General features: G+C 65.0%; 53 protein-coding genes (2 of these 53 only partly in view). 29 read left to right on the top strand and 24 right to left on the bottom strand.

What is annotated here, in order from left to right; translation table 11 throughout:
• The 10 genes from AC3WLX_RS08495 to AC3WLX_RS08450 all read right to left on the bottom strand — a co-directional run.
• On the bottom strand, positions 1–1,081 hold the 5' portion of the coding sequence (locus tag AC3WLX_RS08495; protein WP_492335486.1) for an ABC transporter substrate-binding protein. 443 nt of this gene lie to the left of the window's left edge; only the first 1,081 of its 1,524 coding nucleotides appear in the window; the start codon lies at positions 1,079–1,081; its stop codon lies off the left edge, out of view.
• A gap of 23 nt (positions 1,082–1,104) precedes the next feature.
• On the bottom strand, positions 1,105–2,205 hold the full coding sequence (locus AC3WLX_RS08490) for an ABC transporter ATP-binding protein (RefSeq protein ID WP_492335485.1): 1,101 nt from the start codon (positions 2,203–2,205) through the stop codon (positions 1,105–1,107).
• Positions 2,205–3,194 carry an ABC transporter ATP-binding protein gene (locus AC3WLX_RS08485; protein ID WP_492335484.1) on the bottom strand — a complete coding sequence of 330 codons (990 nt, stop codon included), beginning with the start codon at positions 3,192–3,194 and terminating at the stop codon, positions 2,205–2,207. The genes AC3WLX_RS08490 and AC3WLX_RS08485 overlap by 1 nt, the downstream gene beginning before the upstream one ends.
• A complete protein-coding gene (locus tag AC3WLX_RS08480; RefSeq protein WP_492335483.1) occupies positions 3,191–3,901 on the bottom strand; it encodes a DUF1028 domain-containing protein in 711 nt (236 codons plus the stop codon). The genes AC3WLX_RS08485 and AC3WLX_RS08480 overlap by 4 nt, the downstream gene beginning before the upstream one ends.
• A 9-nt stretch (positions 3,902–3,910) precedes the next feature.
• Positions 3,911–5,713, bottom strand: a complete 1,803-nt coding sequence (locus tag AC3WLX_RS08475; RefSeq protein ID WP_492335482.1) for a gamma-glutamyltransferase family protein — start codon at positions 5,711–5,713, stop codon at positions 3,911–3,913.
• 86 nt (positions 5,714–5,799) lie between these two features.
• Positions 5,800–6,789, bottom strand: coding sequence for an ABC transporter ATP-binding protein (locus AC3WLX_RS08470; protein WP_492335481.1), 990 nt, complete (start codon positions 6,787–6,789; stop codon positions 5,800–5,802).
• The gene (locus tag AC3WLX_RS08465; RefSeq protein ID WP_492335480.1) at positions 6,786–7,772 is read right to left on the bottom strand and encodes an ABC transporter ATP-binding protein; all 987 of its coding nucleotides are present in this window, start codon (positions 7,770–7,772) and stop codon (positions 6,786–6,788) included. Before AC3WLX_RS08465 ends, AC3WLX_RS08470 begins: the two co-directional genes overlap by 4 nt.
• Positions 7,773–7,800: 28 nt before the next feature.
• The gene (locus AC3WLX_RS08460) at positions 7,801–8,772 is read right to left on the bottom strand and encodes an ABC transporter permease (protein ID WP_291626440.1); all 972 of its coding nucleotides are present in this window, start codon (positions 8,770–8,772) and stop codon (positions 7,801–7,803) included.
• A gap of 10 nt (positions 8,773–8,782) precedes the next feature.
• Positions 8,783–9,763 (bottom strand): ABC transporter permease, encoded by a 981-nt coding sequence (locus tag AC3WLX_RS08455; RefSeq protein ID WP_492335479.1) that lies wholly within the window; start codon positions 9,761–9,763, stop codon positions 8,783–8,785.
• 103 nt (positions 9,764–9,866) lie between these two features.
• Positions 9,867–11,462, bottom strand: a complete 1,596-nt coding sequence (locus AC3WLX_RS08450) for an ABC transporter substrate-binding protein (RefSeq protein ID WP_492335478.1) — start codon at positions 11,460–11,462, stop codon at positions 9,867–9,869.
• A 306-nt stretch (positions 11,463–11,768) separates the two neighbouring features.
• On the opposite strand from AC3WLX_RS08450, the gene AC3WLX_RS08445 reads away from it, so the two are divergent.
• The 6 genes from AC3WLX_RS08445 (at position 11,769) to AC3WLX_RS08420 (ending at position 19,597) form a co-directional block, all read left to right on the top strand.
• The gene (locus AC3WLX_RS08445) at positions 11,769–12,026 is read left to right on the top strand and encodes a DUF6489 family protein (protein ID WP_097659465.1); all 258 of its coding nucleotides are present in this window, start codon (positions 11,769–11,771) and stop codon (positions 12,024–12,026) included.
• Positions 12,026–12,826 carry an esterase/lipase family protein gene (locus AC3WLX_RS08440; protein ID WP_291626403.1) on the top strand — a complete coding sequence of 267 codons (801 nt, stop codon included), beginning with the start codon at positions 12,026–12,028 and terminating at the stop codon, positions 12,824–12,826. The genes AC3WLX_RS08445 and AC3WLX_RS08440 overlap by 1 nt, the downstream gene beginning before the upstream one ends.
• Before the next feature lie 47 nt (positions 12,827–12,873).
• Positions 12,874–14,424: a wax ester/triacylglycerol synthase family O-acyltransferase gene (locus tag AC3WLX_RS08435; RefSeq protein ID WP_291626401.1), complete on the top strand. Its 1,551-nt coding sequence runs from the start codon at positions 12,874–12,876 to the stop codon at positions 14,422–14,424.
• 10 nt (positions 14,425–14,434) lie between these two features.
• Positions 14,435–15,430: an alpha/beta fold hydrolase gene (locus AC3WLX_RS08430; protein ID WP_492335477.1), complete on the top strand. Its 996-nt coding sequence runs from the start codon at positions 14,435–14,437 to the stop codon at positions 15,428–15,430.
• 135 nt (positions 15,431–15,565) lie between these two features.
• Positions 15,566–18,802 carry a bifunctional cytochrome P450/NADPH--P450 reductase gene (locus AC3WLX_RS08425; protein ID WP_492335476.1) on the top strand — a complete coding sequence of 1,079 codons (3,237 nt, stop codon included), beginning with the start codon at positions 15,566–15,568 and terminating at the stop codon, positions 18,800–18,802.
• 120 nt (positions 18,803–18,922) lie between these two features.
• Positions 18,923–19,597 carry a spermidine synthase gene (locus AC3WLX_RS08420; RefSeq protein ID WP_492335475.1) on the top strand — a complete coding sequence of 225 codons (675 nt, stop codon included), beginning with the start codon at positions 18,923–18,925 and terminating at the stop codon, positions 19,595–19,597.
• Here the strand turns inward: AC3WLX_RS08420 and AC3WLX_RS08415 are convergent.
• A complete protein-coding gene (locus AC3WLX_RS08415; protein WP_492335474.1) occupies positions 19,594–20,508 on the bottom strand; it encodes an alpha/beta fold hydrolase in 915 nt (304 codons plus the stop codon). The two genes, AC3WLX_RS08420 and AC3WLX_RS08415, sit on opposite strands and share 4 nt — an antisense overlap.
• A gap of 162 nt (positions 20,509–20,670) precedes the next feature.
• On the opposite strand from AC3WLX_RS08415, the gene AC3WLX_RS08410 reads away from it, so the two are divergent.
• From AC3WLX_RS08410 to AC3WLX_RS08335, 16 genes are all read left to right on the top strand, one after another.
• Positions 20,671–21,048 carry a hypothetical protein gene (locus AC3WLX_RS08410; protein ID WP_492335473.1) on the top strand — a complete coding sequence of 126 codons (378 nt, stop codon included), beginning with the start codon at positions 20,671–20,673 and terminating at the stop codon, positions 21,046–21,048.
• Positions 21,045–22,127, top strand: a complete 1,083-nt coding sequence (locus AC3WLX_RS08405; RefSeq protein WP_492335472.1) for a PHA/PHB synthase family protein — start codon at positions 21,045–21,047, stop codon at positions 22,125–22,127. The genes AC3WLX_RS08410 and AC3WLX_RS08405 overlap by 4 nt, the downstream gene beginning before the upstream one ends.
• Entirely contained in the window at positions 22,124–22,717 is a 594-nt protein-coding gene (locus AC3WLX_RS08400; RefSeq protein ID WP_492335471.1) for a GNAT family N-acetyltransferase, read from the top strand. The genes AC3WLX_RS08405 and AC3WLX_RS08400 overlap by 4 nt, the downstream gene beginning before the upstream one ends.
• A gap of 188 nt (positions 22,718–22,905) precedes the next feature.
• Positions 22,906–23,361 (top strand): phasin, encoded by a 456-nt coding sequence (locus AC3WLX_RS08395; RefSeq protein ID WP_492335470.1) that lies wholly within the window; start codon positions 22,906–22,908, stop codon positions 23,359–23,361.
• A 171-nt stretch (positions 23,362–23,532) separates the two neighbouring features.
• On the top strand, positions 23,533–24,819 hold the full coding sequence (locus AC3WLX_RS08390) for a DUF445 domain-containing protein (protein ID WP_492335935.1): 1,287 nt from the start codon (positions 23,533–23,535) through the stop codon (positions 24,817–24,819).
• A gap of 198 nt (positions 24,820–25,017) precedes the next feature.
• Positions 25,018–25,788, top strand: coding sequence for an esterase/lipase family protein (locus tag AC3WLX_RS08385; RefSeq protein WP_492335469.1), 771 nt, complete (start codon positions 25,018–25,020; stop codon positions 25,786–25,788).
• Between the two features lie 217 nt (positions 25,789–26,005).
• The gene (paaX, locus tag AC3WLX_RS08380; protein WP_492335468.1) at positions 26,006–26,872 is read left to right on the top strand and encodes a phenylacetic acid degradation operon negative regulatory protein PaaX; all 867 of its coding nucleotides are present in this window, start codon (positions 26,006–26,008) and stop codon (positions 26,870–26,872) included.
• Between the two features lie 75 nt (positions 26,873–26,947).
• On the top strand, positions 26,948–27,940 hold the full coding sequence (gene paaA / locus AC3WLX_RS08375) for a 1,2-phenylacetyl-CoA epoxidase subunit PaaA (protein ID WP_492335467.1): 993 nt from the start codon (positions 26,948–26,950) through the stop codon (positions 27,938–27,940).
• Positions 27,941–27,950: 10 nt separating this feature from the next.
• Positions 27,951–28,238, top strand: coding sequence for a 1,2-phenylacetyl-CoA epoxidase subunit PaaB (gene paaB / locus AC3WLX_RS08370; RefSeq protein ID WP_015687593.1), 288 nt, complete (start codon positions 27,951–27,953; stop codon positions 28,236–28,238).
• A gap of 128 nt (positions 28,239–28,366) precedes the next feature.
• On the top strand, positions 28,367–29,143 hold the full coding sequence (gene paaC / locus AC3WLX_RS08365) for a 1,2-phenylacetyl-CoA epoxidase subunit PaaC (RefSeq protein ID WP_492335466.1): 777 nt from the start codon (positions 28,367–28,369) through the stop codon (positions 29,141–29,143).
• The gene (gene paaD, locus AC3WLX_RS08360) at positions 29,137–29,640 is read left to right on the top strand and encodes a 1,2-phenylacetyl-CoA epoxidase subunit PaaD (protein ID WP_492335465.1); all 504 of its coding nucleotides are present in this window, start codon (positions 29,137–29,139) and stop codon (positions 29,638–29,640) included. Before paaC ends, paaD begins: the two co-directional genes overlap by 7 nt.
• A 138-nt stretch (positions 29,641–29,778) precedes the next feature.
• Entirely contained in the window at positions 29,779–30,861 is a 1,083-nt protein-coding gene (gene paaE / locus AC3WLX_RS08355) for a 1,2-phenylacetyl-CoA epoxidase subunit PaaE (RefSeq protein WP_492335464.1), read from the top strand.
• 101 nt (positions 30,862–30,962) lie between these two features.
• A complete protein-coding gene (paaI, locus tag AC3WLX_RS08350) occupies positions 30,963–31,412 on the top strand; it encodes a hydroxyphenylacetyl-CoA thioesterase PaaI (protein WP_492335463.1) in 450 nt (149 codons plus the stop codon).
• Positions 31,413–31,450: 38 nt separating this feature from the next.
• A complete protein-coding gene (gene paaK, locus AC3WLX_RS08345; protein ID WP_492335462.1) occupies positions 31,451–32,782 on the top strand; it encodes a phenylacetate--CoA ligase PaaK in 1,332 nt (443 codons plus the stop codon).
• Positions 32,783–32,846: 64 nt separating this feature from the next.
• Positions 32,847–33,851, top strand: a complete 1,005-nt coding sequence (locus AC3WLX_RS08340; protein ID WP_492335461.1) for a quinone oxidoreductase family protein — start codon at positions 32,847–32,849, stop codon at positions 33,849–33,851.
• A gap of 113 nt (positions 33,852–33,964) precedes the next feature.
• On the top strand, positions 33,965–35,020 hold the full coding sequence (locus tag AC3WLX_RS08335; protein ID WP_492335460.1) for a YeeE/YedE family protein: 1,056 nt from the start codon (positions 33,965–33,967) through the stop codon (positions 35,018–35,020).
• Here the strand turns inward: AC3WLX_RS08335 and AC3WLX_RS08330 are convergent.
• The gene (locus AC3WLX_RS08330; protein ID WP_492335459.1) at positions 34,999–35,913 is read right to left on the bottom strand and encodes a DMT family transporter; all 915 of its coding nucleotides are present in this window, start codon (positions 35,911–35,913) and stop codon (positions 34,999–35,001) included. The genes AC3WLX_RS08335 and AC3WLX_RS08330 overlap by 22 nt on opposite strands.
• Positions 35,914–35,995: 82 nt before the next feature.
• Between AC3WLX_RS08330 and pdxR the strand changes: the two genes are divergently transcribed.
• Positions 35,996–37,444: a MocR-like pyridoxine biosynthesis transcription factor PdxR gene (gene pdxR / locus AC3WLX_RS08325; RefSeq protein ID WP_492335458.1), complete on the top strand. Its 1,449-nt coding sequence runs from the start codon at positions 35,996–35,998 to the stop codon at positions 37,442–37,444.
• 9 nt (positions 37,445–37,453) lie between these two features.
• Here the strand turns inward: pdxR and AC3WLX_RS08320 are convergent, their stop codons facing one another.
• The 4 genes from AC3WLX_RS08320 to AC3WLX_RS08305 form a co-directional block, all read right to left on the bottom strand.
• A complete protein-coding gene (locus AC3WLX_RS08320) occupies positions 37,454–38,677 on the bottom strand; it encodes a bifunctional alpha/beta hydrolase/OsmC family protein (RefSeq protein WP_492335457.1) in 1,224 nt (407 codons plus the stop codon).
• Between the two features lie 27 nt (positions 38,678–38,704).
• Complete coding sequence (locus AC3WLX_RS08315) at positions 38,705–39,367, bottom strand: sulfite oxidase-like oxidoreductase (RefSeq protein ID WP_492335456.1); 663 nt, start codon at positions 39,365–39,367, stop codon at positions 38,705–38,707.
• Positions 39,368–39,403: 36 nt separating this feature from the next.
• Positions 39,404–40,624: a cytochrome P450 gene (locus AC3WLX_RS08310; protein WP_492335455.1), complete on the bottom strand. Its 1,221-nt coding sequence runs from the start codon at positions 40,622–40,624 to the stop codon at positions 39,404–39,406.
• A gap of 77 nt (positions 40,625–40,701) precedes the next feature.
• Complete coding sequence (locus tag AC3WLX_RS08305; protein WP_291623393.1) at positions 40,702–40,911, bottom strand: ferredoxin; 210 nt, start codon at positions 40,909–40,911, stop codon at positions 40,702–40,704.
• Between the two features lie 138 nt (positions 40,912–41,049).
• Here AC3WLX_RS08305 and AC3WLX_RS08300 point away from each other — a divergent pair, with 138 nt between their 5' ends.
• Positions 41,050–41,697: a TetR/AcrR family transcriptional regulator gene (locus AC3WLX_RS08300; RefSeq protein ID WP_492335454.1), complete on the top strand. Its 648-nt coding sequence runs from the start codon at positions 41,050–41,052 to the stop codon at positions 41,695–41,697.
• On the opposite strand, the gene AC3WLX_RS08295 is transcribed toward AC3WLX_RS08300, so the two are convergent.
• From AC3WLX_RS08295 to AC3WLX_RS08280, 4 genes are all read right to left on the bottom strand, one after another.
• The gene (locus AC3WLX_RS08295; protein ID WP_291623396.1) at positions 41,694–42,344 is read right to left on the bottom strand and encodes an aspartate/glutamate racemase family protein; all 651 of its coding nucleotides are present in this window, start codon (positions 42,342–42,344) and stop codon (positions 41,694–41,696) included. The genes AC3WLX_RS08300 and AC3WLX_RS08295 overlap by 4 nt on opposite strands.
• Positions 42,345–42,350: 6 nt before the next feature.
• Positions 42,351–43,712, bottom strand: a complete 1,362-nt coding sequence (locus AC3WLX_RS08290; RefSeq protein ID WP_492335453.1) for an aspartate aminotransferase family protein — start codon at positions 43,710–43,712, stop codon at positions 42,351–42,353.
• Positions 43,713–43,841: 129 nt separating this feature from the next.
• Positions 43,842–45,260, bottom strand: a complete 1,419-nt coding sequence (locus AC3WLX_RS08285) for an amidase (protein ID WP_492335452.1) — start codon at positions 45,258–45,260, stop codon at positions 43,842–43,844.
• Positions 45,261–45,394: 134 nt separating this feature from the next.
• Positions 45,395–46,171: an SDR family oxidoreductase gene (locus AC3WLX_RS08280; RefSeq protein ID WP_492335451.1), complete on the bottom strand. Its 777-nt coding sequence runs from the start codon at positions 46,169–46,171 to the stop codon at positions 45,395–45,397.
• Positions 46,172–46,325: 154 nt separating this feature from the next.
• Here AC3WLX_RS08280 and AC3WLX_RS08275 point away from each other — a divergent pair, with 154 nt between their 5' ends.
• Entirely contained in the window at positions 46,326–47,399 is a 1,074-nt protein-coding gene (locus tag AC3WLX_RS08275) for a tartrate dehydrogenase (RefSeq protein ID WP_492335450.1), read from the top strand.
• A gap of 207 nt (positions 47,400–47,606) precedes the next feature.
• Here the strand turns inward: AC3WLX_RS08275 and AC3WLX_RS08270 are convergent, their stop codons facing one another.
• From AC3WLX_RS08270 to AC3WLX_RS08255, 4 genes are all read right to left on the bottom strand, one after another.
• A complete protein-coding gene (locus tag AC3WLX_RS08270) occupies positions 47,607–48,680 on the bottom strand; it encodes a malate/lactate/ureidoglycolate dehydrogenase (protein WP_492335449.1) in 1,074 nt (357 codons plus the stop codon).
• A gap of 11 nt (positions 48,681–48,691) precedes the next feature.
• Positions 48,692–49,603 (bottom strand): NAD(P)-dependent oxidoreductase, encoded by a 912-nt coding sequence (locus tag AC3WLX_RS08265; RefSeq protein ID WP_492335448.1) that lies wholly within the window; start codon positions 49,601–49,603, stop codon positions 48,692–48,694.
• 12 nt (positions 49,604–49,615) lie between these two features.
• The gene (locus AC3WLX_RS08260) at positions 49,616–50,866 is read right to left on the bottom strand and encodes a Zn-dependent hydrolase (RefSeq protein ID WP_291623408.1); all 1,251 of its coding nucleotides are present in this window, start codon (positions 50,864–50,866) and stop codon (positions 49,616–49,618) included.
• Positions 50,867–50,987: 121 nt separating this feature from the next.
• Positions 50,988–51,905, bottom strand: a complete 918-nt coding sequence (locus AC3WLX_RS08255; RefSeq protein WP_492335447.1) for a LysR family transcriptional regulator — start codon at positions 51,903–51,905, stop codon at positions 50,988–50,990.
• 119 nt (positions 51,906–52,024) lie between these two features.
• Here AC3WLX_RS08255 and AC3WLX_RS08250 point away from each other — a divergent pair, with 119 nt between their 5' ends.
• The 4 genes from AC3WLX_RS08250 to AC3WLX_RS08235 form a co-directional block, all read left to right on the top strand.
• Positions 52,025–52,840: a putative hydro-lyase gene (locus AC3WLX_RS08250; RefSeq protein WP_291623411.1), complete on the top strand. Its 816-nt coding sequence runs from the start codon at positions 52,025–52,027 to the stop codon at positions 52,838–52,840.
• Positions 52,841–52,929: 89 nt separating this feature from the next.
• Positions 52,930–54,174: an ABC transporter substrate-binding protein gene (locus AC3WLX_RS08245; RefSeq protein WP_291623412.1), complete on the top strand. Its 1,245-nt coding sequence runs from the start codon at positions 52,930–52,932 to the stop codon at positions 54,172–54,174.
• Between the two features lie 163 nt (positions 54,175–54,337).
• Positions 54,338–55,216 (top strand): branched-chain amino acid ABC transporter permease, encoded by an 879-nt coding sequence (locus AC3WLX_RS08240; protein ID WP_492335446.1) that lies wholly within the window; start codon positions 54,338–54,340, stop codon positions 55,214–55,216.
• Positions 55,216–56,119, top strand: partial view of a branched-chain amino acid ABC transporter permease gene (locus AC3WLX_RS08235; RefSeq protein ID WP_492335445.1) — the 5' portion only. Its footprint extends 80 nt past the window's final position; 904 of the gene's 984 nt are visible here — the first part of the coding sequence; its start codon is at positions 55,216–55,218; its stop codon lies off the right edge, out of view. The genes AC3WLX_RS08240 and AC3WLX_RS08235 overlap by 1 nt, the downstream gene beginning before the upstream one ends.

The following is a 56,119-nucleotide window of genomic DNA, read 5'->3' as shown; positions in this document are numbered from 1 at the left end:
TCGGGATCATGTAGTCGACGGTCACGGGCGCGGTGACGCCGGCCTCCTTCAACAGTGCCTTGGCCTTGGCGATGTCACGGCCGCGGACCGGGAAGGCCTTCTGGTAATAGGGGTGCTTCGGGCTGACCCACTGATTGCCGGGCGTGAACTCGCCGTTGAAGACGACCTGGTTGAGAGCCTCGCGGTCGATCGACAGGTCAAGCGCCTGACGCACCTTGGCCGACTGGCTCAGCGGCCCCTTGGTCTTGTCGTTGCCGACATTCACGGTCAGGCCGAGATAGCCGAGCTCCGGAGCCGTCGACAGCACGAGCCGGGAATCGGCCCGCACGTCCTTGATGTCGGTGGCGAGCACGCGCTCGATCAGGTCGAGGCCACCCGACTTGAGGTTCGCGAGGCGCACGGTGGCATCCACGATCGGCAGGAACACGACGCGGTCGATATGGATGTTGTCCTTGTTCCAGTAGTCGGCGAACTTCTCGAACACCATGCGGTCCTGCTGGACGCGCTCGACGAATTTGTAGGGGCCGGCGCAGACCGGATGCAGGCCGAACTTGTCGCCGGCCTCCTTCGCCGCCTTCGGCGAGACCATCATGCCGGAGCGGTCGGTGAGCTGGGCGATCAGTGGCGAGTAGGGCGTCTTCAGCACCAGCTTGATGGTGAGAGGATCGACCACCTCGACGTGGTCGACGCTGGCGAGCTCGGACTTGCGGAACGAGGTCGGCAGCGTCATGTGACGCTCGATCGAGAACTTCGCGGCTTCCGCATCCAGCGGCTCGCCGTCGTGGAATTTGACGCCCGGCCGGAGCTTGATCGTCATCTCCTTGCCGTCGGCCGAGGTCTCGTGGGACAGTGCCAGCTGTGGCACGATGTTGAGCTTCTCGTCGATGTCGAACAGCTTGTCACAGAAGGCGGAGAAGACGATGCGGCCGACATAGGTGCGGCCGATGCTGGGATCGAGGATATCGGGGTCCTCGGCGATGCCGATGCGCAGCGTGGTCTGAGCCTGGACTTCGCTTTGGGCTGCGCCCACGAGCGACGTCAGCAGGGTCGACGCCAGGATTGCCACTCGCATGAAACTCATCGCTATCAACCTCTGTTTTGCGGCTATGCGGGGGCGGTCCCCAATGGACCAACCCCGCGCGCGCGGACTGCTTCCGGGCCGCCGCTGAAGGCGGCAACCAATTTTTCAAGGACCGGCGAAAAGCCGCCGTCGGACGGGACGATCGCCGCTGAGGACGGCAGTTCCGACGTTCGATGGCAGGCCGTTGCATGTCCAATGCCATCCGCGACCAGCCGAGGCATTTCGCTGCGGCAGCGCTCGACTACGTAGGGGCAACGGGTGTGGAAGCGGCAACCCGGTGGCGGATTCAGCGCGCTCGGGATCTCACCCTGCAGCACAATGCGGCTGCGCTTTGCCCGCGGTTTAGGCACGGGGATCGCGGACAGCAGCGCCCGGCTGTAGGGATGGCTCGGCGCCGCGAACAGGGCGTCGGCCTCAGCCGTCTCGACGATCTGGCCAAGATTCATCACCGCGACATGGTCGGCGATGTGCTTGACTACGGCGAGGTCATGCGAGACGAAAATATAGGCCAAGCCAAGCCGGTCCTGCAGCTCTCGCAGCAGGTTGAGGATCTGCGAGCGGATCGAGACGTCGAGCGCCGAGACCGGCTCGTCGCAGATGATCAGCTTTGGTTCGACGGCGAGCGCGCGGGCAATGGCGATGCGCTGGCGCTGGCCGCCGGAGAATTCGTGCGGATAGCGCCGCTCGAGCCGTGGCTCCAGCCCGACCAGCCGCAGGATTTCCGCGACCCGCTCGCGCCGCTGGGCCGGCGGCACGAGATCGTGGAGGGCGAGCGGCTCGGTCAGGATCTGGCCGACCGTCATGCGTGGGTTGAGCGAGGCGTAGGGGTCCTGGAAGATGATCTGCGCCTGGCGGCGGAAGGCGCGCAAGCCGCCGGCGTCGAGCGAAAGCAGGTCGCGGCCGTCGAAGCGGACCGCGCCCGCATCCGGCTCGATCAGCCGCAGCACCAAACGGCTGACGGTGGACTTGCCACATCCGGATTCGCCGACGAGCGCCAGCGTCTTGCCGGCGTCGAGCGAGAACGAAACGCCATCGACCGCCTTGACGTGCGCCAGCGCCCCGCCGAACAGCGAGCGCTCGGCGACGAAATGCTTGACCAGGCCTTCGACCTCGAGGAGCGCCATCACGGCACCAGCAATTCGAGTGGCGCGCGGATGCAGCGCGAGAGATGGCCGGCGCCGACTTCGATCAGCGGCGGTGGCGCGCTGGTGCAGGCGTCCAGCACGAACGGGCAGCGCGCGGCGAAGCGGCAACCGGCGGGCGGCTGGGCCATGTTCGGGACCATGCCTTCGATCGTCGCGAGCTGTTCGGCGCGATGATCGAGCCGCGGGATCGAGCCGAGCAGGCCGACAGTGTACGGATGCTGCGGCGCGGAGAACAATTCGTCCGCCGGCGCGCGCTCGACGATCTCGCCGGCATACATCACCGCGACCTCGTCGCAGACCTCGGCGACGACGCCGAGATCGTGGGTGATCAGGATGATCGCGGCGCCGCTGGCGGCCTTCAGCTCGCGCATCAGCTCCAGGATCTGGGCCTGCAGGGTGACGTCGAGCGCCGTCGTCGGCTCGTCGGCGATGAGGAGGCGCGGGTCGCAGGCCAGCGCCATCGCGATCATGACGCGCTGGCGCATGCCGCCCGAGAGCTTGTGCGGATAGTCGTCGATGCGCCGTTCGGGCGATGGGATATGGACGCGGCGCAGCAGCTCGATTGCGCGGTTCCGCGCACTCTTCCGCGAGCCGCCGCGATGGCGCAGGATCGTTTCGATGATCTGGTCGCCGATCGTGAAACTCGGGTTGAGCGAGGTCATCGGTTCCTGGAAGATCATCGCCAGCCGGTTGCCACGGAGGTCGCGCAGGGTCTGGTCCGGGGTCTTCAACAGGTCGAAACCGTCGAAGCGGATCGCGCCTGATATCTCCGCGCTCTGCTTCGGCAAGAGGCCCATGATCGCCAGCGACGTCACGCTCTTGCCGCAGCCGGATTCGCCGACGAGACCGAGCGTGGCGCCATTGGCGACGCTGAGATCGACGCTGTCGACCGCGTGGGTGATGCGGCCGTCGTCGCCATGAAAGCGGATGCGCAGGTCCGTGATCTCGATGAGGGGGCTGGCGCTCATGATCGTCTCGCGCTCGCCGCAGCGATGCTGGCGTCGATGACGCTGCGATCGGTGTTGCCGGCCGGGTTCTGTCGCGTCGGCATGGACGCGCGGAAATGCACCCAGAGCTCGTGGCTGACGCGCTCGAGCCGTTCGAGTTCAGCGATCGGATCGGGGTGATCGTCGGCGCGAATGTCGAGTGCCGGCCATTCCTCCTCGCCGTGGATCGCGAGCGCGGCCGACTGTTTGCCGCGCTTGTCGCCGCCGGCGGCTTCGCCGGCACGCATCGCCGCGAGCAGACGGCGCGGGAAGGGGAGGCTGTCATTGGCGATGTAGGTTTTTGCAGTCTCGTCGAGCACGTCGGCGCACGCGAGCATGTTGCCCGCGATCGAGAAGCCGCTGCCCGCGATGTGACCGCACCAATCGACACAGTCGCGCCCTGTATGCGCGGCGATCTCGCCGCTGGCATCCATGATGTGGACCTGGCGGCTCTCGCGGCCTGCGTCGGTCGCGAGCAGGGTTGCGAGCAAATCGTGTGCGTTCAAACCTTCGCGCAGCAGCTTGACGCCGTCGATGCCGTAATAGGGGTTGACGAAGGCCTGCGTCGCGATGGCGCCCAGGCCGGCGGCGATGTAGGGCACGCGCGCACCGACTGCGAAGAAGCGGGTCGCCACTGCGATGCCGAACTGGCCGGTGGCAGGATCGCGCGCGATGATCGACCAGGTCATGTGCAGCCTTCAGCGTCCTGCCGCGTAGCCTTGCATGCCGCGCGGATTGGCGGCGGCGCGCCGGCGCGGACCGACCCGCGAGGCCGCGGTGAGGCGGCCTTCGGACCAGTCGGGGCCGACCTCGACGATATGCCCGCGCTCGCGCAGGTTTTCGATCGTCGCCTTCGGCACGCGGTTCTCGACCACGAGCACGCCGGGGCGCGCGGTGCGCGGCCAGAACGAGATCGGGAAATGCTCGGAGTGCCAGGCCGGCGCGTCGATCGCCTCCTGAAGATTGAGATTGCAGTGAACGTGCCGCAGGAAGAACTGCGTGATCCACTGGTCCTGCTGGTCGCCGCCGGGCGAGCCCCAGGCGAGATATGGCTCGCCGTCGCGCAGCGCCATGGTCGGCGACAGCGTGGTGCGTGGCCGCTTGCCCGGCGCGAGCGCGGCCGGGTGGCCTTCCTCCAGCCAGAACATCTGGGCGCGGCTGCCCAGACAAAAGCCGAGCTCGGGAATGATCGGCGAAGATTGCAGCCAGCCGCCCGACGGCGTCGAGGACACCATGTTGCCCGCCTTGTCGATGATGTCGAAATGCACGGTGTCGCCGCGCACTTCGCCGAAGCGCCCGACGGTCGGCTCGCCGGCGCCGAGCGCGCCGACGGCCTCGCGCTGGCCCTCGGCGCGGCGCAGCTTGACCACGCCGCCGAAGCCTTCGACCGTGCCGGGGATGAAGTCGAGCGAAGCCTTGTCGGTGACGAGCTTGCGGCGCTCGTCGTTGTAGGCATCCGACAACAGTGTCGCGATCGGGATCTCGGTGAAGTTGGGATCGCCGTAGAATTTTTCACGGTCGGCGAAGGCGAGCTTGGCGCATTCGATCTGGAGATGGATGAATTCCGGCCCGGTCGGGTCGAGCCCGTCGAGCGCGAAGCCCTTCAGCAGCGCGAGCTGCTGCAGCGTCACCGGACCCTGACTCCAGACGCCGGCCTTGCAGACGGTGTAACGGCCATAATCATAGGTGAGCGGCGCCTCGATCGTCGGCTGCCAGCGCGCCATGTCGTCGGCGGAGAGCACGCCGCGATGCGGCGAGCCGCTGACGTCCATCACCTCCTGGGTCCGGCAGAACTTGTCGATGGCCTCTGCGACGAAGCCTTGCGACCAGGCTTTGCGCGCGCGCTCGATTTCGGCATCGCGGCCGCCGCCGCTCTCAGCCTCCCCGAGAATGCGGGCGTAAGTCGCGGCGAGCGTTGTGTTGGTGAATAGCGTGCCGGGTTTCGGAACCTCGCCGTTCGGCAGGTATACCGCAGCCGAGGTCGGCCAATGCTGACGGAACAACTGCTCGACGGTCTGGATCGTGGCGCAGGCGCGTTCGACCAGCGGATAGCCGTCGCGGGCGTAGGAGATCGCCGGCTCCAGGACGTCGCGCACGCGCATCGTGCCGTAGTCGCGCAGCAGCATCATCCAGGATTCGAAGGTGCCGGGGACACAGGCGGCGAGCAGGCCGGTGCCCGGCACCATGTCGAGGCCTTCGCTCCTGTAGTGCGCGATGGTGGCCCGCGCGGGGGCGGGGCCCTGGCCGCAGATCACCTCGGTGCGGCCGCGCTTTACGTCATGGACGATGATGGGCACGTCGCCGCCGGGGCCGTTCAGATGCGGCTCGACCACCTGGAGCGTGAAGGCGGTGGCGACGCCGGCGTCGAAGGCATTGCCGCCCTTCTCCAAAATGCCCATGCCGACGGCGGTCGCAATCCAGTGGGTGGTGGCGACGACCCCGAACGTGCCCTCGATCTCAGGCCTCGTCGTGAACGGATCGGGATTGATATTGCTGCCCATGAACTTCACCACCTTATTTCCGACGCGCGCAATTGATCACAGCCGATGCCGCGCCGCCAATGCGCAGGCCGCATGGCACGCGCGCGTCACGCCGGGACCGGCGCGGTGTTGACGGCGTGGCAGGCGACGCCGTCGATCAGGTCCGGGGCTTCCTTGCGGCAGAGATCGAACGCCAGCGGGCAGCGCGGGTTGAAGGCGCAGCCGGGGGGCGGGTTGATCGGGCTCGGGATCTCGCCCTTCACCGGAATGCGCTGGCGGCCGCTCATGGCAAGATCGGGCACGGCGCCGAGCAGCATCTTGGTGTAGGGCATGCGCGGATTGGCGAACAGCTCGCGCCCTTCGGCGATCTCGACGATGCGGCCGAGATACATCACGCCGACGCGGCTCGCCATGTGGCGCACCACGGCGAGGTTGTGGCTGATGAACATGTAGGTCAGGCCGAACTTGTCCTGAAGGTCGCGCATCAGGTTGAGGATCTGCGCCTGCACCGAGACGTCGAGCGCCGAGGTCGGCTCGTCGCAGACGATGAATTCGGCGTCTGATGCGAGCGCGCGCGCGATCGCGATGCGCTGGCGTTGGCCGCCGGAGAATTCGTGGGGATATTTCAGCCGGTCGTCAGGGTGCAGGCCGACCAGGCCGAGCAGCTCGCCGACCCGGGCCTGAATGTCGCGCTCGCCCTGGATCAGGCCGAAGGCGCGGATCGGCTCGGAGATGATGGCATCGACGCGGAAGCGCGGGTTCAGGCTTGCATAGGGATCCTGAAAGATCATCTGGATGCGGCGACGCAGCTTTCGCCGCGCCGGCGCCTGCCGCGGGTCGGTCATCGAGACGCCGTCGATGAGGACGTCGCCGGCGCTCGGCGGCAGCAGGCCGACGACCATGCGTGCGACCGTGGTCTTGCCGGAGCCGGACTCGCCGACCAGCGCAAACGTCTCGCCCTTCCTGATGCTGAAGGTAACGTGATCGACCGCCTTGAGATATTCGAGATGTCCGCCTTCGAGCACGCGGTTGAGCCAAGGTTTCGAGACGTCGAAGACGCGGCGCAGGTTCGTGGCCTGAACGAAGGGAGCGCTCATGCCGCGCTCTCCGCAGGCACATCGTCGTAAAGATGGCAGGCGACCGATTGCGCGCCGCGCGGCTGCGGCTCCGGCCGCTCGACCCGGCATCGATCGAAGGCGAAGGCGCAACGTGGGTTGAACGAACAGCCCGGCGGGATCGCCGACAGACGCGGCATCGAGCCCGGGATCTGCACCAGGCGCTTATCCTCCCCGGCCAGCGTCGGGATCGCGCCCATCAGCCCCTTGGCGTAGGGATGCAGCGGGGTCCTCACGACGTCCTGCACCGGGCCGATCTCGGCGACGCGGCCGGCATACATCACCGCGACGCGGTCGGAGGTCTCCGCGATCACGCCCATGTCGTGCGTCACCAGCATCACCGCGGTGCCGTGGTCGCGGCCGAGCCGCTTGATCAGCGAGATAATCTGCGCCTGCACGGAGACGTCGAGCGCCGTGGTCGGTTCGTCCGCGATGATCAGCTCGGGCTCGGCGCAGATTGCGAGCGCGATCACGACGCGCTGGCGCATGCCGCCGGAGAATTCGTGCGGATAGCCGTCGATGCGCTTTTCCGGCGCGGGAATGCCGACCTCGGCGAGCAGATCGATGGCACGGCGGCGGGCGGCGGTCTCGGACAGATTGAGGTGGGTGCGGATCGTCTCCACGATCTGGTCGCCGACCCGGTAGAGCGGATTGAGCGAGGTGAGCGGATCCTGGAAGATCATGCCGATCCGCTTGCCCCTGATGCGGCGCATCTCCTCCGGCGGCAGATTGTCGATGCGCAGGCCGGCGAGACGGATCTCGCCGCCGGCGATGCGGCCGGGCGGGTCGATCAAGCCGATCACGGCGAGGCCGGTGACGGACTTGCCGGCTCCGGATTCGCCGACCACGCCCAGCACTTCGCCCTTGGCGATGTCGAAGGAGACGCCGTCGATGGCGCGCAGTGTGCCGCGGCGGGAGGCGAACTCCACGTGAAGATCGCGTACGGAGAGGATGGGTTCGGTCATGAGCGAGGCGCTCTCATCGAAGTCTTGCTCATCGAAGCTTCGGATTGAGCGCGTCGCGCAGCCAGTCGCCGAGCAGATTGATCGACAAGATCAGCGCCGCGAGCGCGAGCCCCGGGAAGGCAACGATCCACCATTCGCCGGCGAACAGATAGTTGTTGCCGATGCGGATCAGCGTGCCGAGCGAGGGCATGGTGTCAGGCAGGCCGACACCGAGGAATGACAGTGTCGCCTCGGTGATGATGGCGAGCGCGAGGTTGATCGTGGCGATCACCAGGATCGGGCCCATCGTGTTCGGCAGCACGTGCCGCAGCATGATCTTCGGCGCCGGAAGGCCGATCAGCTGCGCGGCGGCGACGTAGTCCTTGTTCTTTTCCACCATCACGGAACTGCGCACCGTCCGGGCATACCCCACCCAGAAGCTCAGGCCGATGGAGATTACCAGCACGACCAGCATGCTGGTGGCGTCCAGCCGGTTGCCGAGGATCGATTTCGCGATGCCGTTGACCAAGAGCGCAATCAGGATCGCGGGAAAGGTGAGCTGCACGTCGGCGATGCGCATGATGACGCCGTCGATTGCGCCTCCGAAATAGCCTGCGATCAGGCCGAGAGCGATGCCGAGAGCTCCGGCGAAGATCACCCCGGCGAGACCGACCGCGAGCGAGATGCGCATGCCGTAGAGGATGGCGGAGAACACGTCACGACCCTGTTCGTCGGTGCCGAGCAGGAAGGGGCTCTGGCCGTCCGCGGTCCAGAGCGGCGAGATCCGCGAATTCATCAACTGCAATTGTGCCGGATCGAACGGGTTTTGCACCGCGAGCACGGACGCGAAGATCGCGAGCAGGAAGAACAAGACCGTGATGGCCGCGGCCACCATGGTCAGCTTCGAGCGCCGGAACGAATAGAACAGGTCGCTATCGAGCGCGCGGCCGAACCAGCCGTGGGCGGCATGAGCCGGCTTTGCACTCTGCTTGTCGGAATCGGAGACGACTGCGTCGGACATGCGGGTTGTCCTATGCGGCGCGGCCGACGGTCGAGCGCAGGCGCGGATCGACCACGGTGTAGAGAATGTCGACCACCAGATTGATGGTGACGAAGATCAGGGAAACCATCAGGAGGTACGCGGCCATGATCGGGATATCGACGTTCTGCACGGCCTGCACGAACAACAATCCCATGCCCGGCCATTGGAACACGGTTTCGGTGATGATCGAAAATGCAATAACCGAGCCAAACTGCAGTCCGGCCACGGTGATCACGGGAATCAGCGTGTTCTTCAGCGCGTGGCCGAAATGAATCGCTCGTGTGGTCAGCCCTCTTGCCCGGGCGAAGCGGATATAGTCGGTCCGCAAGACTTCCAGCATCTCCGCGCGCACCAGCCGCATGATCAGGGTCATCTGGAACAGGCCCAGCGTGATCGAGGGCATGATCAGCGCCTTCAGTCCAGACACCGTGAGCAGGCCCGTGGTCCACCAGCCGAGCTTGACCACCTCACCGCGGCCGAACGAGGGCAGCCAGCCCAATGTCACTGCGAACAGATAGATCAGGAGAATACCGATCAGGAAGGTCGGCAGCGAGATGCCGATTAGCGAAACCGCCTGAAAAAGCTTGGCGAGCACGGTGTCGCGCTTCAGCGCAGAATAGACCCCCATCAGGATGCCGCACACCATTGCGAACACGGTGGCGCAGATCGCAAGTTCCAATGTCGCAGGCATGCGCTCGCCCAGCAGCGTCGAGACCGGCTGGCGGAACTGGTAGGAGACGCCGAACTTGAACTGCGCGGCATCGGCGAAATAGCGCATGAACTGCACCGGCACGGGATCGTCGAGGCCGAGCGACTTGCGGACGATCGCGCGCTCGGCCGCCGAGGTGTCGATGGAGACGATCTGGTTGACGGGGTCGCCGGCGAAACGGAACATCGAGAACGCGATGATGCCGACGGCGAACATGACGCCGATGGCCTGAACGGCGCGGCGAAGCGTGAAAGCGAGCATGCCTTCCACTGTCCTTGGGTAAGCGTGCGGCCGACGATTCCGTCAGCCGGAAAAGGTAAGGTCCCGGAAGCGCTCGCTGCCGGGACCTCGTGATCGATCGACGCTATTCCTTCTTGGTCGCCCAGTGGAACATGACCAGATTGTCGGCGCGCTGCGGCAGGTTCACCTTCTTCGACACGCCCCAGGCCAGGGCCTGCTGGTGCAGCGGAATGTAGGCCCAGTCCTTCATGCTGATCTCGTATGCCTGCTTGATCAGCTGGTTGCGCTTGGCGGTGTCGGTTTCGACCAGCACCTTGTCGGTGATGGCGTCGAACTCCTTGTTGCAATAGCCGCCGAGATTGGCCTCGCCGCGCGAGGACTTCGCATCGTCGCGGCAGCCCATGATGTCGTAGAGCACGTTATGGGAGTCCATGGTGCTCGGGGTCCAGCCCAGCAGGTAGAACGATGTCTGGTAGTTGCCTTGCTTGAGCACCTTGGCGAAGTATTGCGCCTTCGGCTGCGCCAGGAGATTGATCTTGACGCCGATGCGGGCAAGCATGCCGACGACGGCCTGGCAGATCGCTGCGTCGTTGACGTAGCGGTCGTTCGGGCAGTCCATGGTGACCTCGAAACCGTCGGGGTAGCCGGCCTCGGCGAGGAGCTTCTTGGCGCCGTCAGCATCGAATTTCGGCCGTGTGAACTCCTTGGAGAGCGCGAACAGTTCCGGAGCGATCATCAGTGCCGAGGGCGTCGACAGTCCGCGCATGACGCGCGTCTTGATCAGCTCGATGTCGATCGCCTTGTAGAAGGCTTCGCGGACGCGGGCGTCCTTGAACGGATTCTTGCCCTTGATGTTGGAGTAGAGCAGCTCGTCGCGGGTCTGGTCGAAGCCGATGAAGATGGTGCGAAGCTCCGGTCCCTTCAGCACCTGGGCGTTTGGGCTGGAATCGACACGGGAGATGTCCTGGATCGGTACCGGCTCGATGACATCGACTTCGCCCGAGAGCAGCGCGGCGACGCGGGTGGCGTCGGATGCGATCGGGGTAAAGATGATCTCCTTCAGATTGCCCTCGACCTTGCCCCAGTAATTGGGGTTGGCCTTGAACACGGTCTTCACGCCGGGCTGATGGCTTTCGATGATGAAGGGGCCGGTGCCGTTCTCGTTGAGCGAGGCGTAGCTCGGCGTGGTCGCCGCCACCGGGGTCGGATCGACGACGTTGTTCTCCTCGGCCCACTTCTTGTTCATGATGTACCAGACATCCCACGCATTATGCAGGATGGGATTGGGCGAAGGCAGAACGAAGTCGACGGTGTAGTCGTCGACCTTCACGACCTTGACGTCGGGCGCGAGGCGGGTCTGCATGTTGGACCCCTTCTTGCGGACACGATCGGCTGAGAACAGCACGTCGTCGGCCGTGAAGGGATTGCCGTTGTGGAACTTGACGCCCTTGCGCAAGTGGAAGCGCCAGCGGGTCGGCTCCGGCGTTTCCCAGCTTTCAGCCAGTGCCGGAATGATCTTGAGGTCCTTGTCGCGCGCGGTGAGGCCCTGATAGACGTGACCGAGATGGGCGTGCGTGGTGCTCTCGTTCAAAGTATACGGATCGAGCGACTTCAAGTCACCCTGGTTGGCGTATCGTAGCGTCTGGCTCGACGCGGGCGAAACCGCCAAAGCAAGCGTACCGGCGAGCGTCGCCGCAAACAGACTTCGACCGACTGACATTCTTGACCCTCTCCGCACTGCCACGCCGGTGATTATTGCTTGTTCGGCGCGGCTGACCGATCCATGTTGCCCAGAGTTCTCGACCCGTGCAAGCGCCATTCCAGCAAGGAACGCGCCAAGTTGCGCCGCTGTGCAGCAATGCTGACGATATGGCCCGGCATGGAGATGACCGCGTCTTTCGACTTTGGTTGACTATACTGGCTGATTGCGGGACCGGGCAGCCGCTCCTGCATCAGGTCGCTTGCGTTGCACCACAACTCGCGGCGATACTGCGGGCGGGCCGCTCGAATCCCATCCGGAGGGGACATGAAAGTTAACATTGAAATCGACTGCACCCCCCTCGAAGCGCGCCAGTTCTTCGGTCTGCCGGATGTGGCGCCGATGCAGACGGCGGTGATGGACAAGTTGCAGCAGCAGGTACTCAGCAACATCGAGAAGGTCTCGCCGGAATCCTTGATCCAGAGCTGGTTCACCTTCGATCCCAAGATCGCGGAACGGTTTCAGGACATGTTCGTCACCATGGCCGGCCTTGGTGGCACGCGCAGCAGCGACAAGAAGAAATAGTGCCGCCCGGACCGGATGGGGCGCTGGAAGCAGGCCGGCTTCGTCCGCCGGGTCTCGGCATGTTGCTCGCCGAGGCCAGGGGGCTCTTCGAATTGAATGCGAGCTTGCTGCTGTCGCCGCTGCTGATGCGCGCGCCAAGGGGCGACGGCCATCCGGTGCTGGCGCTGCCGGGCTTTCTCGCCAGCGACCTTTCCATGGTGCCGATGCGGCGCTACCTCAGCGAGCTCGGTTATGAGGCACATGCCTGGCGGATGGGCCGCAATCTCGGTGGGCTCGGACGGATGCGGGATTCCCTGCGCGCACGCCTGGCTGAAATTCATGCCGCCACGGGGCGCAAGGTCAGCCTGGTCGGATGGAGCCTCGGCGGCGTCTATGCCCGCGATCTCGCGCTTTGGGCGCCCGACAAGGTTCGCTACGTCATCACCCTCGGCAGCCCTTTTGCCAATGACGTCAGGGCAACCAATGCCACGCGGCTCTACGAAGCCTTGTCCGGTGAGCGTGTGGAAGATTTTGCGGAAGAACGCGAAGCGATTGCGGGCGATCTGCCGGTGCCGACGACGTCGATCTATTCGCGAGCCGACGGCGTCGTGAACTGGCGGACTTGCCTGCTCCGCCCGTCGGAGCGAGCCGAGAACATCGAGGTGCACCTGGCAAGCCATCTCGGGCTCGGGGTGAACCCCGCAGCGCTGTGGGCCGTGGCGGACCGTCTGGCGCAGCCGGAGGGGCAATTCCGGCCATTCGACCGGTCCGGGCCCTTTGCCATTGCATATGCCCCGCCGGAACAGGCAGTATCGGCCTGACGAGAAGCGCCGCCAAGGCGCCCGTCAAATCTCTGCGGGAGGGAACCATGGCCGACGGGAAGAAGCTGTCGTCGCTGGACGCGTCGTTTCTCTATCTGGAAACGCCTGAAATGCCGATGCATGTCGGGAGCATGGCGATCTTTCGCCTGCCCGACGACTACAAGGGCGACTTCTTCGAAGACTTCAAGGCGATGATCGTCTCGCGCCTGCACATCGCGCCGATCCTGAAGGCACGGCTGGAGAAGGCCCCGCTCGACATCGATCATCCCTCCTGGGTCGAGGACGATCAGTTCGACATCGACCGCCACATCTTCCGCGCCAGCCTGCCGCAGCCGCGCGATCGTGCGACGCTCGAGCGCATCGTGGGCTGGATGCATGCCAAGCTGTTGAACCGTGCCCGCCCGCTCTGGGAATTCTACGTGTTCGAGGGCATGAAGGACAACGAGGTCGGGCTCTATTCCAAGATGCACCATGCCGCGATCGACGGCGGCGCCGGGGCGGCGCTGACCAACATGATCTACGACATCTCGCCGATCCCCCGGAAGGTCGAGCCGCCGGCGGCGGGCAGCAAGCCAGGGCAGGAGCCGCGCGACATCGCCGCCAACCTGCTCGATTCCTATCAGCAGCTGTTCTCTCAGTCGCTCGATGCTTCGCAGGCTGCGAAGAACCTTCAGCTGCCGCGCACCGGCAAGAGCGACATCGGCTCGATCCTGTTCGACAACGCGATGTACCAGATCGAGAGCGCGGTGCGCTTCGCCGGCAACATCCCGACCGTGCTCAAGAGCCTGTCAGACGTACTCGGCAAGGTCGCCGACCCCAAGTCGCGCGAGAGCCTCGCCAGCATGGTGTCGCCTCCGACCATGCTCAACAAGACCATCTCCTCGGAGCGCAGCTTTGCGGGCGTGTCGATCCCGCTGTCCCGCGCGAAGGCGCTGGCCAAGCAGGCCGGCGGCAAGCTCAACGACGTCGTGCTGGCGCTGGCCTCCGGCGTGGTCCGCCGCTACCTCCTGCAATACGGCACATTGCCGCCGAAATCCTTGACCGCGGCGGTGCCGATCTCGCTGCGGGAGGAGGGCAACACCGAGGCCAACAACCAGGTGTTCGGCATGATCTGCTCGATCGCGACCAACGTCGACGATCCCAAGGCGCGGCTGGAAGCAATCATCGCGCAATCGACCAAGTCCAAGGAGATGTCGCATCCCTTGCGTGCGCTGATGCCCCAGGTCTCCAATATCTCGATGCTGGGCGCGCCGATCATGGTGCAGATCCTGGCGCTGCTCTACAGCCGGTCCAACCTGTCGGACGTTCTGCCGCCGGCCGCCAACATCACCGTGTCCAACGTGCCCGGACCGCGGCAGACCCTCTACGCCGCCGGCGCCGAACTGCTGCACATCTTCCCCGTGTCGATCTCGACGCACGGGCAGGCGCTCAACATCACCGTGCAGAGCTACCGCGACCAGCTCGATTTCGGCTTCATCGTCGGCGCCAACATCATTCCCCACGTGCAGGTGATGTGCGACATGTTGCCGGAGGAGTTCGCCGCGCTGGAGGCGGCCTACGCGCCGCCGGCGGCGGACATCAAAGGTGCCGCTGAATAGGAATGCTGCAATGATTGAAATGCCGCCGCTCAAGTTCGCGTCGACGAACGGAATCCGCATGGGCTATTACGAGGCGGGCCCGGTCGACGACAAGCCGCCGATCGTGCTGTGCCACGGCTGGCCCGAGCTCGCCTTTTCCTGGCGCCACCAGATCAAGGCGCTGAGCGAGGCCGGCATCCGGGTGATCGCGCCGGACCAGCGCGGCTATGGTGCGACCGACCGGCCGGAGCCGGTCGAGGCTTACGACATGGAGCATCTGACCGGCGATCTCGTCGGCCTGCTCGATCATCTCGGGATCGACAAGGCGATCTTCGTCGGCCACGACTGGGGCGGCTTCGTGGTCTGGCAGATGCCGCTGCGGCACCCTTCGCGCGTCGCCGGCGTCGTCGGCGTCAACACGCCGCATTGGGACCGCGCGCCGATCGATCCCATTGCGCTGTTCCGTCAACGTTTCGGCGACCAGATGTACATCGTCCAGTTCCAGGACCCCGCGCGCGAGCCGGACAGGATCTTTGGCAGCCGCGTCGAACAGACCTTTGACGCCTTCATGCGCAAGCCGCTGCCGCGGCCGGCGGCCAAGCCGGAGGAGCCGGCCATCGCAGGCGTCGGCGCCTCCTCAAAGACCAATCTGGCGTTCCCGCAGATGATCGCGGCCTACGATGCCAAGGTCGACCCGCGCACGCCGATCCTGTCTGCGGAGGAGAAGAAGGTGTTCGTCGACACCTTCACCAAGACCGGCTTCACCGGCGGCATCAACTGGTATCGCAATTTCACCCGCAATTGGGAGCGATCGAAGGGGCTCGACCACCACATCCATGTGCCGTCGCTGATGATCATGGCCGAGAACGACGCGGTGCTGCCGCCTTCGGCGGCCGACGGCATGGAGAAGCTGATCGGCGATCTCGAGAAATATCTGGTGAAGGACAGCGGCCACTGGACGCAGCAGGAGAAGCCGGAAGAGGTCAGCGCCAAGCTGATCGAATGGCGTAGAAAGCGGTTTGGCTGACGAAGTAGTCGTCATCCCGGGCGATGCGTAGCATCGAACTATGGTGCGCTCTTGCGCACCTGAGGATCTCGAGATTCCGGGCCTGGTCCTTCGGACCATCCCGGAGTGACGTAAGGCAGGGGGAAGCGAAGTTAAATGTCATCCAAGAACCGATTGAACCCGATCCCGCAACCGCCGAGCAAGCCGGTGGTCGGCAACATGCTGTCGCTGGACGCGGCCGCTCCCGTGCAGCACCTGACGCGGCTCGCGAAGGAATTGGGGCCGATCTTCTGGCTCGACATGATGGGCTCGCCGATCGTCGTCGTCTCCGGCCATGATCTCGTCGACGAACTCTCGGACGAAAAGCGCTTCGACAAGACGGTGCGCGGCGCGCTGCGGCGTGTGCGGGCGGTCGGCGGCGATGGCCTGTTCACCGCCGACACCCGTGAGCCGAACTGGAGCAAGGCGCACAACATCCTGCTCCAGCCCTTCGGCAACCGCGCCATGCAGTCCTACCATCCGAGCATGGTCGATATCGCCGAGCAGCTCGTTCAGAAATGGGAACGGCTCAATGCCGACGACGAGATCGACGTCGTCCACGACATGACCGCGCTGACGCTGGACACGATCGGCCTGTGCGGCTTCGACTACCGCTTCAATTCCTTTTACCGGAGCGACTATCACCCCTACGTGGAGTCGCTGGTGCGCTCGCTCGAAACCATCATGATGACGCGCGGCCTGCCGTTCGAGCAGATCTGGATGCAGAGGCGGCGCAAGACGCTCGCCGAGGACGTCGCCTTCATGAACAAGATGGTCGACGAGATCATCGCCGAGCGTCGCAAGAACTCGGAGGCGATCGACGACAAGAAGGATATGCTGGCCGCGATGATGACCGGCGTCGACCGCGTGACCGGCGAGCAGCTCGATGACGTCAACATCCGCTATCAGATCAACACGTTCCTGATCGCGGGCCACGAGACCACCAGCGGGCTGTTGTCCTACACGCTCTATGCAATGCTCAAGCATCCGGAGATCCTCAAGAAGGCCTATGACGAGGTCGATCGCGTCTTCGGCCCCGACATCAATGCCAAGCCGACCTATCAACAGGTGACACAGCTCACCTACATCACCCAGATCCTGAAGGAGGCGCTGCGGCTGTGGCCGCCGGCGCCGGCCTATGGCATCACGCCGCTGAACGACGAGGCCATCGGCGGCGGCAAGTACAAGCTGCGGAAAGGCACCTTCGTCACCATCCTGGTGACGGCGCTGCACCGTGATCCCAACGTGTGGGGTCCCAACCCCGACGCCTTCGATCCCGAGAACTTCAGCCGCGAGGCGGAGGCGAAGCGGCCGATCAATGCCTGGAAGCCGTTCGGCAACGGCCAGCGGGCCTGCATCGGCCGTGGCTTTGCCATGCACGAGGCCGCGCTCGCGCTCGGCATGATCCTGCAGCGCTTCAAGCTGATCGACCACCAGCGCTACCAGATGCACCTGAAGGAGACGCTGACGATCAAGCCGGAAGGCTTCAAGATCAAGGTGCGGCCGCGCGCCGACCGCGAGCGCGGCGCCTATGGCGGGCCGATTGCGGCTTCGTCCTCTGTATCAAAGGCGCAGCGCAAACCCACGACGCGGCCCGGCCATAACACCCCGATGCTGGTGCTCTACGGCTCCAATCTCGGCACCGCCGAGGAACTCGCGACGCGCATGGCCGACCTTGCGGAGATCAACGGCTTTGCCGTGCATCTCGGCCCGCTCGACGACTACGTCGGCAAGCTGCCGCACGAGGGCGGCGTGCTGATCATCTGCGCCTCCTACAACGGTGCGCCGCCCGACAACGCGACGCAGTTCGTCAAATGGCTCGGCAGCGACCTTCCGAAGGACGCCTTCGCCGGCGTGCGCTACGCCGTGTTCGGCTGCGGCAACAGCGACTGGGCCGCGACCTATCAATCGGTGCCGCGCTTCATCGACGAGCAATTGTCGGCGCGCGGCGCACGCGCGGTCTATCCGCGCGGCGAGGGCGATGCGCGCAGCGATCTCGACGGCCAGTTCCAGAAATGGTTCCCGGCGGCGGCCCAGGTCGCGACCAGGGAGTTCGGCATCGACTGGAATTTCACCCGCACCGCGGAGGACGATCCGCTTTACGCGATCGAGCCGGTCGCGGTGACCGCGGTCAACACCATCGTCGCCCAGGGCGGCGCTGTCGCGATGAAGGTCCTGGTGAACGACGAGCTTCAAAACAAGAACGGCCCCAATCCGTCGGAGCGTTCGACGCGCCACATCGAGGTGCAACTGCCGGCTGGTGTCAGCTACCGCGTCGGCGATCACCTCAGCGTCGTCCCGCGCAACGATCCGACGCTGGTGGATTCGATCGCCCGCCGCTTCGGCTTCCTGCCGGCCGACCAGATCAGGCTGCAAGTGGCCGAGGGACGCCGTGCGCAATTGCCGGTCGGCGAGGCTGTGTCGGTCGGGCGCCTGCTCAGCGAGTTCGTCGAGCTGCAGCAGGTGGCGACACGCAAGCAGATCCAGATCATGGCCGACCATACTCGCTGCCCGGTCACCAAACCGAAGCTGCTCGGCTTCGTCGGCGAGGAGCCTGAAACGCTCGAGCGTTACCGCAGCGAGATCCTCGCCAAGCGCAAATCGGTGTTCGACCTGCTGCTCGAATATCCCGCCTGCGAGTTGCCGTTCCACGTCTATCTGGAAATGCTCTCGCTGCTGGCGCCGCGCTATTACTCGATCTCGTCCTCGCCGTCGGTGGACCCGACGCGCTGCAGCATCACGGTCGGCGTGGTCGAGGGGCCGGCTGCTTCGGGACGCGGCGTCTACAGGGGAATCTGTTCGAACTATCTCGCCAATCGCCGCACCGGCGATACGATCTACGCGACCGTGCGGGAAACCAAGGCTGGCTTCCGTCTGCCGGATGATCCGTCCGTGCCTATTATCATGATCGGTCCGGGCACGGGCCTTGCGCCGTTTCGCGGCTTCCTCCAGGAGCGCGCCGCGCGCAAGGCCAAGGGTGCTACGCTCGGCCCGGCGATGCTGTTCTTCGGCTGCCGCCATCCCGACCAGGATTTTCTCTACGCGGAGGAGCTGAAGGCGCTGGCGGCGGCCGGCATCACCGAGCTGTTCACGGCATTCTCGCGCGCGGACGGGCCGAAGACCTATGTGCAGCACCTGCTCGCCACGCAGAAGGACAAGGTGTGGCCGCTGATCGAGCAGGGCGCGATCGTCTATGTCTGCGGTGACGGCGGCAAGATGGAGCCCGATGTGAAGGCGGCGCTGGTCGCGATCCACCGCGAGAAGAGCGGCAGCGATGCCGCGGCAAGCGCGCGCTGGATCGAGGAGATGGGGACGAGCAATCGGTATGTGCTGGACGTCTGGGCAGGCGGGTAAGGCGACGCTTACTCCCGTAGCCCGGATGAGCGAAGCGATATCCGGGATTCCAATGCACGCGCGGTCCCGGGTATCGCTTCGCTCACCCGGGCTACGAATTATTCGTGCTAAACGTCGCCCATGATTCCCTGGGAAAAGATCGACACCGCCAAAATTCCCGGCTCCGACGAGGAGCTCCGCCTGATGCGGCGGGGCAAGGAGTTTTCGATCAAGCTCGGCAGCAACGAGCTGATGAACAACCGCTTGTCCGGCTCGGAAGCCGCGCTGGCAACGCTCGCGGCGAAACAGATCGAGGAGGTGGCCAAGCCCGTCGTTCTCATCGGCGGCCTCGGCATGGGCTTTACGTTGCGTGCAGCGCTGACGGTGCTTGGGCCCAAGGCGAAGATCGTGGTGTCCGAGCTCGTGCCCGCGGTGGTGGCCTGGGCGCGGGGGCCGATGGCCGAGGTGTTCGGCGACAGCCTCGATGACGCCAGGGTGAACATCCGGGAGGTCGACGTCGGCGAGATCATCCGCGCGAAGCGGTCGGCCTTCGACGCCATTCTCCTCGACGTCGACAACGGGCCGGAGGGACTGACCCGCAAGGGCAACGATGCCCTCTATAGTGCGAGCGGACTGGCGGCGGCCAAGACGGCGCTGCGCCCGGGCGGCGTGCTCGCTGTCTGGTCGTCGGGACCCAATCCGCCGTTCACAAGGCGTCTCAAGCGTGCGGGTTTCGACGTCAACGAAGTCAATGTCCGCGCGACCGGCAGGGGCGGCGGTGCGCGCCACGTGATTTGGATCGCGAAGAAAAGTTAGGCCGCCTGCGCCGCTGCGCCATGCGCGTGCTTGTCGATCGCATCGATGATCTCCGGCCAGAAGCGCATGGGCAGCGCGTGGCCCATGCCCTCGATCATCAGCAGTCTTGCGTTCGGGATCGACGCCGCCGTGTCCTTGCCGCCTTCGGGGCGCACCAAGGGATCGACGGTACCGTGGATCACCAGCGTCGGAACCTTCACCGCGTGCAGCCGCTCCTTGCGGCTGCCGGACGCCAGCACGGCGCGGAGCTGGCGGCCGACGCCGGCCGGATTGAGCCCGCGTGCGAACACGCGCTCGGCGCGGCCGGGGTCGAGCGCTTCCTCCTCCGGAAAATGTCCGGCGCGCAGCACTTTCCAGGTCTGGCCGAAGCGGACGATGAACTCGTCCTTGCTGCGCGGCGGCGGCGCCATCAGCATCGCCGCGGCCTCGCGTGTCGGCGGCGGCACGCGCGGATTGCCCGTGGTCGACATGATCGAGGTCAGCGAACGTGCGCGGTGCGGAAAGGACAGTGTCACCTCCTGCGCGATCATGCCGCCCATGGACGCCCCGACCAGATGCGCCGACTTGATGCCGAGCGCATCCATCAGCCCCACCGTGTCTTTCGCCATGTCGATCAGCTTGTAGGTCGCGGCGACAGGAATTTTGAAGAAGCGCAGCTTCAGCAGCTCGAGCGGCGTCAGGCGCTTGCCGCCGGTGAGATGGCTGGACTTGCCGATGTCGCGGTTGTCGAAGCGGATCACGCGGAAGCCGCGCGCGGCGAGCTGCTCGCAGAACGCGTCGTCCCAATGGATCATCTGCGCGCCGAGCCCCATGATCAGCAGCAGCGGCTCGGCATTGTCGGTGCCGAAGATCTCGTAGCAGATGTCGATGCCGTTGGCGCGGACGGTCTGGGGCGGCTGATGGGCGGTCACGGATCCCTCCTGCTGATCCATGCTGTATCGCATGGTTTCGTTCCGCAAAGAAGCGGCGTTGGCAGCGCCGCGCCCGCTGCTTGCTGGTTGACCGGCCCCGCGCAACGGTGTGGTATGGCGACCCAAGAAGGGTGCAAAGCCCTCCACATTGGGAGGATGCCGATGACCGACAAGATCACCGATCCGGTCGCCTTGTGGCAGAAAATGGTTGGCGAGATGGAGAAGGGCTTCAACTCCTTCGCGACCAAGGCGATGGAGACGCCCGAATTCTCGCAGGCCGTGAACCGCGCCGGCGGCGTTGCTGCAGGTGCTCAGAAGCAGTTCGGCGATCTCATGGAGAAATACCTGCTCGCCATGAACCTGCCCAGCCGCGAGCAGATGACGGGTGTCGCGGAGCGGCTCCAGTCGATCGAAGGCCAGCTCGGCGAGATCAAATCGATGTTGAGCCAGATGTCGAGTTCCGGTGCGCAGCAAACCGGCGCCGCGCCACGTCCGCCGCGCACGAAACGTCCGCCGTCCGAAGGCGGAGAACAGAAATGAACGCGCCGGCGGGACTTGATCTCGCGTCGATCCCGGAGCGTATCCAGTCCGAGGTGCAGCGCGCGATTCAGCGCAGCATCAAGGGCGTGGAGTATTTCTCGACCTCGGGGCCCTCGCTCGGCTCGACACCCAAGGACGTGCTGCACTCGCGCGGAACCATGAGCCTCTACCACTACCGGCCGATGTCGGACGAGATCTACCGCGTGCCGGTGCTTATCGTGATGGCGACGACCAACCGCGGCTACATCCTCGATCTCGTGCCCGGCCAGAGCTTCATCGAGTTCCTGCTGAGACGCGGCTACGACGTCTACATGCTGGACTGGAGCGCGCCTCGGCCGGAGGAAAAGAGCCTGCGCATGGAGGACTATGTCCTCGACTTCATCCCGGATTGCGTCCGCCGCGTGCAGGCCGATTCCGGCGAGCAGGACGTCTCGATCATCGGCTATTGTTTTGGCGGCGTGCTGTCGCTGCTCTACGGCGCGATCCACCCGGATGGCCCGATGAAGAACCTGATCTGCTTCACCACGCCGATCGACTTCCGCGAGATGAAGCTGTTCTCGAACTTCTCCGACCGCCGCTATTTCGACGTCGACCGTCTCGTCGACAGCGTCGGCAACGTGCCGCCCGAAATGATCCTGTCCTCGTTCGAGATGCTGCGCCCGGCCTCGCGCACGGTGAGCCAGATCCAGCTCTGGGAGAACATCTGGAACGACGAGTTCGTGAAGTCCTATCGCATGTTCGATCGCTGGGCGACCGACACGCTGCCGCTGGCGGGCGAATATTTCCGAACCATCACCAAGGACCTGATGTGGGACAACAAGCTGTTCAACGACACCATGTCGGTCGGCGGCCGGCCTGCAAGGCTCGCGGACATCAAGGTGCCGATGCTGCACGCGGTCGCCGAACACGACCACATCGTGCCTTATGAGGCCGCAAAACACCTGATCGCGAAGATCGGATCTGCTGACAAGGAAGAGGTGATGCTGAAGGGCGGTCACGTCTCGCTGGTCGCAGGCGCCAATGCCGTGAAGCGGCTATGGCCGAAACTGGATTCCTGGCTGGGGAAGAGATCGACATGAGCGAGCAGCGTTCCTATCCGCGCCACGCCAAGACCGATGCCGGCGATATCGAGGTCCGGCTGATGTCGCCCGCCGACGAAGCCGCGGTGCTGGCTTTCGGCAGGGGCCTGCCGACGCATGACCTCTTGTTCCTGCCCCGCAACATCAGCGAGCCGAAGGTGCTGTCGGCCTGGGTCAAGGAGATCGAGCGTGGCGCGATCACGAGCCTGCTCGCGCTCCGGGACGGCAAGGTCGTCGGCTGCGGCACGCTGGTGCGCGACCCGCATTCCTGGTCGCCTCATGTCGGCGAGATCCGGATGGTGGTCTCGCTCGATGTCCGGGGCAAAGGGGTGGGGCGGGCGCTGTCGCAGGAAACCTTTGCGCTTGCGCTCGGCGCCGGCCTGGAAAAGCTGTCGGTCCAGATGACGGTCGACCAGCAGGCGGCGATCGCTCTGTTCGAAAGCCTCGGCTTCAAGGCCGAAGCACTGCTGCGGGACCATGTCCGGGACGTCGACGGCAGAACCCATGACATCGTTGTGCTCGGCCACAACATCGCGCAGGTGCAGGCTCAGATGGAGGCTTACGGCTTGCCGGGCGCTGTCCAGCAGTAAGGGGCGGGACCTCGCCGGCCCAAAAAGGCACCAATTTGCCGACTACGAAGGCTGATCACGGGTTCGTGATATCGCAGTGCAATATGAATGTTGCATTGCACAATTAACTATGCCATATAGATCTTGCCCCGGGCCAATGCGGACGGGGTGAGCCCATAGCTCAAACCATTGAGGATGGAGAGAACCCCATGACCACCGATACCAGCACTGCCTTTGAGGGCTTCAAGGACGCTTTCAAGAACATCCAGAACCTGGAAGTTCCCGAGGCCGCCCGCGAGTTCGTCAAAAAGACTGCCAACACCGCCAAGGACCGCGCTGCCGAGGCGTTCGCCGGCTCCGAGCGGGTGACCGCGGCCGTCGAGAATGCGGTTGCCGAAACCGTTGCCGAGGCCGGCAAGATCAGCCGCAACATCCAGCAGGCGATCTATGAGGATGCCGAGGCGTTCTTCTCGGGTATCGACAAGCTCGCGTCCGCCAAGTCGGTCAGCGAAGCCGTCGAGATCCAGTCGAGCCTGCTCCGTGCCCGCGGCGAAGTCTTCGTCTCGCGCGCCAAGGCGACCGCCGACTATCTCGGCAATCTCGCCGCCAACGGTGCCAAGTCCGCTCAGGACAATTTCGCCAAGGTCTACAACAAGACCGCTTGATCCGGCGCCCTGAGCAGAAACTGAATTTCAGGCCCGCTTCGGCGGGCCTTTTGTTTTTGTCACGTCGCCTCAGCCGTCATTCCGGGGCGATGCGAAGCATCGAACCCGGAATCTCGAGATTCCGGGTTCGGTCCTGCGGACCGCCCCGGAATGACGTATCCTCAAATCGTCATGAACGCACCCGCCACCTTCTCCTTCGACACTCCCGGCGACGCCCAGCGCGCGGCCGATCTGCGCCGCGTGAAAGCGCTGGCGACTTTGGTGCTGGTCTCAACGCTGGCGCTGTTCATCGTCGCAAAATGGCTTCTGCCCGTGCATCCCGTGTTCGGCTTCATTGCCGCCTTTGCGGAAGCCGCGACGATCGGCGGGCTCGCCGACTGGTACGCCGTGGTCGCATTGTTCAAGCGGCCGCTCGGCCTGCCGATCCCGCACACCGCGATCATCCAGAGCAACCAGGCCCGCATCGCCGACAAGCTCGGCGAGTTCATCCAGGTGCATTTCCTTGAAGCAGGTCCCGTCGAAGCCAAGCTGAAGGAGATCGATTTCGGCTCCTTCGTTGCCGACTGGCTGCGCGACCGCAAGCGCAGCGACGACCTCTCGCGCTTCACGCTGCGTCTGTTGCCGGAGGCCGTGTCCGCCACCGAAAGCTCGGGCCTGATGACCTTCATCATCCGCCGCATGTCCTCGCAGCTCCAGGCGATCGACCTCGCGCCGCTCGCAGCCGGCACGTTGCGCGGCTTCGTCGCGGAGGGACGGCACCAGATTCTGTTCGACGACCTCCTGCGCGTGATGCACGAGACGCTGAACCAGAAAGAGACCATGGCGATGATCCGCGAGAAGGTGCGCGCGGAGCTGCCGACCCTGCTCAGGCTTTACCGCGCCGACAAGTTTCTGGTGAGCAAGATCGTGGCCTCCGCCACCGCCTTCTTCAACGAGGTGCGCAGCGATCCCAACCATCCCTTCCGGGGTGAATTCGACCGCATGGTGCTGAGCTTCGTCGATCGGCTCGGCACCGACAAGGCCTATATCGACCGCATCGACGGCTTGAAGCGCGATCTGCTGGCGCGCCCCGAGCTTGCCGAACTCGCCCGCACGGTCTGGGCTAACACCTGCGCGTTCATCGAGCGCAGCGCGAGCGGCGAGACTCAGGTGCTGCAACATCATCTCGCCGGAATGTTCGTCGCCGCAGGCGAGGCGCTCGCAGGCGATGCCGAGCTGCGCGGCGAGATCAACAAGGGCCTGGTGACGGTACTGCGCAGCTTCGTCGCCGACCAGAAACGCGGCGTCTCGACCTTCATCTCGGACCAGGTCAAGGCGTGGAACATGACACAGCTGATTTCGCTGATCGAAATCAACATCGGGCGCGACCTGCAATACATCCGCTTCAATGGTTCGCTGATCGGAGGTCTCGCCGGACTTGCGCTCTATTCCGTAGAATTCCTGCTCCGGCTGCTGTGACTTTTGCATCACGGCCGTTAGCATTAACGCGCGGGCCTATTGTCGCCTCGTTGCTGTCCGGCTTGAATGTCGGGAACCGGCCGCCTAGCTCTGATTCATGTTGCAGTGCGGAACGATCAAGAAGCCGGGGAGTTGGAATTCATCCACATTTGCCGGCATGCGCCGGTGATCCTTTCAGCAATTTCCAGGGGACCATTGATGACCGCTTCCGCCCAGCCGCTGCATCCCCCGTCCCGCACTTTGATGTTCCTGGAAGGGCGCGCGATCCACGAGTTCGGCGCTTTTCTCGGCGCGCTGCCGCTGCTGAGCCTTGCGCCACGCGGCGATGGACATCCGGTCCTGGTGCTGCCCGGCCTCGTGGCGTCCGATACATCCACGCGGGCGCTGCGCGCGTTTCTGACCAGCAAGGGTTATGCGGTGAGCGGCTGGCGACAGGGCCGCAATTACGGCCTGCGCGAAGGCGTCCAGGATGCGATGGTCGATCTGGTCGACGAACTCAGCGACAGGCATGGTCGCACGATCAGCCTGGTCGGCTGGAGTCTCGGCGGCCTCTATGCGCGCCAGCTCGCCAAGATAAGGCCGGAGCGCGTGCGTCAGGTCATCACGCTCGGCAGTCCTTTCGCCGGCACCCCCCATTCGACCAATGCCTGGCGCGTCTATGAATGGGCGAGCGGACGGAAGGCCGACGAGGTCGATCCGCAGTTCGGCGGCGACCTTGCCGTGCCGCCACCGGTGCCGACCACCGCCATCTTCAGCCGCACCGACGGCGTCTGCGCCTGGCAGGGCTGCATGGAGAAGTCGGGCGCAGAGACCGAGAGCATCGAGGTCGAGAGCAGCCATTGCGGCATGGGTCATCATCCCGCCGTCGTCTATGCCGTGGCCGACCGCCTCGCACAGAGGGAAGGCCAGTGGCGCCCGTTCGACCGCAGCGGCTGGCGCAGCCTCGCCTATCCCGATCCGCATCGGTGATCTCTTGCCTCTCCCCGCCTGCGGGGAGAGGCCGACACGCGCCGAGCGATGCGGAGCGTCGTCCGAAGCGTGGCGGGTGAGGGGGACTCTCAGCGAGTCTGTCTGTCACTGAGTTCGCGGCACCCCGACCCTCTTCCCGTGAGAACGGGGAGAGGAAGAGCAAGAGCGTCGCCCCATCCATTGTCGCAGCCACGCCAAACGCGCTAAGCCATGCCGCATGGCGCATCCGCTCTCCCGCATCATCGACCAGCTCAAGCGCGAGCCGTCGCGCACCGGCTCCATCGTCATCACCGTGTTCGGGGATGCCATCGTGCCGCGCGGCGGCTCCGTGTGGCTCGGCACGCTTTTGGAATTTTTCGAAAGTCTCGACATCGACAGCGGCGTCGTCCGAACCGCGATGTCGCGACTTGCCGCCGACGGCTGGCTGACACGCGAGAAGGTCGGGCGCAACAGCTTCTATCGCCTGGCCGACAAGGGCCGGCAGACGTTCGAGGCGGCGACACGCCACATCTATGATCCGCCGCCGTCGGACTGGACCGGCCGTTTCGAGCTGCTCCTGATCGGCAACGGCGAGGACCGCGACGCCTCGCGCGAGGCGCTGCGCAATGCCGGCTTCGGCAGTCCGCTGCCCGGCGTCTGGGTCGCGCCGTCGGGCGTGCCGGTGCCGGACGAGGCGGCCGCCGCGATCCGGCTCGAAGTCTCGGCCGAGGATGACAACGGCCGCCGCCTGCTCAGCGCAAGTTGGCCGCTGGGTCGCACGGCGGATGCCTATCTAAAATTCATGAAGACCTTCGAGCCGCTGCACGCCGCGATGGCGCGCGGCGCAGATCTATCCGAGGCCGACGCCTTCACTGCCCGGATCCTCTTGATCCACCATTACCGCCGGGTCGTGCTGCGCGATCCGTTGCTGCCCGAAAGCCTGTTGCCGGCGGACTGGCCCGGGAGGGCGGCCCGCGAGCTCTGCGGCGACATCTACCGTGCGCTGCTCGCTCCGTCCGAGCAATGGCTCGACAGCCATGGCACTAATGAAAAAGGGCCGTTGCCGGCGGCGCGAAAGCTGCTGGAACGGAGGTTTGGCGCCTGATATTGTGTTACAGAAATATCTTGCACGAAGGAATTTCTGTTATATATTGTCTCCCAATAAATCGGGAGGATGCGCATGTACACCCAGGCGCTGAACACGGCCGACGCCGACGACCGCGGTCTGGAGGATGCGGGCAAGGCTGCCCAGTTCCAGGCTCGCATCGATGCCGAGGAGCGCATCGAGCCGAACGACTGGATGCCTGCGGCCTATCGCAAGACGCTCACCCGCCAGATCTCCCAGCACGCCCATTCCGAAATCGTCGGCATGCTGCCCGAGGGCAACTGGATTACGCGCGCGCCGACGCTGCGCCGCAAGGCCGCGCTGCTCGCCAAGGTACAGGACGAATGCGGCCACGGCCTCTATCTCTACGCTGCGGCCGAGACGCTTGGCACCTCGCGCGAGGAACTGGTCGACGCGATGCTCGCGGGCAAGGCCAAATATTCCTCGATCTTCAACTATCCGACGCTGACTTGGGCCGACATCGGCACGATCGGCTGGCTGGTCGACGGCGCCGCGATCATGAACCAGATCCCGCTGTGCCGCTGCTCCTACGGGCCCTATGCCCGTGCGATGATCCGCGTCTGCAAGGAGGAGTCGTTCCACCAGCGCCAGGGCTACGAGATCATGGTGACGCTGTGCCGCGGCTCGGAGGAGCAGAAGGCGATGGCGCAGGATGCGCTGAACCGCTGGTGGTGGCCGGTGCTGATGATGTTCGGCCCGCCCGATGCCACAAGCCAGCACAGCGACGCCTCGACGAAATGGAAGATCAAACGCTTTTCCAATGACGAGCTGCGCCAGAAGTTCGTCGATGCCACCGTGCCGCAGGCACAATATCTCGGTCTCACAATTCCCGACCCCGGCATGACGCGGGACGCCGATGGGCACTGGCTCTACAGCGAGATCGACTGGACCGAGTTCAAGCAGGTGCTCGCCGGCAACGGCCCCTGCAATCGCGACCGCATGGCCGCGCGCCGCAAGGCGCACGAGGAGGGCGCCTGGGTGCGCGAGGCAGCGGCCGCCTATGCGGCGAAGCGCGCGCAACGTCAGACCGCGCAGGCTGCCGAATAGGGAGATCGATATGGCCACGCCGAACACGCCGCTGTGGGAAGTCTTCATTCGCAGCCGCAACGGGCTCGCGCACAAGCACGTGGGATCGCTGCATGCCAGCGATGCCACCATGGCGCTGCAGGCCGCCCGCGACATCTACACCCGCCGCGGCGAGGGCCTGTCGATCTGGGTCGTGCCGTCGAGCGCGATCACCGCCAGCGATCCCGCCGAGAAAGGCATGATGTTCGAGCCGGCAGAATCGAAGATCTACCGGCATCCGACGTTCTACGAGGTGCCGGAAGAAGTGGGGCACATGTAGTGCTCACTCCCCTCATGGTGAGGAGCGCCAAGCGCATCTCGAACCATGAAGTCCCCTGAACCTGCGGCCATCCTTCGAGACGGCGCTACGCGCCTCCTCAGGATGAGATCGGAACAAGTGGATAGAATATGCCTGTTGCCAACGTCCTGGTCTCCGAAACGCCGCTGGTGCTCTACGCGCTGCGCCGCGCTGACGATGCGCTGATCCTCGGTCACAGGCTGTCGGAATGGTGCGGACACGCGCCGATGCTGGAAGAGGACATGGCGCTCTCCAATATCGCGCTGGACCTGATCGGCCAGGCGCGGGAGCTCTACACCTTTGCCGCCAAGGCCGAAGGCAGGGACAACGACGAGGACAAGCTCGCTTACTTGCGCGACGTGCGGCAGTACCGCAACATGCTGCTGGTCGAGCAGCCCAATGGCGACTTTGCCCAGACCCTGGTGCGCCAATTCTTCTATTCCGCCTTCGCCGATCTCTATTGGCGCGAGATGATGAGTTCGCGCGATGCGACGCTGGCGGCGATTGCCGCTAAATCGGAGAAGGAGAGCGCCTACCATCTGCGCCATGCCTCGGAATGGATCATCCGGCTTGGTGACGGCACCGACGAGAGCCACCGACGCGCGCAGGCTGCGATCGATCATCTCTGGGCCTTCACCGGAGAGATGTTTTCGGTCGACGACGGCGAGCGCGCGCTGATCCATGACGGCATTGTCGTCGATCCCGGGAGCTTGCGCGGTCGCTGGCTGACGACGCTCTCGGATGTCACCCGCGAGGCAACGCTCGTGCTGCCGCAGAACGAGTGGATGCAGCAGGGCGGCCGCTCCGGTCGTCACAGCGAGCATCTGGGGCATCTCCTGTCGGAGCTGCAGTCGATGCAGCGGACTTTTCCGGGGCTGACATGGTGATGGTGCTGGAGCGCGATAGCGAGTTGCGTCAGCGCGCCTGGAACGCTGCGGCCAGCGTGGTCGATCCGGAAATTCCGGTGCTGACCATCGCGGATCTCGGCGTGCTGCGCGACGTCGTTCTCGACGGCGATCATGTCGAGGTCGAGATCACGCCGACCTATTCGGGGTGCCCGGCGATGAACATGATCGCGCTTGAAATCGAGGTCGCGCTGGAGCGCGCCGGTTTCCATCATCCGAGGGTAAGAACCGTGCTGTCGCCGGCTTGGACCACGGACTGGATGACCGAGGAGGGGCGCCAGAAGCTGCGCGCCTACGGCATCGCGCCGCCGCAAGCGGCGGGCTCGCGCCGAGCGCTGTTTGGCGATCAGGCGGTGGCCTGCCCGCAATGCGGCTCGGACAACACCGAGTTGCTCTCCGAGTTCGGCTCGACCTCCTGCAAGGCGCTGTGGCGTTGCAAGGCCTGCCGCGAGCCCTTCGACTATTTCAAGTGTCATTGAGAGACGCATGATGCCAGGCCCATCGTCTTTGCGAGCGAAGCGAAGTAATCCAGACTGTCTTCGCGGGGACAGTCTGGATTGCTTCGTCGCAAGGTCTCCTCGCAAGGACGATGGAGAGACCGAACGAGGGTGCCCTTGATGTCCGCAGCCGCACCGCGCTTCCACCGCCTCGCCGTCAGCGACCTCCGCCGCGAGGCATCCGACGCCGTGTCAATGACCTTCGCCATCCCGGGCGAGCTCGCCGGCGACTACGCCTTCACGCCCGGCCAGTACCTGACACTCCGCACCATGCTCGACGGCGAAGAAGTGCGCCGTTCCTATTCGATCTGTTCCGGCCCTGATGACGGCGAGATCCGTATCGCCGTCAAGAAGGTCGATGGCGGGGCGTTTTCGAGCTGGGCCGCCGAAGATCTCAAATGCGGCGACGAGCTCGACGTGATGACGCCGACCGGCCGCTTCGGTCTGGTCCCGCCGGCAGATCGTGCGCGTGTTCATGTCGGCTTCGCTGCAGGCTCCGGCATCACGCCGATCCTGTCGATCGTCAAGGGCGTGCTCGCCCGCGAGCCCGGCAGCCGCTTTTTCCTGTTCTACGGCAACCGCACCACCGACAACATCATGTTCCTCGAGGCGCTCGAGGAGCTGAAGGATCGCTTCATCGATCGCCTATCGATCTTCTACGTGCTCTCCGGCGAGGAGCAGGACATTCCGATCCTGCACGGCCGGCTCGACGGCGACAAGGTGCGGGTGCTGCTGCGCGCACTGGTGCCGGCGTCAAGCGTCGATCACGTCTTCATCTGCGGTCCTCTTGGCATGAGCGAGGACATCGAGGCGACCTGCCGCGGGCTCGGCATCGCGGACGAGCGCATCCATGTCGAGCGCTTCGTCTCCGAGTTCGGCGGCAAGCCGCGGCCGAAGAAGACGGTCGAAGCTGACGCGCCGCCGAGAGCGATTGCCTCGCTGATCATCGACGGCAAGCGCCGGGACGTGCCGGTGGCGGAGGACGAGGCCATCCTCGACGCCGCGCTGCGCGCCGGCGTCGATCTGCCCTTCGCTTGCAAGGGCGGCATGTGCTCGACCTGCCGGGCCAAGCTGGTCGAGGGCGAGGCGCCGATGGACATCAACTATTCGCTGGAGCCGTGGGAGCTGAAGGCCGGTTTTGTTCTCACTTGCCAGGCCAAGCCGTCCACGGAGCGGGTCGTGGTCGATTATGATCATGTTTGATCGGGCCGATCAGACCCCATGAATGCAAATGCGTCGCATTATTTGACAGTTTTGGCCAAGCAGCAGAACATCATGAGCAAACGTCTGGCCGGGAGAAGCGCGTGAACGTCAAAGCTGCTTTGTCGCCTGAGCATGTTGCCCGCGGCTGCGCCGATGCGATGTGGGCCGAGGACGATGCCTCCAAGGGTCTCGGCATGGAGATCGTCGAGATCGGCCCGGGCTTCGCGACGCTCGCGATGACGGTGCGGCCGGACATGGTCAATGGCCAGCGCATCGCCCATGGCGGCTTCATCTTCACGCTGGCCGATTCCGCCTTCGCGTTCGCCTGCAACTCGCACAACGAGCGCGTCGTCGCCGCGCAGGGGCAGATCACCTTCATCAAGCCAGGCAAGCTCGGCGACCGGCTCATCGCAAGAGCGCGGGAGATCACCCGCGGCGGCCGCTCCGGCATCTACGACGTGCGCGTCACCGCGGGCGAGATCGTGATCGCGGAATTTCGTGGGCATTCGCGGGTTATTCCCGGCACGTGGCTGCCGACGCCGGATCAATAAGACAAACAGAAAAGAACGAACAATGTGGGGAAACGAGGATGGCTCTGACGAAGCTCAAGGAAGGTGGCAACACCTATAGCGCGGAGATGGACGCGTATGAGCGCGCCTCGCGCGACGAGATCATGGCGCTGCAGAAGCAGCGGCTGGCCTGGTCGCTGAAGCACGCCTATGACAACGTCGCGCACTATCGCAAGGCTTTCGACGAGGCCGGCGTGCATCCGACGGACTTCCGCCAGCTCTCCGATCTGGCAAGGTTTCCGTTCACAGTGAAGACGGACCTGCGCGACAATTATCCCTTCAACATGTTCGCCGTGCCGCGCGAAAAGCTGGTGCGGGTGCATGCCTCATCCGGCACGACCGGCAAGCCGATCGTGGTCGGCTATACGCAAGGCGACATCGACACCTGGTCGGAGGTCATGGCGCGCTCGATCCGTGCCGCCGGCGGCCGCACCGGCATGATCATCCACAACGCATATGGTTATGGCCTTTTCACCGGCGGTCTCGGCGTGCACTACGGCGCCGAGAAGCTCGGCTGCACCGTGGTGCCGATCTCGGGCGGCATGACCGAGCGGCAGGTGCAGCTGATCAACGATTTCCGGCCTGATATCATCACGGTGACGCCGAGCTACATGCTGGCGATCCTCGACGAGTTCAAGCGCCAGAAGCTGGATCCCCGCCAGTGCTCGCTCAAGATCGGCATCTTCGGCGCCGAGCCCTGGACCAACGCCATGCGCGCCGAGATCGAGGACGCCTTCGACATGGACGCCACCGACATCTACGGACTGTCCGAAGTGATCGGCCCCGGTGTCGCGCAGGAATGCATCGAGACCAAGGACGGGCTGCACATCTGGGAGGACCACTTCTACCCTGAAGTGATCGACCCAGAGACGGGTGCGGTGCTGCCGGACGGCGAGAAGGGCGAACTGGTCTTCACCTCGCTGACCAAGGAGGCTTTTCCCGTCATCCGCTATCGAACCCGCGACCTGACGCGGCTGTTGCCGGGCACCGCGCGTCCCGGCATGCGGCGCATGGAGAAGGTGACCGGGCGCTCGGACGACATGATCATCCTGCGCGGCGTCAACCTGTTCCCGACCCAGATCGAGGAGGTGCTGCTCGCGACCGACTGGTGCGGCGGCCACTTCATCCTGGAATTGACCCGCGAAGGCCGCATGGACGAGCTCACCATCATCGCCGAGGCGCGGCCCGAGAGCTGGGACGGAAGCGGGCTCGTCGACCATGCGGACCGGATTTCGACCCACATCAAGAACACGATCGGTGTCAGCTCCAGGGTGCAGGTGGTTGCGCCGGCCACGCTGGAACGCTCGCTCGGCAAGGCCAAGCGGCTGTTCGACAAGCGGCCAAAGGATTGACCTGACGGATTGACTCGACCGGGCTCAAAGGCGACAAGGCCCGCGAGAAATCGCGGGTCCTGTCATGTCGCCAGCTGATGCCAAATCCATCGAAGCGCGCTGCGTGCGTCTCAATGTGAAGGCTGAGAACGCCGCCGCGCTTGCGCCAGTCGTCGAGCGCCAGACGCTCACGCGCGGGCCGAACGATCTCCTGATCGAGGTGAAGGCCGCCGCCGTCAATCCCTCCGACGTCAAGGCTGCGACCGGGCTGATGCCCTATGCCGTGTTTCCCCGGACCCCCGGCCGCGACTATGCCGGCGTGGTGATCGACGGGCCGGCCGGAGCAATCGGCGGCGAGGTGTTCGGGTCGTCCGGCGATCTCGGCATCCGTCGTGACGGCACCCATGCCAGCCACCTCGTGGTCGAAGCCGACGCTGTGGTTGAGAAGCCCAACACGCTGTCTTGGGAAGAGGCCGCCGGCATCGGCGTGCCCTTCGTCACTGCGATGGAGGGCTTTCGCCGCGCGGGCTTGCCGAAGGCCGGCGACACCGTGCTGGTGCTCGGCGTCAACGGCAAGGTCGGTCAGGCCGCGGTGCAGATCGCGACCTGGCAGGGCGCTCGCGTCATCGGCGTCGTGCGCAAGGCCGAAGCCTACGAAGGCCACGCCAACGCGCCCATTGAGGTGATCGATGCCTCCGCGACCGACGTTGCCGCGCGCGTTCGCGAATTGACTAGCGGCAAGGGCGCCGACATCGTCTTCAACACGGTCGGCGATCCCTATTTCCAGGCAGCGCACAAATCGCTCGCGCTTCGCGGTCGCCAGATCCTGATCGCCGCGATCGACCGCATCGTGCAGTTCAACATCCTCGAATTCTATCGGGGGCAGCACACCTATGTCGGCATCGACACGCTGGGTCTATCGTCAACCGCGACCGGCGCGGTGCTGCGCGACCTCGGCCCGGGCCTTGCGAGCGGTCACCTCAAACCATTCCCGATCAAGGCGAGTGCGATCTATCCGCTGGAGCGCGCCCGGGAGGCGTACGTCGCCGTCGCCGGCTCGTCGCGCGACCGCGTGATCCTGAAGCCGTAACCCATCGCCATTGCGAGCGCAGCGAAGCAACCCGCCTGTCTCTGCGGATGCATTTCTGGATTGCTTCGCTGCGCTCGCAATGATTGGAGAGTGTCGAGGTCTGAGAACAATTGATGGAATCCGCCCAACTCGTCGTCCTCGCCGGCCTCGGCATCGGTCTCGTCTACGGCGCCGTCGGTCTGCTCAGCGGCTTCTGCCTGATGAGCAGCATGCGCGGCTGGCTGGTCGGGGGAGACGGGCGGCTGGTGCGGACCTATGCGCTGGCGATCGCCGTTGCGATCGCCGCGAGCCAATTCCTCGCCGGCAGCGGCATGGTCGATCTTCACAAGTCCATCTACCTGCAGACTTCGTTCTCGCCGGCAATGCTGTTCCTTGGCGGCCTGCTGTTCGGCTACGGCATGGTGCTGTCGAACGGCTGCGGCTCGCGGGCGCTGGTGCTGCTCGGCCGCGGCAATCTCCGCTCCTTCGTCGTCGTGATCGTGCTCGCCATCGCCGCGCAGATGACGCTGAAGGGCCTGATCGCACCGGCGCGGATCGCGCTGGTCCAGGCCTCGCAAGCGACCGTCAGCGCAAGTTCGCTGCCGTCCGTGCTGGCGATGCTCGGCCTCGCGGAACCGCTTTCGCGCGCGCTTGCCGCTGCCGCGATGGTTGTCGCGCTGATTCCGTTCGCGTTCGCGCACGCCGGGTTTCGTCGTTCGCCGGGACAGATCGCGGCAGGTGTCATTGTGGGCTTGCTGGTGGCCGGAGGTTGGTACGTCACCGGCTATCTCGGCGCTGACGACTTCAACCCCGTCCCGGTGACTTCGCTCACCTTCATCGCGCCGATCGCGGATGCCCTGCAATATGCCATGCTCTCGACCGGCCTGACGCTGAATTTCGGCATCGCGACAGTGGCCGGCGTCGTCGCCGGCAGCTTGGCCACGGCACTCGCAACTGGCCGCTTCAAGCTCGAAGGCTATTCCTCACCGCGTCACATGCTGCGCTCAGGCGGCGGCGCGGCGCTGATGGGCATCGGGGGTGTGATGGCGTTCGGCTGCTCGATTGGGCAGGGGCTGACAGGCGTCTCGACGCTCGCGCTGGGGTCGTTCGTGGCGCTCGCCGGCATTCTGCTCGGCACCGCCGCAGGCTTGCGCGGCGCGCTGCGGGTTCAGCCGCTCGCAGTGGCCTGACCGCGAAGCAGTCGATCGCCGAGCGTCGCAAGGCCGATACCAGTGACGATCAGTCCGGCCGCAACGGCAAGGCTCACGTCGATCGGCTCGCCCAGCAAGATCGCGGCACTGGCGATGCCGACAAGCGGCGTCGCAGTAGTCCCGAGCGAGGTTGTCAGCGCCGAGATGCTCTTGTTGACCATCGACATCGCCCAATAGGCCAGCGCCGTCCCGATCAGGCCTGAATACAGGAACAGCGACACGAGCCTCCACGACCAATCGACGTGCGGCAGCCCGTCGATGATTATCGCCAGTGTCGACAGCACGGCCGTGGCCACGAGTACCTGCCAGAGCAGGAGTTGGAGCGGAGACGCGATCCAGCGGTGCGCGCGGAGATAGATGATGTTCGCGGCCCAGGAGATCGCGGCGAGGATGATCATGCCGGCGCCGAGCAAGACACCGGCACTGGTCCAGTCGATCGAGGATGGGTTCAGGATGACGGCAAGCCCGATCAGTCCGAGCAGAGCGCCGGCAAGCTTGGGCGCGGTCAGCACCTCCTTTCCGAGCATGGGCGCGGCGAGCGCGACCCAGAGTGGCGTGGTGTAACCGAGCACGACGCCCTTGCTCGCCGGCAGGAAGCGCAGGCCCGCCGCGACGAGGATCGAGAACAGCGTCATGTGCAGCAGCGCGACGCTGAGGATGACGGGTATATCGCGCCGTTCCGGGATCACCAGATTCTTGCTCAGTCCGAGGATCACGATGAGGCCGACCAGCGCGATCCAACTCCGGATCGCGCTGGTCCACAGCGGCGAGACGAATTCCACGAGTTGCTTCGTCACCGACCAGTTCACACCCCAGGCCAGCACGACAATGAGGAACAGGCCGACGGCCGCGCGGGGTGAAGGTGAGTTCATCTCGGAGTCCTTGAAGCATTCCAGTTCGCGGGATAGCATCGCCACTGGCACCTAAAAAAGCGCCAGATTGGATAATAGTACGATGCCAGTTTCGGAAGAGGTGATCTCCGCTCTGATCGACTTGAAGCGGACGGACGACGCGGGGCTGGTGACGCAGCTGACGAGCCAGCTTAGAGACCTGATCGCGAGCGGGCGTCTCGGGAAGGGTCGTATGCTGCCGTCGAGCCGTCGGCTTGCGAGCGATCTCGGGGTCTCCCGGAACACCGCCACTTATGCGTACGAGCAGCTTGCCGCCGAGGGATATGTTGCGGCATCGCACGGCCGCCGTCCGGTGGTTACGGTCGATGGAGGCGGACGTCGTTTAGGAGCGCGTGCCGCGGCGGCGCGCGGTCGTTCCGGAGAGCTGCGACTTTCGGCCTGGGCACTGAACCTCAAGCAGACCGACTGGCCGATGTCCTATCAGGGATCACTGAGGCCGTTGCGCCCGGGGCATGGCGATTTCAGAGAGTTTCCGGACGAGGTCTGGGCGCGTTGCTTGCGCCGCAGTGCCGTGCGTGCAGCCAGGCGGGAGCTCGGCCCGGTTAACCGGACGCGCCTGCGCGAGGCGCTCGCGGATTATCTGGCGACCAGCCGGGGTGTCCGGGCCACCGCAGACCAGATCATGATCCTGCCGAGCGCGCAGGCTGCCTTGACCTTGATTGCCGCGACCGTGGTCGCGCCGGGCGATGAGGTCTGGGTTGAGGATCCCGGTTATCCCGGTGCCGCGGCTGCCTTCCGGGCGTCCGGTGCAAGCGTGACCGGTATCGGACTGGACGAGCAGGGCATGCAGCGGATGCCGGGGCTTGAAGCACCAAAGCTGATCTTCATGACGCCGTCGCACCAGCATCCGACCGGGCGGCTGATGTCGCTGGCCCGCCGCGCCGAATTTCTCAGCCTGAGCAGGCCCGGCAAGACCTGGATCGTGGAGGACGATTACGACGGCGAGTTCCACTATGACAGCAGGCCGGTGCCGGCCTTGCAGGGGCTCGATGCCCATGGCCGCGTGTTCTATGTCGGCACCTTCTCGAAGGCGATGACGCCGGACATCCGGCTTGGCTATCTCGTGGCGCCGCCGGCACTGGCCAGCACCCTGGAAATCGCGCAGCGGCATATCGGGCTGCTCGCTTCGAGTCACATTCAGGAAGGACTCGCCGAGTTCATCGCCGATGGGCATTTCCTCGCGCATCTGCGCCGGGTGCGCCGGCTCTATCACGCGCGCCGCGACCACCTCGTCGACGAACTAGAACGACAGCTCGGCGGGATGCTCTCGGTCGAAGTGCCCCCTGGAGGCATTCAACTTGTCGCTCGCGTCAAGCGCGGTCGCACTGATCAGGCGGCAGTGAGGCGGCTGCTTGCGGCGGGGGTCGAGACGCGCGCCCTGTCAGGCCTGGCGGTCGGGCGGCCCCGCGATCACGGCCTGCTGCTCGGCTTTGCGGCCTGGCGCGAGAGCGAGATCAGCGCGGCCGTGCGGACGATGGCATCCTGCTTGTAGTGTAGGTGCCTAGTCCACCGCTGTCGTCACAATGCGGATCTCCGACGTCAGGGTCCGGTGCACCGGGCACTTGTCGGCGATCTCCATCAGCTTCCTGCGCTGCTCGGCATCGAGTGCGCCCTCCATCGCGATGTCGCGCTCGATCTGGTCGAGCATGCCCTCGCGCGTCTCGCATTCCGCGCAGTCCTTGGCGTGGATCTTGGAATGCTTCAGCCTGACGGTGACGCGATCGAGCGGCAGCGACTTGCGGTCGGCATAGAGGCGCATGGTCATGGAGGTGCAGGCACCTAAGCCGGCGAGCAGGAAGTCATACGGGCCCGGCCCGGCATCTGCGCCGCCAGCCGCAACAGGCTCGTCCGCCACCAGATGATGCGGCCCGACGGTGATGGTCTGGTTGAACTTGCTCTTGCGGGTCTCCTGCACCACGACCTGCCGCGGCGCCTCGGGGAGGTCCATCGCTTTTGCCGGTGTCGCCGCGTCGACGTAGCGGCTGGCCCAGGCCGCGACCACATCGGCCGCGTAGAGCGCGTCGGCGGGCTTGCTCAGCAGATGATCGGCATGGTCGAGCGAGACGAAGCTCTTCGGATGCTTCGCCGCGACGAAGATCTTCGTCGCGTTGTCGATTCCGACGGTGTCGTCGACCGGCGAGTGCATCACCAGCAGCGCCTTGTGCAGGCCAGCGATACCCTTCATTAGTTCGTGCTCGGCGATGTCGTCGAGGAACTCACGCTTGATGCGGAACGGGCGGCCTGCAAGCGAAACTTCCACCTCGCCCTGCGAGCGGATGCTGTCGATATGCTCTTTGAACAGACCCGTGACGTGGGCGGGATCGGACGGCGCCGCAATGGTCACGACCGCCCTGGCTTCGCGGATTTGTCCTGCTGCAGCGAGGACCGCTGCGCCGCCGAGGCTGTGCCCGATCAGGATAGAGGGCGCCTTGCGGACCTCGCGCAGATGGTCCGCCGCGCGCACGAGGTCGGCGACGTTGGAGGAGAACGTCGAATTGGCGAAATCGCCTTGGCTGGAGCCGAGCCCGGTGAAGTCGAAGCGCAGCACCGCGATACCCTTGGCGGCGAGCGCAACCGAGATGCGCTTGGCCGCCAGCGTATCCTTGCCGCAGGTGAAGCAGTGCGCGAACAGTGCATAGGCCGCGGGCTCGCCGTCCGGCAACTCCAGCGCGGCCGCAAGCTGATGGCCCCCTTCGCCCGTGAACTGAAAGCGCTCCGTCGGCATGGGATTCCCCTCGTTCCTACTTGAAGCCTAATCGTCCGAGTAGCGCTGCTCGGCCCAGGGATCGCCGCGGTTATGGTAGCCGCGGACTTCCCAGAAGCCCGGCGCATCCTCGGTCAGGAATTCGATGGCCTGCAGCCATTTCGCACTCTTCCAGAAATAGAGGTGCGGCACCACCAGCCGAACCGGGCCGCCGTGCTCCTCCGTCAGCGGCTGGCCCGACCAGCTATGGGCCAGCAGCGCATCCTCGGCGGCGAAGTCTTCCAGCGCGAGATTGGTGGTGTAGCCGTCATAGGAGTGAAGCACGACGAAGCGCGCATCCTCGCGTGGCTGGCAGGTCGCCAATAGCTCGCGCGTCGCGAGCCCGTCCCACTCGTTGTCATAGCGCGACCAGGTCGTCACGCAATGGATGTCGGAGGTGAACCGGTCCTGCTTCTGCGCGATGAACTCGTCGAAAGTCCAGAACACGGGGCTCTCGACCGCGCCGTAGACGTCGAGCCGCCAGCGCTCGCGCGACACCGGCGGCGTGACGCCGAGATCGAGCACCGGCCAATCTTTTGTGAGGTGCTGCCCCGGCGGCAGCCGCTGATCCTCCGGCCGGATCACCTTGCCGGTGAGGAAGCGGCCCTCGCGCGCCCATTTCTCCTTGGTGCGCGTCAGCTTGCTGTCGGGCGGCGTGTCGTCGTCAGCCATGGCCGTCCAGCTTCTCCGTACTGGGGTTGGAGAAGCCTACATCGCCTTTCCCAGCAGAAATGGCAACTGCCGGGGGCCTCGCACCGTGCCCTGTGACCAGGTCACGGTGCCTGCCGGATCGAGGCGGAAATCGGGAATCCGCTTCAGCCATTCTTCCAGCGCCACCTGCATTTCCATGCGCGCCAGGTTGGAACCGACACAGCGGTGGATGCCGAGACCGAAGGCGGCGTGACGGTTCTCGCGACGGTCGATCACGACTTTGTCAGCGTCCGGAAACATCTTGGGGTCGCGGTTCGCAGCCGGGAAGGACAACAGCACCATGTTGCCCGGCTTGACCGGGCAACCCGAGACCGTCGTCTCCTTGACCACCTCGCGCGCCATCGTCACCGGCGAATAGGCGCGCAGCAACTCCTCCACCGCGTTCGGGATCAGCTCCGGCTCGGCGATCAGCCGCTCGCGGTCGGCGGGTGTCTTCGCAAGATGCCAGAGCGAGGAGCCGATCGCGCTCCAGGTGGTGTCGATGCCGGCGATCAAGAGCAGGCGTAGCGAGCCCAGCACATGGGAATCCTCGAGTGGATTGCCGTCCTTGCCCTTGGCGTTCATCAGGTACGAGATCAGATCGTCGGTGGGCTTGTTCTTGCGCGCTTCGATGTGCCCGCTGAAATAGGCCGTCATCTCGTGCACGGCCTGGAGCAGCTTGGTCTCGTCCTTGATGCCGAGCTCCAGGATCATGTGGATCCAGTTGATGAAGAGGTCGCTGTCGCTCTCGGGAATGCCGAGCATGTGCGCGATCGCCCGCACCGGGATGTATTTGCTGTAGCGTGCGGCAGCGTCGACCTTGCCGTCGGCAATAAATTCGTCGATCAGCTCGTTGCAGATCGCGCGAACCCGCGGCTCGAGCTTCTTCATCGCATCCGGGGTGAATGGCGGCAGCAGCAATTGCTTGGCGGGCTTATGCTCGGGCGGATCCGAGGTGATCGGCGGGGCTGCGTTCCTGGCGACCTCCGGACGCACATCGCGGACGATGATGCGGCGTGAGGAGAAGTGCTCGGTATCGTTGGCGATCTCGCGCACGGCCTCATAGGTCGTCGGCAGGTAGCAGCCGAGGAAGCGCTTCGTGTGCACCACGGGGCTTGTGGCGCGCAGCTGGTCCCAGATCGGGAAGGGGTCTTCCGTCCATTGCGGGTCGGTGTGGTCGAAATCATGGACCCAGTCGGTCACGGGCGGGTGGGCGGCGGGCTGGTTGACGTCGGACATGGCGGGGAATCCTTTGGCTCGATCCCTTGGCTCAATCGCTTGGCTCGAACTCGCTGAAGGCACGCGGCGGGGCAGCGCTACTCCTCGATCACATCGATTGCGATTTCCGGGCAGTTGGATTTCGCAAGCCAGGCCTTGTCCTCGAGCCCAAGCGGGACCGTGCCGTCGCCGGCTTCGTGCGCGTTACCGAACTCGTCGAGCTCGAAAAGCTCCGGCGCCAGCGCCTTGCAGCGGGCATGGCCCTGGCATTTCTCGGGATCGACGCGGACCTTCAATCGTTCTGCCATCGCAGCTTCCCTGGTCGTGCGCGCGAGGGCCCGAAGGGGCGGCGCGTTTCCTCGTTCGAATTCTCTTTAAGTTATAGGCTATTACATTCGCGGCGGACTTCCCCTGTCAAGCGCAAACTTATAGGCTCGGCCTTCAACATGCGTTCAAAACCCGCCCGCAAGCCCGACAAGACCTACCACCACGGCGATCTTCGCGATGCGTTGATCAAGGCCGCGCTGCACCAGGCGGAGCAGGGCGGCGCCGAGGCGATCAGCATCAAGGCGCTCGCCAAGCAGCTCGGTGTCTCGCAGCCGGCGCCGTACCGGCATTTTGCCGACCGCGAGGCGCTGCTCGCAGCAGTCACGGCGGAGGCATTCAGGCAATTCTCGGCGCTTCTGCGCGAGGCGCTGGCAAAGCCGTCGAAGCAGTCGAAGCTGTTGCGGCTGGCGCTGGCGACGCTCGATTTCGGTCTGCGCCGCAACGGTATCTACCGCCTGATGTTCGCTTCGCGGACCGTGTCCTGTGCGGCCAAGGGCAGCGAGCTGCACGAGGCGACGCGGGAGACCTTTACGCTGGTGATCGAAGCTTTGGAAGCGCCCGCCGTCGGCTATCTGCGCGAGCGGCAGGCGCTCAAGATCTGGGCGGCTCTGCACGGCGTGGTGATGCTCGCCGAGCAGGGCCTGCTCACCGGTGAGGCCGCGCACGCAACGCGCGAGGAGCTGGTGGAAGATTTCGTCGACGAGACCAGGGCCGCACTCGCGGTCGCGATCAAGGATGCGCGGCGCCGGACAAGGGCTGGCGCCTAGGCCGTTGCCTGCAGCAGCCTCATCAGCTTCTCGACAGCGCTGTCCGGCGTGGTCACGACGGGACGGCCGGTGGCCTCCGCGACCAGCGGCGCCGTCGCCGCGATGCTGAATTGCGCGAGCGCGACGACGTCGCAGTCGCGCAGATCCTCCGACGCTTCGACGATCAGCCGGTCATGTGTAACGCGGTCGCCGCGGTCGAGCGCGGCCAGCGCGCCCTCGGCAAGTTTCGGCACGACCTCGATCGTAGCGGGAAACTCGGGCGGCATCGACGCCAGGGTCGGCGGAAAGGTCGAGAGCAGGCCGATGCGCCGGCCCATCGTCGCGGCACGCTCGATCATGGCCTCGTTCGGCTTGAGCACCGGCATCGGCGCATGCGCGCGCGCGACCGCCTCGATGCAGGGTCCGAAAGCCGAGCAAGTGAACAGGATCCCTTCCGCTCCCGTCGCTGCCGCGTAACGGCCGAGCGCGAGGAAGCGCTCGGTCATGACGTCGTTGAGTTGGCCCTCCCGCGCGAGATCCGCCGACAGGCTGTCGTCGAGCAGGTTCATCAGCCGCGCCTCGGGCCACGCCTTCGCGAATGCCGCCTCGATCGGCGCGATGGAATGCTTGAGAGCGTGGATGAGGGCAATTCGGGGCGGTATCGTCATGGAGCGTCATTGCGCATGGAAGGTCTCGACACTGCGTAACACGTTGTCGACGGCGGTCCCCAACTTGTCGACGATCAGGTCGATCTCGTTGGCCGAGGCGATGTAGGGCGGCGCCAGCAACACGTGGTCGCCGCGGACGCCGTCCACGGTGCCGCCCCCGGGATAGCAGGCGAGCCCGTTCGCAAACGCCTCGGCCTTGATCTTTTGGTTCAGCTTGAGCGCCGGATCGAACGATGTTCGGCTGGCGCGATCGGCGACGAGCTCGATTGCCCAGAACAGGCCGCGTCCCCTGATGTCGCCGACATGACGATGATTGCCGAAGCGCTCGATCAGGCGCTGCTCGAGCTGCTTGCCGCGCTCCCTCACCCGATCGAGCAGACTGTCTTCCCGGATCACGTCCTGCACCGCGAGTGCGGCCGCGCAGGCGAGGGGGTGTGCGAGATAGGTGTGACCGTGCAGGAATGCGCCCGAGCCGGCTCGGATGGTGTCGATGATCTTGCCGCTGGCGAGCATGGCACCGATCGGCTGATAGCCGCCGCCGAGCCCCTTCGCGATCGCCTGGATATCGGGCGCGACGTGTTCCTGCTCCCAGGCATGCGTCGTGCCGGTGCGGCCCATGCCGCACATGACCTCGTCGAGAATGAGCAGCGCACCGTGCCGGTCGCAGATCTCGCGCACGGCTTTGAAGTAGCCGTCCGGTGCGGTCACGGCGGCGGCGGTGGCGCCGACGACGGGCTCGGCGAGGAACGCCGCCACAGTTTCCGGACCAAGCCGCTGAAATTCGGCTTCGAGCTCGGCGGCGAGGCGCGCGACAAACTGCGCGTCCGACTCGGCCTCGCGCTTCTCGTGATAGGCGAAGGCCGGTGTCACGTGGCTGAAGGCGGTCGAGAGCAGCGGGGCATAAGGCGCGCGCCGCCAGGCGTTGCCGCCGGCGGCAAGAGCGCCCAGCGTGTTGCCGTGATAGCTCTGGCGCCGTGCGATGAAATGCCGTCGCTGCGGTTCGCCGCGCTCGATGAAATACTGCCGCGCCAGCTTGATGCTGGCTTCGATCGCCTCCGATCCGCCGCTCACGAAATAGGCGTAGGCGAGGCCGCCGGGCTCGTGTCCGACCAGCGTCTCAGCCAGTGCCTCAGCCGGCTCGGAGGAGAAAAAAGCAGTGTGCGCGTAGGCGAGGGTGGACGCCTGCCGGGCCATCGCTGCGATCACGCGCGGGTGCTGGTGACCCAGGCAGGAGACCGCGGCACCCCCGGAGGCGTCGATGACGCGCCGGCCGTCCTCGGCAAAGAGGTAGACGCCTTCTCCACCGGTCGCTAAGGGCGGCGTTTCGCGCAGCGAGCGATGCAGCACGCGGCTGGTGCGTTTGCTCATGGGGCAACCTTTCTCCGGGATGCAGGTCATAGCCGGGGCAAGCCGCGCCTCAGTCTGTTCCAGGCGTTCCTCGGCCGCGGCCGCCGAGCAGGAGCGCCACTCCGGCGAGCGACCGCGCAATGACCGAGATCAATTCTTCATCTTCGGATCGATCGGCGTCGTGCCGCGCAGGCCCAGAATATCCTCCAGCACCTTCGCGCCGGCAATCACCTGCGCGTCGGCCCGCGGCGCGCCGACCACCTGAACGCCGACCGGCAGGCCGGACGCCGTGAAGCCGCACGGCAATGACAGCGACGGGCAGCAGGCGAGCGTAATGGCGTAGACGATGCCGAGCCACTCGACGTAATTGTCAAACCGCTTGCCGGCGCATTCCGCGACATAGCGATGTTCGATCGGGAAGGGCGGCACGATCGTGGTCGGGGTCAACAGGAGATCGTAGTTCTTGAAGAACTCGACCGCTCGCGCAGTCATGCCGACGCGCTGCGCCTCGGCGCGCGCGAGCTGCTCGACGGTGAGCTTGAGGCCCTCCTCGATGTTCCAGATCACCTCGGGCTTGAGCAGGTCGCGCTTAGTGCGCAGCAAGCTGGCCTTGGTGATTGCGAAGTCGAACGCGCGCAGCACGTGGAAGCATTCATGGGCCTCGCGCCAGTCCGGATGCGCCTCCTCCACGATGGCTCCGGCTTCCGCGAAGCGCTCCGCGGCCTTGCGCGTGATCGCCTTCACTTCTGGATCGACCGGCGTGATGCCAAGGTCGGGCGAATAGGCGATGCGCTTCGGCCTCTTGCCCGCTTGCGCCGCCGACAGGAACGAGGTCGCGGGGGCTGGCAGCGACAGGGGATCATCGGCATAGTCGCCGCTCATGGCGTCCAGCAGCAGCGCGAGATCCTCGACGTTGCGCGCCATCGGGCCGACCACGCCGAGATTGCGGTCGACGCCGGACTTGGGCGTATGCGCGACGCGGCCGATGCTGGGCCGCATGCCGACGACACCGCAGAACGCCGCGGGGCTGCGCAAGGATCCGCCCATGTCGGAGCCCTGGGCGAGCCAGGCCATGCCGGTGGCAAGCGCCACCGCCGCGCCGCCGGAGGAGCCGGCTGCGGATTTCGACGTATCCCAGGGATTGAGCGTGGCGCCGAACACCTCGTTGAAAGTGTTGGCGCCGGCGCCGAACTCCGGCGTGTTCGACTTGGCGTACACCACCGCGCCGTTGGCCTCGAGGTTCTCGACCATGAGGTCGGACTTGGCGGGGATGTTGTCCTTGAAGATCGGCGAGCCCTGCGTGTTCAATACGCCCGCGACGTCGGTCAAATCCTTGATCGGCACCGGCAGGCCGGCGAGCAGGCCGCGCGCGCCCTCGGGCTTTCGCATCAAGGCCTTGGCACTATCGCGTGCGCGATCGAGGCACAGGATTGGCAGCGCGTTGACCTTGCCGTCGACCTCCTTGATGCGCTTCTCCAGCACATCCAGGAGTTCGACCGGCGAGATGTCGCCCGAGCGCAGCTTGTCGACGACGGCGCAAGCGGTTTCGCGGATCAAGTCTTGAGACAATTAGTTTACTCCTAAGTCTTGGTTTGTCATTCCGGGGCGCCCGAAGGGCGAACTATGGTGCGCTCTTGCGCACCTGAGAATCTCGAGGTTCCGGGTTCGATGCTTTGCATCGCCCCGGAACGACGTTGTCGAAACTATCCCCACCCAGCGCTGATGCCGCCGTCGACCGTATATATCACCCCCGACGTATAGCCGGCGCGGTCCGAGGCCAGGAACGCCATGAGGTCGCCGATCTCGCGCGCATGCGCAGGCCGTCCCAGCGGCAGGCTCTTCTGGAATTCCCTGTAGCGGCTCTCGTCGCCGAACTGGTGCCTGGCCCGCGTCTTGAGCAGGGTGACGTGGCGATCGGTGCCGACGGGACCGGGATTGATGCCGACGACGCGGATGTTGTCGGCGAGGCTCTTGCCGCCGAGCGCGCGCGTGAACGCCATCAGCGCGGCGTTGCCGGCGCTGCCGCAGATGTAATTGGCATCGAATTTTTCGCCGGCCGCGCCGATGTCATTGACGATGACGCCGCCGCCCTTCGCCTTCATCTGCGCATAGATGTGCCGCGTCAGGTTGATGTAGCCGAACACTTTCAATTCCCAGGCGTGCCGCCAGGTCGCCTCGTCGATCTTGTCGATCGAGCCGCCGGGGATGTCGCCGGCATTGTTGACGAGCACGTCGATGTCGGCGGCTTCTTTCGCCAGCCGCGCCACGTCCTCCTCCTCGCGCAGATCGACGATGCTCGTTGCGGCGTCGATCTGGTGTGCGGAGCGCAGGCGGTCGGCCAGCGCCTTCAGCGCCTCGCCACTGCGGGCGGCGAGCAGGAGATGCGCGCCTTCCTCGGCAAACGCCTCGGCGGCGGCCGCGCCGATGCCCTTGGACGCGCCGGTGATCAGGACGCGCTTGCCACGCAGATGCAGATCCATGGAAGGTACTCGCAGGACAGGAACAGGATCAGATCAGTAGGCGTTCTGTCGCGCCACGGTCAACATTGCAGTGCAGCGTTGCGCCATCAGCCACTTTGGTCCATTGCAGTGCGGTCAAAACGCGGCGCTGCCCGACCAACCAAGGACGTTCTCGATGAGCAGGAAACAATATCGGATCGCGGTCATTCCCGGCGACGGCATCGGCAAGGAAGTCATGCCGGAGGGCCTGCGCGTCCTGGAAGCGGCGGCAAAGAAGCATGGCGTCTCCGTGCAGTTCGACCATTTCGACTTCGCGTCCTGGGACTATTACGAGAAGCACGGCCAGATGATGCCGGACGACTGGAAGGAGAAGATCGGCAAGCACGACGCGATCTATTTCGGCGCGGTCGGTTGGCCGGCCAAGATACCGGATCACGTTTCGCTATGGGGCTCGCTGATCAAGTTCCGCCGCGAGTTCGACCAGTACGTGAACCTGCGCCCGGTGCGGCTGATGCCCGGCGTGCCGTCGCCGCTGGCGGGTCGCAAGCCCGGGGATATTGATTTCTGGGTGGTGCGCGAGAACACGGAAGGCGAATACTCCTCGGTCGGCGGCCGCATGTTTCCGGACACCGACCGCGAGTTCGTGACGCAGCAGACGGTTATGACCCGCACCGGCGTGGATCGCATTCTGAAATTCGCTTTCGAACTCGCCCAGTCGCGGCCGAAGAAGCACTTGACCTCGGCGACCAAATCCAACGGCATTTCGATCACCATGCCCTATTGGGACGAGCGCGTGGAGGCGATGGCGAAAAAGTATCCGGGCGTGAAGTGGGACAAGTACCATATCGACATTCTTACGGCGAACTTCGTTCTGCATCCGGACTGGTTCGACGTCGTGGTCGGCTCGAACTTGTTCGGCGACATCCTGTCCGATCTCGGCCCCGCCTGTACCGGCACGATCGGTATCGCACCATCAGGCAACATCAATCCCGAGGGCGATTTCCCGTCGGTGTTCGAGCCGGTGCATGGCTCGGCGCCCGATATCGCAGGGCAGGGCATCGCCAACCCGATCGGCATGATCTGGTCGGGCGCGATGATGCTCGAGCATCTCGGCGAGAAGGAAGCCGGCAAGTCGATCGTCGATGCGATCGAGCGCACGCTGGCCGAACGTACGCTCCGTACCAAGGATCTCGGCGGCAACGCCGATACCACGGCATGCGGCAAGGCCGTCGCGGACATGGTGGATTAATGCGTCTTCACCCTCGCCCCTTGTGGGGCCCCTTGTGGGAGAGGGTGGCTCGCCGCCTAGCGGCGAGGCGGGTGAGGGGGTCTGTCTCCGCGGAGACAGGCCTCTATCAGCTGCGTAATTGCTCGCCGAGAGAACCCCTCATCCGGCGCTTCGCGCCACCTTCTCCCACAAGCGGAGAAGTAAGGGGCGCATTGCGCATTGAGCCGTTCAGCCCACGATCTTCTCGATCGCCGCCTGATCCAACCCGAACTTCTTCCCGGCCTCCAGAATTTCCTGCCAGGTGGTCGGGTCGACCGGAATGCCCTCCGCGAGGCGCTTCGTCTTGGTCTCGCGCTCGGGCTCGCCGGCGATCTTGACCTTGTCGACCCCGGGCGCGGGCGGCGAGCCGGTGTGCCAGGCGACGAAGCTCTCGACTTCGCGTGCGAGGTTCTCGCCGGTCCCGAGCTTGCCGGGATCGATGACGATCGAGAGCATGCCGTTGAGAACGTTGTGCTTGCCGTCGGAGGAGCCCTTCACCACCTGACCGCCGGAGAGCGCGCCCCCGAGGATTTCACAGACGAGCGCGAGGCCGGAGCCCTTGTGCTCGCCGAAGGGGAGGATGGCGCCGTACGGCGGAATGACGGTGTAGCGCGGATTGATGGTCGGATTGCCTTCATGGTCGATGATGGTGCCGGGCTCCAGCTCGACGCCCTTGTTGTGGGCGACGCGGGTCTTGCCTTGCGCGATCCTGCTGGTCGCGAAGTCGAGCACGATCGGGTCCTTGCCAGCGCGCGGGATGCCGACGCAGAACGGGTTGGTGCCGTGGCGGGCATCGCTGCCGCCCCAGGGCGCCACGATCGGACGCGAGATCACGTTGACGAAGTGGATCGAGACCAGGCCGTGGTCGATGCACTGCTCGGCCCAGTGGCCGATCCGGCCGATGTGATGTGCGTTGGAGAGGCCGACGAGGCAGACGCCATTCTGCTTGGCGCGCGCGGCTGCCAGCTCCATCGCTTCATGGCCGATCACCTGTCCGTAGCCGGTGAGGCCGTCGAGTGTGAGAAGCGGGCCAGTGTCGAGCACGATCTTGACGTGCTGGTTCACGGCGAGGCCGCCATTGGTGACGCTCTGGACGTAGCGCGGAATCATGCCGACGCCGTGCGAATCGTGGCCTTTGAGATTGGCCTCGACCAGATTGCTAGCCACGAGCTCGGCCTCGCGGTCCGACGAGCCGCCGGCCTTGACGATGGCGTGGATGGCTTTGGTGAGCGGCCCTGCCTTGATGTTGCGATAATCGGCCATTGTTGCTCTTCTTATCCTTTCACGATCCGGCGGCAATGGACCAATGCCGCTTCAATCAGGTTCTCGCTGGCCTCGGGCGTACGGAACGCCGAATGCGCCGACAGCGTCACGTTTGGAATTTTCGTCAGCGGGTGATCCGCCGGCAGCGGCTCGGTGTTGAAGACGTCGAGGCCGGCATGGCGGATGTGGCCCGATTTCAGCGCCTCGATCATGGCGGTCTCGTCGACGATCGCGGCCCGCGCGGTGTTGACGAAGATGACGCCGGGTTTCATTTTCGCGATCTTCTCGCGGGTGATCATGCCGCGCGTCTCGTCGTTGAGCAACAGGTGCAGCGAGACGACGTCGCTTGTCGCCAGCACCGTGTCGAGATCGGTGAACTCCACGCCGGGATGGCTCTTCGTCGAGCGGTTCCAGGCGATCACCTTCATGCCGCTGCCGGACGCGATGCGAGCGACCTCCGCGGCGATGCCCCCGAACCCGATCAGGCCGAGCGTCTTGCCGGTGAGCTGCATGCCGTCCTCGCGCAGCCAGTTGCCGGCCCGCATCTCACGGTCCATCATCGCGATGACACGGGCCGAAGCCCACATCAGCGCGATCGCGGATTCGGCGACCGCGGTGTCGCCATAGCCCTTGATCAGGTGCACGGAGATGCCGAGCTCGGCGAGCTCTTCCGGGTTCATGTAGCTGCGCGCGCCGGTGCCGAGGAAGACGACGTGCTTCAGGCCGGTGCATTTCCTCGCCACGTCGGTCGGAAGCGCGGTGTGGTCAACGATGGCGATCTCTGCCCCGTCGAGAATCTCAGGATATTGCTCGGGCTTGATGTCCGGATCCCGGTGGATCCGAACCTTGGGGTCGCCTGGCTGGGTTAGTCGCTCCATGATCACAGCGAGGGCTTCATTGGCGTCGACGAAAACTCCGCGCATGGTGCTCTCCGGTCAGGACGCGACGCCGGCGATCGCCAGCACGGTATGCATGAGAACGTTGGTGCCGGCGGCGCAGTCCCCCTGCGTGGCATCCTCCAGCTCATTGTGGCTGATGCCGTCCTTGCAGGGCACAAACACCATCGCGGCCGGCATGATGGTGTTGAGGTTGCAGGCGTCGTGGCCGGCGCCGGATGTGATGCGGCGCGAGGAATAGCCGAGCGTCTTCGCGGCGTTCTCGACGGCCGCGATCAGCTTGGGATCGAAATGCGTCGGCGGCTTGCGCCAGACCAGATCGATCTTCACATCGACCTTGCGGCGCGCGGCGATCTCGGCAATGGCGGCACGCAAATCGCGATCGAGCGCATCCATGATGGCGCCATCGGCACTGCGGCAATCCATGGTGAAGGCGATCTCGCCGGGAATGACGTTGCGGGAGGGGTTTGCGATCACGGCCTCGCCGATGGTGCCAACCGCGTTCGGTCCGTGCTTCTTCGCAATCGATTCCATCGCCAGCACGATCTCGGACAAGGTCGCCAGTGCGTCGCGGCGCAGCGGCATCGGCGTCGAGCCGGCATGGCTCTCGAAGCCGGAAATCCTGCCGTCGTACCACAAGACGCCCTGGCCGGAATCGACGACGCCGATGGTCTTGCCTTCGGCTTCCAGGATCGGACCCTGTTCGATGTGCAATTCGACGAAGCATCCGAGCTTCTGGAAACCGACCGGCTTGTCGCCGCGATAACCGATGCTGTCCAGTGCCTGACCGACGGTCGTGCCCTCGGTGTCCTTGCGCGACAAAATGTCATCGGTGGTGAAGTCGCCGACATAGGCGGCGGAGGCCATCATCGCAGGCGCGAAGCGCGATCCTTCCTCGTTGGTCCAGTTCACGACGCAGATCGGCGCTTCGGTCTCGATGCCGGCATCATTCAGCGTGCGGATCACTTCCAGCGCGCCGAGCGTCCCCAGGATGCCATCATATTTTCCGCCGGTCGGCTGGGTGTCGAGATGCGAGCCGATGCCGACCGGCAGCTTCGACATGTCGCGGCCCTTGCGCAGGCCGAACTGAGACCCGAGCGCGTCGACGTGGACTTCCAGTCCGGCGTCCTCGCAGGCCTTACGGAACCAGTCGCGCACCTGCTTGTCTTCGCTGCTGAGCGTCAGCCGCCGCACGCCGCCCTTGGCCGTCGCGCCGAATTGCGCTGTCTCGTGGATCGAGCCCCACAACCGGGCGGAATCGATTTGCAGGTTGGTGGCGGCTCGGCTCATGCGGTCAGTCTCTCAGTTGTCATTCCGGGGCGCCCCAAAGGGCGAACCTGGAATCTCGAGATTCCGGGTGTGGTGCTGCGCACCATCCCGGAATGACGTTGAAGGTTGTCCGGCGGCTAATTCAATGACGCGCCAGCGCGGGCGCGTCAACCGCGAGGCTGCTCTGCGCAATCTGCTTTGCAAGCTCGGCTACGCGCTCCACGGCGACGACGTCGGGCGAGGCGAGCCAGCTTGCCGTGAACGTCAGCGGCGCGATAGCGAGGTCGGTGTCAAGCAACTGCAGGCGGCCGTCCGCGAGCTCGTTCTCGACAATGGCGTCGGGGATCACGGCGACGCCGAGCCCCTCGACAGCCATGTGGATGACGGTGGCCAGCGAGGCGGAGGCATGCAGGCGGATCGGCGGCAGCTCCGGCCGGTCGAACACCTCGCGCACGACCTCGTAGGGCTTGGTCTTGCGCGGGAAGGTGATGATCGGAAACCGGGCCAGGTCCGCCGGCGTCACCGGGCCGTTGCCAAGACCCAGCGAAGGGCTCGCGAGGAAGCCGATCGGATAGTCGGCGAGCACACGGTTGTGCACGCCGGAAGCCGAGAGCGGCCCGACGACGAAGGCGAGCTCGATCTCCTGCGCGAGGAGGCGCGCGGTGAGGTTCGGGGTGATGTCGACCTCGATCTCCAGCGACAGGTTCGGGTAGACCTCGTTCACACTCTTCACCAGACGCGGCAGCCAGGTGTGCACGATGGTCTCGGCGACACCGAGCCGCATCACGCCCCGCATGGCGGACCGATCGCCGATCTCCGCCATCATCTGCGCGCGCAGACCGATCAGCTTCTCCGCATAGATCATCATCTGCCGGCCGCTCGGTGTCGGCGAGGCGACGCGATGATCGCGGTTCAGGAGTTTCACACCCATCTCGCGCTCGAGCTGGGCGATGCGCTGGGAGATCGCCGGCTGTGTGGTGTTGAGCCGCTGCGCTGCGCCGCGAAAGCTGCCGAGCTTCACAACCCAAAGGAACGTTTCGATCGACCTGAAGTCCAGCATTGGGAAGATGTCCTGATCGATAAATTGGATTTATCGATATTGATTAGAAACGACGATTAGACTTTATAGCACGCTTGGTGTTGGCTTGTCCTTGTCGAGTTTCTAGGCAGGTCGATCACATGACTGTTTTGGTGGCAACGCAGCAAACTGAAACGCCCGACGCCCTTCCGAGCCGCAGCGCCCGGCTCGCCTACCGCGAAGGGCTGGTCGCCTCCACCGCGGGCGTGGCCCCGGGCTTTGTTCAGGGCAATCTGGCGATCCTGCCGGCGGAATATGCCGGTGCCTTTCACCGCTTCTGCCAGCTCAATCCGAAGCCGTGCCCGATCATCGGGATGTCCGACGTCGGCAGTCCTTTCATCCCCTCGCTCGGCGCCGATCTCGACATTCGCACCGACGTTCCCCGCTACCGCGTCTGGCGCGATGGCGAGGTCGTGGACGAGCCGACCGACGTAAAAAGCTACTGGCGCGACGACCTCGTCACCTTCGTGCTCGGGTGCTCGTTCTCGTTTGAAGAGGCGCTGCTCGAGGAGGGCATGCCGATCCGCCACATCGAGAACAACGTGCGCGTGCCGATGTATCGCACCAACATCGCCTGCGGCGAGGCGGGACCCTTTGCCGGTCCCATGGTGGTGTCGATGCGCCCGTTCAAGCCGGCCGATGCCATCCGCGCGGTCCAGATCACCTCGCGCTATCCCGCCGTGCACGGCGCGCCCGTGCATCTTGGCCATCCTCACCTGATCGGCATCAAGGACATCGCCAGGCCGGACTACGGCGATCCGGTGCCCGTGGCCGACGACGAGATCCCGGTGTTCTGGGCCTGCGGGGTGACGCCGCAATCGGTGATCAACGCCGCCAGGCTGCCGTTCGCCATCACCCATTCGCCCGGCTTGATGCTGGTGACGGATCTGAAGAACAGGAATATGGCCGTGATATAGTAGGCAGCGTCTGCTGCTTCTTCGGGCTTTACCACATCCACCAATCGCTTCATTCGATCAGCCGAAATTCAGTAACAGAGGACTTTGCCATGACGATAACTCGCCGCGACGTGTTGTTGGGAGCCACCGCCACTGCCGCTCTCGTTCCGCTGGCAGCGCGCGCACAGACCTCGGAAGTCGTGATCGGAGTGATCTATCCGTTCTCCGGCGGTAGCGCGCAGCAGGGTGTCGATGCGCAGAAAGCCTATGAGACCGCGCTCGAAGTCATCAACAAAGACGCCGATTTCGACCTGCCCCTGGCCAAGGGCGAAGGCCTGCCGGGTCTCGGCGGCGCGAAGATCCGTCTCGTGTTCGCCGACCACCAGGCCGATCCGCAGAAGGGCCGTGCCGAGGCCGAGCGCCTGATCACGCAGGAGAAGGTCTGCGCGATCATCGGCACCTATCAGAGCGCCGTCGCCGTCACCGTCAGCCAGATCTGCGAGCGCTATCAGGTCCCGTTCGTTTCCGCCGACAATTCGTCGCCCAGCCTGCATCGCCGCGGCCTGAAATATTACTTCCGCGCTGCCCCGCATGACGAGATGTACTCGGCCGCCATGTTCGACTTCTTCGATGCCATGAAGAAGAAGGGCACCAAGATCGAGACGCTGTCGCTGTTCCACGAGGACACCATTTTCGGCACCGATTCCGGCAACGCCCAGGCCAAGATCGCCGGCGAGCGCGGCTACAAGATCGTCACCGACATCAAATATCGCGCCAACTCGCCCTCGCTCTCGGCCGAGGTGCAGCAGCTCAAGTCCGCGAATGCCGACGTGCTGATGCCCTCGAGCTACACCACTGACGGCATCCTGCTGGTCAAGACCATGGCCGAACTCGGCTACAAGCCGAATGCGATCGTGGCGCAGGACGCTGGCTTCTCCGAGAAGGCGCTTTACGACGCCGTCGGCGACAAGCTCGAGGGCGTGATCTCGCGCGGCACCTTCTCGCTCGACCTCGCGCAGAAGCGCCCGATGGTCGGCAAGATCAACGACATGTTCAAGGCGAAGTCGGGCAAGGACTTCAACGACCTCACCTCGCGCCAGTTCATGGGCCTGATCATCCTCGCCGACGCCATCAGCCGCGCCAAGTCGACCGACGGCGAGAAGATCCGCGACGCGCTGGCGGCGACCGATATCCCCGGCGAGAAAACCATCATGCCCTGGAAGCGCGTCAAGTTCGACGAGATGGGCCAGAACAACGACGCCGACCCGGTGCTGCTGCAATATGTCGGCGGCAAGTTCGTTACCATCTTCCCGCCGCAGGCCGCGATCGCCGAGGCGGTCTGGCCGATGAAGTAAGCGCTGCGCGAGCAGGGGAATCGAGATCGTCGCACGGGCCTCGTCATTGCGAGGAGCGAAGCGACGAAGCAATCCAGAATGTCTCCGCGGTGGGACTGCTGGATTGCTTCGCTTCGCTCTCAATGACGAAGCAAACGATGACGTTTCGAACGGGGGACCAGAGTTGACAGCTCAAGCCATTATCCAAAGTCTCGCGAGCGGCCTGCTCATGGGCCTGCTCTACGGACTGATCGCGGTCGGCCTCGCGCTGATCTTCGGCCTGATGGACGTCACGAACTTCGCCCATGGCGAGTTCCTGATGATCGCGATGTACCTGTCGTTCTTCCTGTTCGCGTTCTTCGCGATCGATCCCCTGCTGTCGGCGCCGCTGGTCGCGGCGGCGTTGTTCATCTTCGGCGCGGTCGTCTATCTGCTGCTTGTACGTTTCGCCATGCGGGCCAAGGCCAATGCCGGCATGGTGCAGATCTTCACCACCTTCGGCCTTGCCATCGTCATGCGCGGCCTCGCGCAATATTTCTTCACGCCTGACTACCGCAGCATTCCGCAGTCCTGGCTCGGCGGCAAGACCATCTCGATCGGCGGCATCTTCCTGCCGGAGCCGCAGCTGGTCGGCGCGCTGGTCTCGATTGCCGCGTTCGCCGGTCTCTATTTCTTCATCCATCGCACTGATTTCGGCCGCGCGATCGAAGCAACCCGCGAAGATCCCGGTGCGGTGGCCCTCGTCGGCATCGACAAGAATCGCGTGTTCGCATTCGGCTGGGGCCTTGGCGCCGCGCTGGTCGGGCTTGCCGGGGCGATCATGGCGGTGTTCTTCTACATCTATCCCGACGTCGGCGCCTCCTTCGCGCTGATCGCCTATGTCACGGTGGCGCTCGGCGGCTTCGGCAGCGTGTTCGGCGCCTTCGCCGGCGGAATCATCGTCGGTCTGGTCGAAGCGACCACCGCGCTGGTGCTGCCGCCGTCGCTGAAATCGGTCGGCATCTACTCGGTCTATCTGCTCGTCGTTTTCATCCGGCCGCGCGGCCTGTTCGGATCGATCTGATGGACAAGGATTTTGCAGCGCGGCGCCGCCGCGACCTCATCCTCGCCGCAGCGCTCGCTGCCATCGCCGCGCTGACGCCATTGTTCGTGAAGGACGTCGTCGTCCAGAACATCCTGATCCTGACGCTGATGTATGCAGGGCTGTCCCAGAGCTGGAACATCCTGTCCGGCTATTGCGGGCAGATTTCGCTCGGGCACGCGCTGTATTTCGGCCTGGGTGCCTACACCACCGAGCTGCTGTTCACCAAGTTCGGCGTGCTGCCCTGGTTCGGTATGCTGGCCGGCGGGGTCGTGTCGGCGCTGATCGCAATGGGGCTCGGCTATCCCTTCTTCCGCCTGCGTGGCCATTACTTCGTGATCGCCACCATCGTCATCGCCGAGATCGGCTTGCTTCTGTTCCACAATTGGGAATGGGCCGGCGCGGCGATGGGGATCACCATTCCGATCCGCGGCGACAGCTGGCTGAAATTCCAGTTCCTGCGCACCAAGCTGCCGTACTTCTATTTCGCGCTGGCGCTGTGCTGCCTTGCCTGGTTCGTGACCTGGTGGCTGGAAAACTCCAAATGGGGTTTCTGGTGGCGCGCGGTCAAGGACAACCCGGAGGCGGCCGAGAGCCTCGGCGTCGACGTGTTCAATTCCAAGATGGGTGCGGCCGCGGTCTCGGCCTTCCTGGTCGCCATCGGTGGCAGCTTCTACGCCCAGTTCGTCTCCTACATCGATCCTGAAAGCGTCATGGGCTTTCAGTTTTCGCTGTTGATGGCGCTGCCCGCCGTGCTCGGCGGCATCGGCACCCTGTGGGGGCCGGTGTTAGGGGCGGCCATCCTGATCCCGCTGACCGAGCTGACGCGTTTCAAGTTCGGCGGCTCGGGCCGCGGTGTCGACCTCATTGTCTACGGCACGCTGA

The sequence above is a fragment of the Bradyrhizobium sp. FW305-F6 genome (assembly GCF_058782905.1).
Note: the sequence above shows the minus strand (reverse complement) of the source record. Positions and strands in the feature narration are given on the sequence as shown.

What these genes read in the sequence shown, in the direction of transcription:
- AC3WLX_RS08490 (WP_492335485.1), bottom strand. Translation starts at nt 2,205, where the DNA reads ATGGCGCTCCTCGAGGTCGAAGGCCTGGTCAAGCATTTCGTCGCCGAG.
- AC3WLX_RS08485 (WP_492335484.1), bottom strand. Translation starts at nt 3,194, where the DNA reads ATGAGCGCCAGCCCCCTCATCGAGATCACGGACCTGCGCATCCGCTTT.
- AC3WLX_RS08480 (WP_492335483.1), bottom strand. Translation starts at nt 3,901, where the DNA reads ATGACCTGGTCGATCATCGCGCGCGATCCTGCCACCGGCCAGTTCGGC.
- AC3WLX_RS08475 (WP_492335482.1), bottom strand. Translation starts at nt 5,713, where the DNA reads ATGGGCAGCAATATCAATCCCGATCCGTTCACGACGAGGCCTGAGATC.
- AC3WLX_RS08470 (WP_492335481.1), bottom strand. Translation starts at nt 6,789, where the DNA reads ATGAGCGCTCCCTTCGTTCAGGCCACGAACCTGCGCCGCGTCTTCGAC.
- AC3WLX_RS08465 (WP_492335480.1), bottom strand. Translation starts at nt 7,772, where the DNA reads ATGACCGAACCCATCCTCTCCGTACGCGATCTTCACGTGGAGTTCGCC.
- AC3WLX_RS08460 (WP_291626440.1), bottom strand. Translation starts at nt 8,772, where the DNA reads ATGTCCGACGCAGTCGTCTCCGATTCCGACAAGCAGAGTGCAAAGCCG.
- AC3WLX_RS08455 (WP_492335479.1), bottom strand. Translation starts at nt 9,763, where the DNA reads ATGCTCGCTTTCACGCTTCGCCGCGCCGTTCAGGCCATCGGCGTCATG.
- AC3WLX_RS08450 (WP_492335478.1), bottom strand. Translation starts at nt 11,462, where the DNA reads ATGTCAGTCGGTCGAAGTCTGTTTGCGGCGACGCTCGCCGGTACGCTT.
- AC3WLX_RS08445 (WP_097659465.1), top strand. Translation starts at nt 11,769, where the DNA reads ATGAAAGTTAACATTGAAATCGACTGCACCCCCCTCGAAGCGCGCCAG.
- AC3WLX_RS08435 (WP_291626401.1), top strand. Translation starts at nt 12,874, where the DNA reads ATGGCCGACGGGAAGAAGCTGTCGTCGCTGGACGCGTCGTTTCTCTAT.
- AC3WLX_RS08430 (WP_492335477.1), top strand. Translation starts at nt 14,435, where the DNA reads ATGATTGAAATGCCGCCGCTCAAGTTCGCGTCGACGAACGGAATCCGC.
- AC3WLX_RS08425 (WP_492335476.1), top strand. Translation starts at nt 15,566, where the DNA reads ATGTCATCCAAGAACCGATTGAACCCGATCCCGCAACCGCCGAGCAAG.
- AC3WLX_RS08420 (WP_492335475.1), top strand. Translation starts at nt 18,923, where the DNA reads ATGATTCCCTGGGAAAAGATCGACACCGCCAAAATTCCCGGCTCCGAC.
- AC3WLX_RS08410 (WP_492335473.1), top strand. Translation starts at nt 20,671, where the DNA reads ATGACCGACAAGATCACCGATCCGGTCGCCTTGTGGCAGAAAATGGTT.
- AC3WLX_RS08405 (WP_492335472.1), top strand. Translation starts at nt 21,045, where the DNA reads ATGAACGCGCCGGCGGGACTTGATCTCGCGTCGATCCCGGAGCGTATC.
- AC3WLX_RS08400 (WP_492335471.1), top strand. Translation starts at nt 22,124, where the DNA reads ATGAGCGAGCAGCGTTCCTATCCGCGCCACGCCAAGACCGATGCCGGC.
- AC3WLX_RS08395 (WP_492335470.1), top strand. Translation starts at nt 22,906, where the DNA reads ATGACCACCGATACCAGCACTGCCTTTGAGGGCTTCAAGGACGCTTTC.
- AC3WLX_RS08390 (WP_492335935.1), top strand. Translation starts at nt 23,533, where the DNA reads ATGAACGCACCCGCCACCTTCTCCTTCGACACTCCCGGCGACGCCCAG.
- AC3WLX_RS08385 (WP_492335469.1), top strand. Translation starts at nt 25,018, where the DNA reads ATGACCGCTTCCGCCCAGCCGCTGCATCCCCCGTCCCGCACTTTGATG.
- paaX (WP_492335468.1), top strand. Translation starts at nt 26,006, where the DNA reads ATGGCGCATCCGCTCTCCCGCATCATCGACCAGCTCAAGCGCGAGCCG.
- paaA (WP_492335467.1), top strand. Translation starts at nt 26,948, where the DNA reads ATGTACACCCAGGCGCTGAACACGGCCGACGCCGACGACCGCGGTCTG.
- paaB (WP_015687593.1), top strand. Translation starts at nt 27,951, where the DNA reads ATGGCCACGCCGAACACGCCGCTGTGGGAAGTCTTCATTCGCAGCCGC.
- paaC (WP_492335466.1), top strand. Translation starts at nt 28,367, where the DNA reads ATGCCTGTTGCCAACGTCCTGGTCTCCGAAACGCCGCTGGTGCTCTAC.
- paaD (WP_492335465.1), top strand. Translation starts at nt 29,137, where the DNA reads ATGGTGATGGTGCTGGAGCGCGATAGCGAGTTGCGTCAGCGCGCCTGG.
- paaE (WP_492335464.1), top strand. Translation starts at nt 29,779, where the DNA reads ATGTCCGCAGCCGCACCGCGCTTCCACCGCCTCGCCGTCAGCGACCTC.
- paaK (WP_492335462.1), top strand. Translation starts at nt 31,451, where the DNA reads ATGGCTCTGACGAAGCTCAAGGAAGGTGGCAACACCTATAGCGCGGAG.
- AC3WLX_RS08340 (WP_492335461.1), top strand. Translation starts at nt 32,847, where the DNA reads ATGTCGCCAGCTGATGCCAAATCCATCGAAGCGCGCTGCGTGCGTCTC.
- AC3WLX_RS08335 (WP_492335460.1), top strand. Translation starts at nt 33,965, where the DNA reads ATGGAATCCGCCCAACTCGTCGTCCTCGCCGGCCTCGGCATCGGTCTC.
- AC3WLX_RS08330 (WP_492335459.1), bottom strand. Translation starts at nt 35,913, where the DNA reads ATGAACTCACCTTCACCCCGCGCGGCCGTCGGCCTGTTCCTCATTGTC.
- pdxR (WP_492335458.1), top strand. Translation starts at nt 35,996, where the DNA reads ATGCCAGTTTCGGAAGAGGTGATCTCCGCTCTGATCGACTTGAAGCGG.
- AC3WLX_RS08320 (WP_492335457.1), bottom strand. Translation starts at nt 38,677, where the DNA reads ATGCCGACGGAGCGCTTTCAGTTCACGGGCGAAGGGGGCCATCAGCTT.
- AC3WLX_RS08315 (WP_492335456.1), bottom strand. Translation starts at nt 39,367, where the DNA reads ATGGCTGACGACGACACGCCGCCCGACAGCAAGCTGACGCGCACCAAG.
- AC3WLX_RS08310 (WP_492335455.1), bottom strand. Translation starts at nt 40,624, where the DNA reads ATGTCCGACGTCAACCAGCCCGCCGCCCACCCGCCCGTGACCGACTGG.
- AC3WLX_RS08305 (WP_291623393.1), bottom strand. Translation starts at nt 40,911, where the DNA reads ATGGCAGAACGATTGAAGGTCCGCGTCGATCCCGAGAAATGCCAGGGC.
- AC3WLX_RS08300 (WP_492335454.1), top strand. Translation starts at nt 41,050, where the DNA reads ATGCGTTCAAAACCCGCCCGCAAGCCCGACAAGACCTACCACCACGGC.
- AC3WLX_RS08295 (WP_291623396.1), bottom strand. Translation starts at nt 42,344, where the DNA reads ATGACGATACCGCCCCGAATTGCCCTCATCCACGCTCTCAAGCATTCC.
- AC3WLX_RS08290 (WP_492335453.1), bottom strand. Translation starts at nt 43,712, where the DNA reads ATGAGCAAACGCACCAGCCGCGTGCTGCATCGCTCGCTGCGCGAAACG.
- AC3WLX_RS08280 (WP_492335451.1), bottom strand. Translation starts at nt 46,171, where the DNA reads ATGGATCTGCATCTGCGTGGCAAGCGCGTCCTGATCACCGGCGCGTCC.
- AC3WLX_RS08275 (WP_492335450.1), top strand. Translation starts at nt 46,326, where the DNA reads ATGAGCAGGAAACAATATCGGATCGCGGTCATTCCCGGCGACGGCATC.
- AC3WLX_RS08270 (WP_492335449.1), bottom strand. Translation starts at nt 48,680, where the DNA reads ATGGCCGATTATCGCAACATCAAGGCAGGGCCGCTCACCAAAGCCATC.
- AC3WLX_RS08265 (WP_492335448.1), bottom strand. Translation starts at nt 49,603, where the DNA reads ATGCGCGGAGTTTTCGTCGACGCCAATGAAGCCCTCGCTGTGATCATG.
- AC3WLX_RS08260 (WP_291623408.1), bottom strand. Translation starts at nt 50,866, where the DNA reads ATGAGCCGAGCCGCCACCAACCTGCAAATCGATTCCGCCCGGTTGTGG.
- AC3WLX_RS08255 (WP_492335447.1), bottom strand. Translation starts at nt 51,905, where the DNA reads ATGCTGGACTTCAGGTCGATCGAAACGTTCCTTTGGGTTGTGAAGCTC.
- AC3WLX_RS08250 (WP_291623411.1), top strand. Translation starts at nt 52,025, where the DNA reads ATGACTGTTTTGGTGGCAACGCAGCAAACTGAAACGCCCGACGCCCTT.
- AC3WLX_RS08245 (WP_291623412.1), top strand. Translation starts at nt 52,930, where the DNA reads ATGACGATAACTCGCCGCGACGTGTTGTTGGGAGCCACCGCCACTGCC.